Origin of the sequence: Rhizobium sp. RM (assembly GCF_013390595.1) — a bacterium.
GTDB lineage: Bacteria > Pseudomonadota > Alphaproteobacteria > Rhizobiales > Rhizobiaceae > Agrobacterium.
On record NZ_JACAWV010000023.1, the window covers coordinates 114,266 to 171,936 of the forward strand.

General features: G+C 57.1%; 53 protein-coding genes (2 of these 53 running past the window's edge). 21 read left to right on the forward strand and 32 right to left on the reverse strand.

Going from position 1 to position 57,671, the window contains the following annotated elements:
* From HWX89_RS23225 to HWX89_RS23250, 6 genes are all read left to right on the forward strand, one after another.
* Positions 1–763, forward strand: the 3' portion of a protein-coding gene (locus HWX89_RS23225; protein WP_138792676.1) for a DUF1365 domain-containing protein. 56 nt of this gene lie to the left of the window's left edge; only the last 763 of its 819 coding nucleotides appear in the window; the start codon falls outside the window, past its left edge; the stop codon is at positions 761–763.
* Entirely contained in the window at positions 750–2,030 is a 1,281-nt protein-coding gene (locus HWX89_RS23230) for an SAM-dependent methyltransferase (protein WP_138792677.1), read from the forward strand. The genes HWX89_RS23225 and HWX89_RS23230 overlap by 14 nt, the downstream gene beginning before the upstream one ends.
* Positions 2,031–2,044: 14 nt before the next feature.
* Complete coding sequence (locus HWX89_RS23235) at positions 2,045–2,404, forward strand: DUF2147 domain-containing protein (RefSeq protein ID WP_246705272.1); 360 nt, start codon at positions 2,045–2,047, stop codon at positions 2,402–2,404.
* Between the two features lie 16 nt (positions 2,405–2,420).
* On the forward strand, positions 2,421–2,849 hold the full coding sequence (locus HWX89_RS23240) for a DUF2177 family protein (protein ID WP_138792679.1): 429 nt from the start codon (positions 2,421–2,423) through the stop codon (positions 2,847–2,849).
* 131 nt (positions 2,850–2,980) lie between these two features.
* Positions 2,981–3,523 carry a sigma-70 family RNA polymerase sigma factor gene (locus tag HWX89_RS23245; RefSeq protein WP_138792680.1) on the forward strand — a complete coding sequence of 181 codons (543 nt, stop codon included), beginning with the start codon at positions 2,981–2,983 and terminating at the stop codon, positions 3,521–3,523.
* The gene (locus HWX89_RS23250) at positions 3,520–4,230 is read left to right on the forward strand and encodes an anti-sigma factor (RefSeq protein ID WP_138792681.1); all 711 of its coding nucleotides are present in this window, start codon (positions 3,520–3,522) and stop codon (positions 4,228–4,230) included. Before HWX89_RS23245 ends, HWX89_RS23250 begins: the two co-directional genes overlap by 4 nt.
* Before the next feature lie 44 nt (positions 4,231–4,274).
* Here HWX89_RS23250 and HWX89_RS23255 read toward each other — a convergent pair whose 3' ends face one another.
* On the reverse strand, positions 4,275–5,162 hold the full coding sequence (locus HWX89_RS23255) for a LysR family transcriptional regulator (protein ID WP_138792682.1): 888 nt from the start codon (positions 5,160–5,162) through the stop codon (positions 4,275–4,277).
* A gap of 124 nt (positions 5,163–5,286) precedes the next feature.
* On the opposite strand from HWX89_RS23255, the gene HWX89_RS23260 reads away from it, so the two are divergent.
* Both HWX89_RS23260 and HWX89_RS23265 read left to right on the forward strand, forming a co-directional pair.
* Positions 5,287–5,652 (forward strand): antibiotic biosynthesis monooxygenase, encoded by a 366-nt coding sequence (locus tag HWX89_RS23260; RefSeq protein ID WP_138792683.1) that lies wholly within the window; start codon positions 5,287–5,289, stop codon positions 5,650–5,652.
* Positions 5,649–6,845: an MFS transporter gene (locus HWX89_RS23265; protein WP_138792684.1), complete on the forward strand. Its 1,197-nt coding sequence runs from the start codon at positions 5,649–5,651 to the stop codon at positions 6,843–6,845. The genes HWX89_RS23260 and HWX89_RS23265 overlap by 4 nt, the downstream gene beginning before the upstream one ends.
* A gap of 60 nt (positions 6,846–6,905) precedes the next feature.
* Here the strand turns inward: HWX89_RS23265 and HWX89_RS23270 are convergent, their stop codons facing one another.
* The 8 genes from HWX89_RS23270 to HWX89_RS23305 all read right to left on the reverse strand — a co-directional run bounded on the left by HWX89_RS23270 (position 6,906) and on the right by HWX89_RS23305 (position 14,276).
* Complete coding sequence (locus tag HWX89_RS23270) at positions 6,906–7,718, reverse strand: inositol monophosphatase family protein (protein WP_138792685.1); 813 nt, start codon at positions 7,716–7,718, stop codon at positions 6,906–6,908.
* The gene (locus HWX89_RS23275) at positions 7,715–8,551 is read right to left on the reverse strand and encodes a glycerophosphodiester phosphodiesterase (protein ID WP_138792686.1); all 837 of its coding nucleotides are present in this window, start codon (positions 8,549–8,551) and stop codon (positions 7,715–7,717) included. The genes HWX89_RS23270 and HWX89_RS23275 overlap by 4 nt, the downstream gene beginning before the upstream one ends.
* Positions 8,548–9,588, reverse strand: a complete 1,041-nt coding sequence (locus tag HWX89_RS23280; protein ID WP_138792687.1) for an ABC transporter ATP-binding protein — start codon at positions 9,586–9,588, stop codon at positions 8,548–8,550. The genes HWX89_RS23275 and HWX89_RS23280 overlap by 4 nt, the downstream gene beginning before the upstream one ends.
* A gap of 8 nt (positions 9,589–9,596) precedes the next feature.
* A complete protein-coding gene (locus HWX89_RS23285; protein ID WP_138792688.1) occupies positions 9,597–10,421 on the reverse strand; it encodes an ABC transporter permease in 825 nt (274 codons plus the stop codon).
* Position 10,422: 1 nt separating this feature from the next.
* On the reverse strand, positions 10,423–11,307 hold the full coding sequence (locus HWX89_RS23290) for an ABC transporter permease (RefSeq protein ID WP_138792689.1): 885 nt from the start codon (positions 11,305–11,307) through the stop codon (positions 10,423–10,425).
* Positions 11,304–12,455, reverse strand: a complete 1,152-nt coding sequence (locus HWX89_RS23295; RefSeq protein WP_138792690.1) for an extracellular solute-binding protein — start codon at positions 12,453–12,455, stop codon at positions 11,304–11,306. The genes HWX89_RS23290 and HWX89_RS23295 overlap by 4 nt, the downstream gene beginning before the upstream one ends.
* A 217-nt stretch (positions 12,456–12,672) precedes the next feature.
* The gene (locus HWX89_RS23300) at positions 12,673–13,686 is read right to left on the reverse strand and encodes a LacI family DNA-binding transcriptional regulator (RefSeq protein ID WP_138792691.1); all 1,014 of its coding nucleotides are present in this window, start codon (positions 13,684–13,686) and stop codon (positions 12,673–12,675) included.
* Positions 13,687–13,805: 119 nt separating this feature from the next.
* A complete protein-coding gene (locus tag HWX89_RS23305) occupies positions 13,806–14,276 on the reverse strand; it encodes a winged helix-turn-helix transcriptional regulator (protein WP_138792692.1) in 471 nt (156 codons plus the stop codon).
* Positions 14,277–14,382: 106 nt separating this feature from the next.
* Between HWX89_RS23305 and HWX89_RS23310 the strand changes: the two genes are divergently transcribed.
* On the forward strand, positions 14,383–15,600 hold the full coding sequence (locus HWX89_RS23310; protein WP_138792693.1) for an MFS transporter: 1,218 nt from the start codon (positions 14,383–14,385) through the stop codon (positions 15,598–15,600).
* Positions 15,601–15,823: 223 nt separating this feature from the next.
* Positions 15,824–16,699 carry a sensor domain-containing diguanylate cyclase gene (locus HWX89_RS23315; RefSeq protein ID WP_246705264.1) on the forward strand — a complete coding sequence of 292 codons (876 nt, stop codon included), beginning with the start codon at positions 15,824–15,826 and terminating at the stop codon, positions 16,697–16,699.
* A 132-nt stretch (positions 16,700–16,831) separates the two neighbouring features.
* Here the strand turns inward: HWX89_RS23315 and HWX89_RS23320 are convergent, their stop codons facing one another.
* From HWX89_RS23320 to HWX89_RS23345, 6 genes are all read right to left on the reverse strand, one after another.
* On the reverse strand, positions 16,832–18,205 hold the full coding sequence (locus HWX89_RS23320; protein ID WP_138792695.1) for an alpha-glucosidase/alpha-galactosidase: 1,374 nt from the start codon (positions 18,203–18,205) through the stop codon (positions 16,832–16,834).
* Positions 18,206–18,225: 20 nt separating this feature from the next.
* Complete coding sequence (locus tag HWX89_RS23325) at positions 18,226–19,893, reverse strand: ABC transporter ATP-binding protein (protein ID WP_138792696.1); 1,668 nt, start codon at positions 19,891–19,893, stop codon at positions 18,226–18,228.
* 12 nt (positions 19,894–19,905) lie between these two features.
* Positions 19,906–21,042, reverse strand: a complete 1,137-nt coding sequence (locus HWX89_RS23330) for an ABC transporter permease (protein ID WP_138792697.1) — start codon at positions 21,040–21,042, stop codon at positions 19,906–19,908.
* Positions 21,043–21,044: 2 nt separating this feature from the next.
* Entirely contained in the window at positions 21,045–22,052 is a 1,008-nt protein-coding gene (locus HWX89_RS23335; RefSeq protein ID WP_138792698.1) for an ABC transporter permease, read from the reverse strand.
* A 110-nt stretch (positions 22,053–22,162) separates the two neighbouring features.
* The gene (locus HWX89_RS23340; RefSeq protein ID WP_138792699.1) at positions 22,163–24,250 is read right to left on the reverse strand and encodes an ABC transporter substrate-binding protein; all 2,088 of its coding nucleotides are present in this window, start codon (positions 24,248–24,250) and stop codon (positions 22,163–22,165) included.
* 104 nt (positions 24,251–24,354) lie between these two features.
* Positions 24,355–25,821, reverse strand: coding sequence for an alpha-glucosidase/alpha-galactosidase (locus tag HWX89_RS23345; RefSeq protein ID WP_138792700.1), 1,467 nt, complete (start codon positions 25,819–25,821; stop codon positions 24,355–24,357).
* Between the two features lie 199 nt (positions 25,822–26,020).
* Here HWX89_RS23345 and HWX89_RS23350 point away from each other — a divergent pair, with 199 nt between their 5' ends.
* Positions 26,021–26,908, forward strand: a complete 888-nt coding sequence (locus HWX89_RS23350) for an AraC family transcriptional regulator (protein WP_138792701.1) — start codon at positions 26,021–26,023, stop codon at positions 26,906–26,908.
* An 87-nt stretch (positions 26,909–26,995) separates the two neighbouring features.
* A complete protein-coding gene (locus HWX89_RS23355; RefSeq protein ID WP_138792702.1) occupies positions 26,996–27,457 on the forward strand; it encodes a hypothetical protein in 462 nt (153 codons plus the stop codon).
* 15 nt (positions 27,458–27,472) lie between these two features.
* Here the strand turns inward: HWX89_RS23355 and HWX89_RS23360 are convergent, their stop codons facing one another.
* The 3 genes from HWX89_RS23360 to HWX89_RS23370 are packed head-to-tail and all read right to left on the reverse strand — an operon-like array spanning position 27,473 to position 32,026.
* On the reverse strand, positions 27,473–28,381 hold the full coding sequence (locus tag HWX89_RS23360) for a DMT family transporter (protein WP_502707615.1): 909 nt from the start codon (positions 28,379–28,381) through the stop codon (positions 27,473–27,475).
* A complete protein-coding gene (locus HWX89_RS23365) occupies positions 28,378–30,780 on the reverse strand; it encodes a PIG-L family deacetylase (protein WP_138792703.1) in 2,403 nt (800 codons plus the stop codon). The genes HWX89_RS23360 and HWX89_RS23365 overlap by 4 nt, the downstream gene beginning before the upstream one ends.
* A gap of 19 nt (positions 30,781–30,799) precedes the next feature.
* Positions 30,800–32,026, reverse strand: a complete 1,227-nt coding sequence (locus HWX89_RS23370) for an ROK family transcriptional regulator (RefSeq protein ID WP_138792704.1) — start codon at positions 32,024–32,026, stop codon at positions 30,800–30,802.
* Positions 32,027–32,268: 242 nt separating this feature from the next.
* Between HWX89_RS23370 and HWX89_RS23375 the strand changes: the two genes are divergently transcribed.
* Genes HWX89_RS23375 through HWX89_RS23400 form a run of 6 tightly spaced genes read left to right on the forward strand, consistent with a single transcriptional unit; the run spans position 32,269 to position 38,785 of the window.
* Positions 32,269–33,534, forward strand: coding sequence for a sugar ABC transporter substrate-binding protein (locus HWX89_RS23375; protein WP_138792705.1), 1,266 nt, complete (start codon positions 32,269–32,271; stop codon positions 33,532–33,534).
* A gap of 15 nt (positions 33,535–33,549) precedes the next feature.
* A complete protein-coding gene (locus HWX89_RS23380) occupies positions 33,550–34,491 on the forward strand; it encodes a carbohydrate ABC transporter permease (protein ID WP_138792706.1) in 942 nt (313 codons plus the stop codon).
* Entirely contained in the window at positions 34,488–35,330 is an 843-nt protein-coding gene (locus tag HWX89_RS23385; protein ID WP_138792707.1) for a carbohydrate ABC transporter permease, read from the forward strand. Before HWX89_RS23380 ends, HWX89_RS23385 begins: the two co-directional genes overlap by 4 nt.
* A gap of 4 nt (positions 35,331–35,334) precedes the next feature.
* Positions 35,335–36,849 (forward strand): argininosuccinate lyase, encoded by a 1,515-nt coding sequence (argH, locus tag HWX89_RS23390; RefSeq protein ID WP_138792708.1) that lies wholly within the window; start codon positions 35,335–35,337, stop codon positions 36,847–36,849.
* On the forward strand, positions 36,849–37,889 hold the full coding sequence (locus HWX89_RS23395) for an ABC transporter ATP-binding protein (RefSeq protein ID WP_138792709.1): 1,041 nt from the start codon (positions 36,849–36,851) through the stop codon (positions 37,887–37,889). Before argH ends, HWX89_RS23395 begins: the two co-directional genes overlap by 1 nt.
* Positions 37,886–38,785, forward strand: coding sequence for a carbohydrate kinase family protein (locus tag HWX89_RS23400; protein ID WP_138792710.1), 900 nt, complete (start codon positions 37,886–37,888; stop codon positions 38,783–38,785). Before HWX89_RS23395 ends, HWX89_RS23400 begins: the two co-directional genes overlap by 4 nt.
* 12 nt (positions 38,786–38,797) lie before the next feature.
* On the opposite strand, the gene betC is transcribed toward HWX89_RS23400, so the two are convergent.
* Both betC and choX read right to left on the reverse strand, forming a co-directional pair.
* On the reverse strand, positions 38,798–40,312 hold the full coding sequence (gene betC, locus HWX89_RS23405; RefSeq protein ID WP_138792711.1) for a choline-sulfatase: 1,515 nt from the start codon (positions 40,310–40,312) through the stop codon (positions 38,798–38,800).
* 16 nt (positions 40,313–40,328) lie between these two features.
* Positions 40,329–41,282, reverse strand: coding sequence for a choline ABC transporter substrate-binding protein (gene choX, locus HWX89_RS23410; RefSeq protein ID WP_138792712.1), 954 nt, complete (start codon positions 41,280–41,282; stop codon positions 40,329–40,331).
* 94 nt (positions 41,283–41,376) lie between these two features.
* Here choX and HWX89_RS23415 point away from each other — a divergent pair, with 94 nt between their 5' ends.
* Positions 41,377–42,273: a choline sulfate utilization transcriptional regulator gene (locus HWX89_RS23415; RefSeq protein ID WP_138792713.1), complete on the forward strand. Its 897-nt coding sequence runs from the start codon at positions 41,377–41,379 to the stop codon at positions 42,271–42,273.
* A 46-nt stretch (positions 42,274–42,319) separates the two neighbouring features.
* On the opposite strand, the gene HWX89_RS23420 is transcribed toward HWX89_RS23415, so the two are convergent.
* The 6 genes from HWX89_RS23420 to HWX89_RS23445 all read right to left on the reverse strand — a co-directional run bounded on the left by HWX89_RS23420 (position 42,320) and on the right by HWX89_RS23445 (position 48,296).
* The gene (locus tag HWX89_RS23420; RefSeq protein WP_138792714.1) at positions 42,320–43,771 is read right to left on the reverse strand and encodes an aldehyde dehydrogenase; all 1,452 of its coding nucleotides are present in this window, start codon (positions 43,769–43,771) and stop codon (positions 42,320–42,322) included.
* Positions 43,772–43,788: 17 nt separating this feature from the next.
* A complete protein-coding gene (locus tag HWX89_RS23425; RefSeq protein ID WP_138792715.1) occupies positions 43,789–44,511 on the reverse strand; it encodes an ABC transporter ATP-binding protein in 723 nt (240 codons plus the stop codon).
* Positions 44,504–45,232, reverse strand: coding sequence for an ABC transporter ATP-binding protein (locus tag HWX89_RS23430; RefSeq protein WP_138792716.1), 729 nt, complete (start codon positions 45,230–45,232; stop codon positions 44,504–44,506). Before HWX89_RS23430 ends, HWX89_RS23425 begins: the two co-directional genes overlap by 8 nt.
* The gene (locus tag HWX89_RS23435; protein WP_138792717.1) at positions 45,229–46,137 is read right to left on the reverse strand and encodes a branched-chain amino acid ABC transporter permease; all 909 of its coding nucleotides are present in this window, start codon (positions 46,135–46,137) and stop codon (positions 45,229–45,231) included. The genes HWX89_RS23430 and HWX89_RS23435 overlap by 4 nt, the downstream gene beginning before the upstream one ends.
* A complete protein-coding gene (locus HWX89_RS23440) occupies positions 46,134–47,006 on the reverse strand; it encodes a branched-chain amino acid ABC transporter permease (RefSeq protein WP_138792718.1) in 873 nt (290 codons plus the stop codon). Before HWX89_RS23440 ends, HWX89_RS23435 begins: the two co-directional genes overlap by 4 nt.
* 75 nt (positions 47,007–47,081) lie before the next feature.
* Positions 47,082–48,296, reverse strand: a complete 1,215-nt coding sequence (locus HWX89_RS23445) for an amino acid ABC transporter substrate-binding protein (protein WP_138792719.1) — start codon at positions 48,294–48,296, stop codon at positions 47,082–47,084.
* A gap of 136 nt (positions 48,297–48,432) precedes the next feature.
* Between HWX89_RS23445 and HWX89_RS23450 the strand changes: the two genes are divergently transcribed.
* Positions 48,433–49,308 carry a helix-turn-helix domain-containing protein gene (locus tag HWX89_RS23450; RefSeq protein WP_138792720.1) on the forward strand — a complete coding sequence of 292 codons (876 nt, stop codon included), beginning with the start codon at positions 48,433–48,435 and terminating at the stop codon, positions 49,306–49,308.
* A 30-nt stretch (positions 49,309–49,338) separates the two neighbouring features.
* Here the strand turns inward: HWX89_RS23450 and HWX89_RS23455 are convergent, their stop codons facing one another.
* From HWX89_RS23455 to HWX89_RS23470, 4 genes are read right to left on the reverse strand one after another with little or no spacing between them, the layout of a single operon-like run.
* Positions 49,339–50,148 carry an ABC transporter ATP-binding protein gene (locus HWX89_RS23455; protein ID WP_138792721.1) on the reverse strand — a complete coding sequence of 270 codons (810 nt, stop codon included), beginning with the start codon at positions 50,146–50,148 and terminating at the stop codon, positions 49,339–49,341.
* The gene (locus HWX89_RS23460; RefSeq protein WP_138792722.1) at positions 50,145–51,185 is read right to left on the reverse strand and encodes a FecCD family ABC transporter permease; all 1,041 of its coding nucleotides are present in this window, start codon (positions 51,183–51,185) and stop codon (positions 50,145–50,147) included. The genes HWX89_RS23455 and HWX89_RS23460 overlap by 4 nt, the downstream gene beginning before the upstream one ends.
* Positions 51,182–52,225 (reverse strand): FecCD family ABC transporter permease, encoded by a 1,044-nt coding sequence (locus HWX89_RS23465; RefSeq protein ID WP_138792723.1) that lies wholly within the window; start codon positions 52,223–52,225, stop codon positions 51,182–51,184. The genes HWX89_RS23460 and HWX89_RS23465 overlap by 4 nt, the downstream gene beginning before the upstream one ends.
* Positions 52,222–53,232, reverse strand: a complete 1,011-nt coding sequence (locus HWX89_RS23470) for an iron-siderophore ABC transporter substrate-binding protein (protein ID WP_138792724.1) — start codon at positions 53,230–53,232, stop codon at positions 52,222–52,224. The genes HWX89_RS23465 and HWX89_RS23470 overlap by 4 nt, the downstream gene beginning before the upstream one ends.
* 255 nt (positions 53,233–53,487) lie before the next feature.
* On the opposite strand from HWX89_RS23470, the gene HWX89_RS23475 reads away from it, so the two are divergent.
* The gene (locus tag HWX89_RS23475) at positions 53,488–55,677 is read left to right on the forward strand and encodes a TonB-dependent siderophore receptor (RefSeq protein ID WP_138792725.1); all 2,190 of its coding nucleotides are present in this window, start codon (positions 53,488–53,490) and stop codon (positions 55,675–55,677) included.
* Positions 55,678–55,724: 47 nt separating this feature from the next.
* Here the strand turns inward: HWX89_RS23475 and HWX89_RS23480 are convergent, their stop codons facing one another.
* Entirely contained in the window at positions 55,725–56,618 is an 894-nt protein-coding gene (locus tag HWX89_RS23480; protein WP_178340910.1) for a helix-turn-helix domain-containing protein, read from the reverse strand.
* A 564-nt stretch (positions 56,619–57,182) separates the two neighbouring features.
* Positions 57,183–57,671 carry the 3' portion of an NUDIX hydrolase gene (locus HWX89_RS23485; RefSeq protein ID WP_138792727.1) on the reverse strand. The gene runs 45 nt beyond the window's last position, so 489 of the gene's 534 nt are visible here — the last part of the coding sequence; its start codon lies beyond the right edge, outside the window; its stop codon occupies positions 57,183–57,185.

Sequence of the window (57,671 nt, forward strand, 5' to 3'; positions counted from 1 at the left end):
CAAACCCAGGGAACACCGGCTTAGCTACCGGATTTACTCGCTTCTTATCGACCTCGATGAACTGGGCACACTCAACAGGCGTTTGAGGCTGTTCTCGGTTGACCGTTTCAATCTGTTTTCGTTCTTCCCTAGAGATCGAGGCGACAGAAGTGGCGATGACCTGCGCGGGCAGATCGAAAATGCAATGAAAGCGGCGGGTATTGAGCCAGACGGCGGACCGATCAGATTGCTGACCATGCCACGCCTCCTCGGCTGGTCTTTCAATCCACTTTCTGAGTTTTTCTGCTACAGGCGCGACGGTTCACTGGCCGCAATTTTATGGGAGGTCGACAACACCTTCGGTGAGCGTCATTCCTACCTCATCCCGGTTGAGACAGCTAATGGCAACGACATCGTCCAACGCTGCGAAAAACGGTTTTATGTCTCTCCCTTCATGGAGATGGATCTTCACTACACGTTTCATGTAAGCCCACCCGGTGAGACGCTTAAAATCCGTATCGACACCTTCGACGCTGAAGGAATTGTCCTGAGAGCGCGCCACCTAGCCCGCCGTGCGCCGCTGACAGATGGTGCTCTTTTGAGAGCGTTTTTCATGATCCCGTTTCTGACGCTAAAAGTCATCGGCGGCATTCACTGGGAAGCTTTGAAAATCTGGCTCAAAGGCGTGACGTTGAAGAAACGTCCTCCGCCTCCTCGAACCCCCATTTCCTTTATCCGCCCTTCACCAAACCAAACCGAGGCCAAAATCCATGACCCCGTTTGAAAACCTGACTGAAATATCTGCTGCAAATCCAGGGAGCACACGGCCGATGGGCATGGGTGGCTGGTTGATGAAGCGGCTCTTGAACAGAATTACCACTGGAAGATTGCGTGTCATCTTGCCGGATGGAGCATCGGTGGAAAAATGCGGTGAAAAGTCGGGTCAGGAGGCCACCTTCATAATCCATCGCTGGCGCGCGCTGAGACGACTGGTGCTCAATGGTGATATCGGGTTCGCAGATGGTTACATAGCCGGCGACTGGACTACCCCTGACCTCACGGTCCTTATCCGTTTTGCCGCCCAAAATCGCCAAGCACTAAGCGGTTCAATGCGCGGCAGCCTGCCGATGCGCCTGGCAAACCGTCTCGCCCATAGTCTGAACGCCAACACCAAGAATGGCAGTAGGCGGAATATCGAAGCGCACTATGACCTCGGCAACGAGTTTTATCGCCAGTGGCTCGACCCCTCAATGCTCTACTCTTCTGCTTTTTTTGACGAGACCACATCGACGCTGGAAGATGCCCAGGCGAGCAAACTTCGGCGAATTACGGAAAAGCTTCACTTGTCCGGGGGCGAGACCATTCTTGAAATCGGTTGCGGATGGGGAGCGCTTGCGGCGCACCTGGCACGCGAACATGACGCGAAGGTCACCGGTATCACGCTTTCACCGTCACAACTGGCTTTTGCGAACGATGCCGTTAAAAAAGCAGGTCAATCTGACCGCATTGATCTCAGGCTCCAGGACTATCGCGATACACATGGGCGTTTTGATCGCATCGTCTCAATCGAAATGTTCGAGGCTGTCGGCGAAGCATACTGGCCGAGCTATTTCGAAACGCTGAAAAGGTGCCTGAAGCCTGGCGGTCGGGCGGTGCTGCAAGTGATTTCCATTGACGAAGATCGCTTTGAAACCTATCGGCGCAAGGCTGATTTCATCCAGCGCTACATTTTCCCTGGCGGCTTCCTCCCATCGCAGAACGCTATTGAGAAATCGGTCGAAAAATCCGGTCTAAAACTTTGTGAAAAAGAGCTTTTTGGGATTTCCTATGCACGAACTTTGGCTGAGTGGCGGCTGCGTTTTGATGCTAAATGGCAGACGATTGCGCTGCTAGGCTTCGATGATCGTTTCAAGCGTCTCTGGGACTATTATCTCTGCTACTGCGAAGCGGGTTTTGCAGAGGGAGCGATCGACGTCGGCTTTTACGTCATCGAGAACAGTGAGCGCTATCAGACTTCGTCAAGCATTGAGCATGAGAGAGGCGTGTCATGAAACGCGTTATCGTGATGGGAACAGTTGCGATCCTGCTCGCGTCAGCCGCGACCAGCATCCATGCGAGTGAACTTGATGGAGATTGGGCGCGTGGCGATGGCAACGCCAAAGTCCGCATTGCTCCTTGCGGCGAAAATATCTGTGCCACCAACACCTGGATCAAGCCAGGAACGCCTCGTGAAAAAGCGGGCGACCAGCTCATTATGGATATCAAGCCGGATGCCGGAGGCGGATATTCGGGAACTGCCTTCGATCCCCAGCGCGATAAATCCTACCGGCTATCCATCACCATTTCGGGAAGCAGCATGACGACAAAAGGCTGCATTGTCGCAGGACTTCTTTGCAAAGGGATCAATTGGACACGGATCGACTGAACGAAGGAGGACAAGGATGAAAACCGCTCTCGTATCTTACGTCTCGACACTCATCGCCTTTCTGGTGATCGATTTCATCTGGCTTAGTGCCATGGCATCAAGGCTATACCGCCCGGCGATCGGCGACCTTTTGGCTGACACCTTCAGGGTGGGTCCGGCGATCGCATTTTATTTGATCTACGCCGCAGGCCTTGCTTTTCTCGCGGTAAAACCGGCACTGGTTTCAGGGCAGTGGAATACTGCCTTGCTTTACGGCGCCATTGTCGGGTTCATGGCCTATGCCACGTATGATTTGACCAATCAGGCAACGCTGAAAAGCTGGTCAACGACACTCACCATCGCTGATCTGGCATGGGGAACGTTTGTCTCGGCAGCAGCTGCAACGATTTCCTATCTCATCACCATGCGCCTGGCCGCTCCAGATACAACTCAGGCAGGTCTATGATGATAGAGGCGCTCCCGCTTTCATGGCCATTGTCCCCTTTCACACGGAAGGGATGGGAGCTTACTTTTTCCTCAACCTTGCTTTCGCGCCGGAATGAATTCTATAAAGGAAAAACAGCAGGGTATATGCGAATGCAGGGTAATGAGATCGCTACTCTTATCAACCGCGTCGGGATGGGCGATCGCGCAGCATTCGCGTCACTCTATCGAGCCACCAGTCCTCGGCTCTTTGCAATCTGCTTGAAAATCCTGCGCGACAAAACAGATGCTGAAGAGGCTCTTCAGGAGATATATATCAAGGTGTGGCAGCGTGCCAAAACCTTCGCCGTCAGCGCCGGGACAGCGACAACCTGGCTGGCGACAATTGCGCGCAATCACGCGATAGATACGATAAGGGCGCGTAAACCTGAGGCCGACGACATCGATGAGGCTTACGATCTGGCAGACGATAGCATTCGCTCGCCCGAGCAACAGGTTGTTCTTGCGGATGAAGGGCGAAGGATTGACGATTGCATGCGGCAGCTCGACACCGCACATGCGCAAGCCGTACGCCGCGCCTATGTCGAAGGATTGAGTTATCTCGAGCTTGCCGACGAATTAAGGGTCCCGTTGAACACCGTCAGAACATGGCTGAGACGTAGCCTCCTCAAACTGAGGGAGTGCATGCAGCGATGAGCGAGGGATCACACAGCGGCGGTATGGAATCGCGCGACGAAATCCTCGCCGGAGAATACGTTCTTGGGGTCCTGGCGGTTGCGACGCGTCGCGCGCTCGAAGAGCGGATGAAGGAAGACAAGGCGTTTGCGCACCTCGTTGAGCGCTGGCAACAGGAACTCGCTTCTTTCAACGATGAGTATCTGGAACAGATGCCAGACGCCGCGATTTTCGCGCGCATCGAGGCACGCCTCTTTGGCTCGAAAGAAGAGGCCGTCAAGCAAGGTCTATGGAACTCGATCCGGTTCTGGCGCTGGACTGCGCTCGGGACTGGCGCGCTTGCCGTGGTTGCGTTGGCTCTTGCTGTATTGCCTGTCATTCAACCCAAACCGACAGCGCTCGTGGCAGAACTCGCGACGACCGACAGTCAGGTTAATCTCCTTGCCTCTTACGATGCTGAGAGCGGGCGAATGCGCATCGTGCCTGTTGCGGTCGGCAAACCTGACGAGAAGTCGCTGGAACTCTGGCTTGTTCAGAAGAATGGCTCCACTCGCTCGCTTGGTGTGTTTCAGCCCGGCGCGAGTGGTGACCTGATCATCCCGGCTGACATGCGTTCCGACATCGCAGAAGGCACAACTTTTGCAGTGAGTGTGGAGCCGTTCGGCGGTTCGCCAACCGGTCAGGCCACCGGTCCGGTTATTGCTGTGGGTACGGCCCGTCATCTCTAGTGGAGATGATCCAATTATGGTGAGGCAACCTCCTTCGGCAGAATTCACGCCGCAAACAGGTTGGCTGCCATGAAGTCTACGAACGCCCTGACCTTCGGTGACAGATAGCGGCTGGTCGGCCACAACACGCGAAACTGACCAGTTCCTGCCAGATAATCATCGAGCACCGGTACCAGGCTTCCCCCAGCAATTTCGGATGTTACCGCGAAGGGGGGAAGACAGGTAATGCCGAACGAGCGCTGCGCGAGAAAGATCAGCGGCTCAAGTGTGCTGGCAACGGTGCTGACAGGTAAATCGAGTTTGATGTCGCGACCGTTACGAACCAGCGGCCATGGTTCGAGCTTGCCGGAATTGGCGAAACGGTGGTGGAGGCATTGATGCTGAAGGAGATCTTCAGGCAGCTGCGGAGTGCCGTTTTTCGCGAGATAATCAGGCGAAGCGACGATAACATGCCTGAACGTCCCAAGCTTGCGGCTCATCAGTCGGGTATCTTTGACGTCCCCGGTGCGGATTACGGCATCGAAACCTTCTTCGATGACGTCAACAATACGATCCGTGAAATCGAGATCCAGATTGACCTCAGGGTAGATTTTCATGAAATCGGCGATTGTTGGCATCAGCAACATGCCGGCTAAGGGCAGGCTGACACGCAGTTGTCCACGAGGCGTAGCGTGCGACCGTGACAGTCTCGCTTGTACCTCTTCATATTCTGCTTGAATGCGGCGGCACGTATCGAGAAAGAAGCTGCCTTCCTCCGTTAGCGCCATGCTACGGGTAGAGCGATTGAACAGGCGAACACCCAGCTCATCTTCGAGCCTCGCTATTGCCTTGCCCACGGCAGAGCCGGAAATCCCAAGACGATGCCCGGCCGAAACGAAGCTTCCGACCTCTGCAACCTGCACGAAGATACTGAGCGTTCCGAGCTTGTCCACGGCCCCTCCATTGCGGAAATTTTTTCCGTTATATCAAGAATTCAAGCTCATTTATCCGACATCTGCATCGAGATATCCAGATCATGCACGCCAATCAGGGCGGCAAATTTCAGTGGAGATTTCGATGGTAACGACCACATCAGCCGGTTTTGCAATCCAACCCGTACCGACGACTTTCATCGTCAACGTCATCCACGTTCACCCTGAAAAACAGGATGAAGCGTTTGAAATCATTCAAGACGTTGTCCACTACGTTGCTGAACGCAAGGAAGGGTTCTTATGGAGTAGCCTCGCAAAAAGCACCGACGGGCTGACGGTCGTCAATATCGAAGCGATCCAGGGTGCCGACAATGTTGGAGAGTTCTTTTCAGACCCGGTCTTCGTCGAGAAGTTTGCGCGACTGGATACGATCTCAACCAGCGAATTTCACACTTATAAAGTGGATGACCTCGTCCTGCCCAAGCGGACGGCCGGCGAGGACGCAAGATGACTGATCTCGCTTCCCGGCACGACACACGTGGAGATTCGCATAGCACGAAAGATGCCTTTCCTTTGGCGGCGTTGATCGCCCTGGCACTATCGGGGTTCATTACCATCCTGACCGAGGCACTTCCCGCTGGACTTTTACCTCAGATATCCAGCGACCTTTCAGTCTCTCAGGCATCCGTTGGTCAGATGGTCACGGTCTACGCGATCGGTTCACTCGTCGCGGCGATCCCTCTGACCCGTGCGACGCAAAACATGCGTCGACGCCCATTGCTTGCTGTGACCATCGCAGGCTTTGCATTCGCAAACCTCATCACGGCTATCTCAACCTCCTACAGCCTGACTATGGTTGCCCGTTTCCTTGCAGGTATTTCAGCTGGACTGTTGTGGGCACTGCTTGCGGGCTACGCAGCCCGCATGGTTCCGGACGCGCAAAAAGGCCGCGCGATCGCTATCGCCATGGCTGGTACGCCCCTGGCGCTATCGATCGGGGTTCCCGCAGCGACACTTCTGGGAACTGTCGTTGGGTGGCGAACCTGCTTTCTTCTCATGAGCATAACGGCAGTTCTACTCACCCTTTGGATCGCTACTCAGCTCCCCGATTTTCAGGGACAGAATTCCAAAGACAAGCTGTCACTCGGCCAAACAGCACGCATACCGGGTGTCCGCCCGATCCTGTTCGTTACGCTGACATTCGTGCTGGCGCACAACATCCTCTATACTTACATCGTTCCGCTTCTGCGGCCTGCCGGTCTTGAGCACCGGGTCGACGCCGTTTTATTCCTCTTCGGGTGTGTTTCACTCATAGGAATTTGGTTTGTCGGCGTATTCGTTGATCGTTGGCTATGGCTGCTTGCTGTCACGAGTTGCCTCACATTCCTCCTCGCCTCCGCTGGCATGGGAATATGGCCGACGGAACGGACTGGGGTCTACGCTTCAGTCGGTTTATGGGGGCTCGCCTTTGGAGGGGCCGCGACTATTTTCCAAACGGCCATGGCGCGGAGCGCAAGAAAGCAGACGGATGCGGCACAATCGATGCTGGTTACTGTCTGGAACATTGCCATAGCCGGCGGCGGGCTTCTGGGCGGCGGAATTCTCAACCATGTTGGCGTGGAGGGCTATGTCCCTGTTACCCTTGCACTCCTGTTTCTATGCCTCGCCGCGATCGTGGTTCGCCGCAACGCCTTCAGATCGTGACTTTGCAGGCCGCGCACCGCTTGGTAACGCGGCCTGAAATTTTCGATCAAACAACGAAAGTTAAGAGGCAGAGTTTTTCGGCGGCGCGCTGCGTAAATTGTCGAGAAGATAGGCATGGGTGGCAGGATTGGCGACAATCAGGGTGCCGGTCTTTTCGTAAACATCTGCCCCACGTCCCCACCAGTCGGTGACAATGCCTCCTGCCTCCTCGACAAGCAGGATGCCTGCCGCCGTATCGATGAAACCAGTTTCCTCGTAATACCCCGTCAGCCGACCGCATGCGACGTATGCGCAGGAGTTCGCAGCACTCCCTACTACGCGCACCGCACCGATGGGTGCTCGGATTGCGTCAAGACGCTGATAGGCCCCAGCATGCAGCGAGAGATTTGGTGTCGGCAACCCGGTACCAACGCACATCAGGGCGACGTCCTCGCTGGCACTGACCTTGAGCCGCACCCCGTTCAGATAGGCGCCCTCCCCCTTCATTGCCGTGAACATTTCGTCCGCCACCGGATTATAGACCAGACCGCAGATTGTTTCGTTGCCGCGGCGAAGCGAAATCGTAATCGTATAGTGCTGCCCATAGATAAAATTCGTTGTGCCATCGATAGGATCGACCAGCCAGCGATGATCGTTATTCGAGCCGTCGACAGGGGCAAACTCCTCACCCGTCAGTCCCCAGGGGTACTGGCTCAGCAAACGATCGCGGATCAGTGTCTCAGACTGCATATCCGCATCCGAGACAAAATCGCCAGGGCCCTTGATGCCGATTTCAATATCCCGGAAGCGCTTGAAGTGCTCAAGGGTCAATGCACCGGCTTCGCGCGCCGTGGCAACCATGTGGTCGAGGATCGTACTGTAGTTGATTGTCATGGATTGAAGACCTTGGCTAACCCTTGCGGGTCGTCTGTTGTTATTTGGTCGACCTTCAGCCGCAAAAGCCTCTCGATCTGGGGGATTGTCTGAGGTGATACTCGGTTGATCGTCCAGGCATCGACGCGACGTCCCGATGCGTGAACGGGCGCGATGAGGTCTACCCCGGCGTCTTCGGCATGAAGGACGATGCGGTAATCGAGATAGATCATTCGAGCATCTGGTGCCGTGTTCAGCGCTTCCTCTATGAAGCGCATGTAATCACCGTCAGCCTGCAATCGTTGGAGGCTCTCCCCATAACAGGGATCATAACCCGTCGCGATCCCTGGGGCGGCTTCCGCAAGGACTGAGATCGCATCAAAGTCGCCACCAGATAGGATCAAAGACTTCGCTACTGGGAAAGAACACTTTGCGAAATTTGCAATAACCTCTGGATTGAGCGCCTGAAGGTCCTGCTTGAAGTCGAGTTGCAGCAAAGCATCGGGGTGAGCCCCTTGCCTGGAAAGCAAGGTGCACAGGTCTTCGAGGAGCATGACGTTTTCATCGATCGGATGACCATCGTTGTCGCGCAGGAAGAGCCCACGCAGATCGTCGGCAGATTTAGCTTGCACCTTTCCTCGACCCGTCGTTTCCCGCTCTAACGTCAAGTCATGCAGGACCGCAAAGCCCGCACCGCCGTGCACAACAAGATCCACCTCGACACTCGCACCGAGTTGCATTGCCTCGATGATGCGCTTTCCGGTGAACACGGGGTCACTGGCTTTCCGGCGTCCACGATGCCATTTTATCCAGGTTCTATGACCATTACGTTCGATATGGAGAGGCGCGCTCACACTTCGCTCCGATGGATTTGCTGGTTGTTTCGATAGGCCGCAACTGCGCGCGGCAGAAGCTCCACACCTTGCCCGGCCCGGAAAAGATCGGGATGGTCCACCATGGATTTCAGCCTCGTCCCATCGGCAAGATCGATATCGACGAGACCATGCGAACCGTAGTCGGTGACGCGATGGACCTTAGCCTTCGCATGTTGCGAAACCTCGATATCAAGCGCTTCAGGGCGGATCGCAAGTGTGGCCGGACCGTCTCCCACGGGTACCCTGACTGCAAGGTCTGCACGCAGGAAGTGGCCGTCCGCCACATGACCCTCGATCAGGTTCATCGTACCGATGAAACCGGCTACAAACGGCGTCTGTGGATCGCGGTAGACGGTATCTGGCCGGCCAATCTGCTCGGTCTTGCCATTGGCCATAACGACGATCCGGTCCGCCATGGATAGCGCCTCATCCTGACCGTGCGTCACAAAAAGGGTCGTGATGCCGAGACGTTGCTGGATGTCACGAACCTCTTCTCTCAACCGCTCACGCAAGTGCTGGTCAAGACTGGCAAAAGGTTCGTCCAGCAACAGGATCTTTGGCTCGAGGACAAGAGAGCGTGCGAGTGCGACGCGCTGCTGTTGACCGCCAGAAAGCTGGGTGGTCATGCGTTCGCCGTATCCGGCAAGCCCCACCAGCTCAAGGACGGCCTCAACCTTTTCCTTGATTTCGGCATGAGACATCCGCCTCAATTTCAGACCAAAGGCGAGGTTCTTGAAGACGTTCATATGGCTCCACAGCGCATGGCTCTGGAAAACCATCCCGGTGGGCCGGCGCTCTGGCGGAAGGTGGGTAACGTCCTCACCGTCGATGGTGATGCGCCCCCCTGTCGGCTGCTCAAAGCCGCCAACCATACGCAACAGCGTGGATTTTCCCGACCCGGATGGGCCAAGGAGGCAAACCAGTTCACCATCGGCGACATCGAGCGAAAAGCTGTCCACTGCCTTGCTGCCGCCAGAGAAGCTTTTCGTAACCTTGGAGATTTGAAGTAGAGACATGATAATTCCTAACCGCCGAACCCGCGGGCAAATGCACCACCACCGATGATGCGGCGCGCGAAGATGAGGGCGACGAATGATGGGACCCAGAGCAGGACCGAAAGAACGGCGCCATACTGGATGACCATCTGATTGTTGATGTAGCTGATCATCAGCACCGGCATGGTGCGGATAGCTGGAGCACCAATCAGCCAGGCGCCTTCGGTTTCATAAAACGTCCCGACAAAGCTGAGGAGAATAGCGGCAGCAATGGTAGGACCTGCCTGCGGAAGGGTAATCGACCAGAAGACCCGCAACGGGCTGGCGCCAACATCACGCGCAGCCTCTTCCATACGCCGATCAACCGCCTGAAACGCCGCAACCGGTATCCAGATCATGAACATCAGCGTACCGACGAGCTGGATGAGGACCACGCCCCAAAACGTTCCGATCAAATTGAGCTGTAGAAAAATGGCCGCAATCGCGACGAGTAGACCGAATTTCGGGAATGCGTGGCCGGCGAGAAACGAGAAGAACAGGATGTCGCGGCCTGGAAACTGCATGCGTGCAAAGGCGTAGGCAGCAGGAAGGCAGATCAACGCAGACAGAAGCGTTACGACTGTGGACAATTGCAGGCTGAGGGTCAGCGCATTCCAGACATCGGGGCGCCCGAGAGTTTGTCCCCAGAAGCGGAAACCGAATTGCTGCGGAACGATGTTGGGATACCGCCAGACCTCGGTGAAGGCCCAGGTACCAACAACAAGAAGAGGCCCAACGATGACCAGGGTCAAAAGGGTCGCAAATAGAAACCCGGACCAGTCAACATGGCGGCGCGTGGGAGCTAAAGTCGACATCTCATTTCCCCCGATTACGCGCCACGGAGCGTACATAAAAAAGGCCGAACAGGATGCAGAAACCAAAGGCAACAACAGCCTGGGTCATGGCACCTATCGGATCCTGAACATCGCGGAGCGTGCGTTGCATGAAAGGTCCAATCATCTCGGGCGACGCGGGGCCAAGCAGATAGGGCAGCGTGAATGAGGAAAAGATCCCCAGCACCGAAAAGGAAAGAGCGACGAGAATGGAGTTGGAAATTTTCGGCAAGATGATGTGCCAAAAGACGCGCAATGCGTTTGCACCAACATCGCGTGCGGCTTCGATCGACTGATTTGCGACGCTACCCAGACCGGAAAGCAGGATCAGGACAGTCAGTGGAATATTGTCCCAGACAAGACCGATCACCGGCCCCCATGGTGTGAGATAGGGCGTTCGGATCTTGGGTAGTCCAACGGCATTCAAGAGGATGTCGAGCATTCCGTTCGGCCCAAGGACACGGATGAATGCAAACGCCAGAATGATCGATGGAACGAACATAGGCAGAATGGCGAGCGCCTGAACGTAGGCGGGCAAGCGACCGTGCGAAAAGCGCAGATAAAGCGCAATCGGAAGGCAGATCACCAGCAACAGCAGCGCACAGACGAGCGTGGTCCAGAGCGTTACGACGAGATTGTCGAGGCTGTAGCGGTCCGAAAAGAAGAATGCATAGCTTGAAAGGTCAAAGCCTACTCGCCCATCCGCGTTTGTGCGCCAGACTGTGCGACTGATGGCATTGATCGCTGGCCAGATAACAAGCCAGATCACCAGAAAGACGGGTATGGCGACGAGCAGGAGACCAATTGGCCTCCTGCTTGCTGCCGTTTGTTCAAGCGGTGTGTCCGCTTCGTCGAGAGCCTGTGTCACGACTTGCGATCAATGCTCGGAGCAACGTTGCGATACCAGCCGTCATTGATGGCAGCTTCCCACTTGCCGCCCGGGAATGTCGGGATGCTTTGTGGAATGATGTCGGCGAATTTTTCGCGCAGATCAGCCGAGACGTGATCCCAGGAAACGCCAGGAAAACCGCCAAGTTCGGTGAGGATGGCGCTCTGCATCTCTTCCGACAACATGAAGTCGGCAAGCTTGAGCGATGCTTCGTGGTTTTTGCCGTTTGCGATCACGACAGAGCGGGTAAAGCCGCCGCACAGTGCCAGATCCTGCAACTGAACGAGGCCAGTTTCCTTTGGTAGAACACCCTGGTCAATCGCTTGCAGCACCTGGTCAGACCAGACCGGGATCATGGTCACAACGCCCTGAGAAAGCAGTTGCAGGGATTGCGTGTTGCCGGAAGAATAGGCTCCCTTGTCGTAGAGCGACGGAGCGATATCAGCAAGAAGCTTCCATGCCTTGCCCAGAGCTTCATCACCAAATTCCTGAGTGTAGTTGTCGACCTTGAAGTGCTTGGGGTCGAGACCATTGGCCTGGTGAATAGCGCGGCGAACGAAGTTGCCGCCCGAGCCGCCCTTGTCGGGACGATTATAGATGAACTGACCCGGATTTGCCTTGATCCAGGTTACCAGTTGATCCCAGGTTTTGGGTGCGTCCGCGGGTTTAAGTTTCGTCCTGTCATAGGCAAGCAGAACCTGCGAACCGCGATACGGTAGGCTGTATTCGCTCTCGATTGCCAGCGGATTGACCTTCGCGTAATTTTTAAGGCCAGCTTGCTTGAGGTTGGTGTAGACCCCGGCCTTGATTGCGCCAGCCGGAAGAAGGGCATCGGCGGATTCGAAATAATCTGCCTGCGGATCTGCATTGGTCTGCTTCGCAGCAATGGCGCGCTCACCAATTGCAATAACACCGGCACCATCACCGGCATCCACCAGATTGAGCTTGATGCCCGGGTTGGCGGCCTCGAAGGCAGGCTTCACCGTATTGGTCCAGAAATCCAGAATATTGGTGTCCGAACTGGTGTACCAGTCGATCGTACCCTCAGCAGCAAAACCCATCCGTGGCGCAAAAGCGAGGCCCGCAGTTGCGGCAGCTGCGGACATCATAAAAGTACGGCGTTTCATTGTTGTCTCCGATTCAGTCGGCGCGTTGACGTTTCAAGCGCGGACCCGATTAGCTGGAGATCAAAGTCGGCGCTGGCCGCTGGTGCTACACACGTGTGCATGCTTCCCTCGTGCCTAAAGCGCTTCTAAAGCTGCTACGTAACGCTTTAATGACAGCCATCGAATTGATCACGTGTGCAACATCGGTGGACAGGATCCAGAAATCGGCAGGATCGATCTATCGTGTGGATGGTCTTACCGAATTTCGCCATACCGGCATGGGTTCGAACACACGGCGTTCGTCGCTCGCAAGTGCCGATTGGGCAATCAGTGCAACGACGTGCTCGGCCATTTCCGTCAACGGCTGGGAAAAGGTCGTCAACCGATAAGCCCGCCAATCGGATTGAGCGATGTCATCAAATCCGACGACGCAAAGATCGCTGGGAATATCGAGGCCGAATTCATCCCTCGCGCCATCCATGAACCCCAACGCCAACAGATCGGTTACGCAGAACACACCGTCTGGCGCTTCGGACCGACCGAAGACGCGGCGCGCCGCCTCCAGACCGGAAGCGTAGCTCGTCGGTCCGGCTGCTATGACCGAAACCGGAATACCTGCTGCCTCCGCTGCTTCGGTAAAGACATGTTCGCGCTCCAACAGGCTCGCGGTACGGGCCGTTGATGTCACGACACCGAGGCGCCTGCACCCTGCTCGTTTCAACAGGAAAAATGCTTCTCGCCCAGCGAAGCCATTGTCCACACCGAGATTGTGTCCGCCAGACAATGGGTCGTCACGATTGATCAGGACGACTTGTTGTCCGTTTGCCAGGCATGTCTCGATCAATGACGCGGAAGGCGTACCGGAGAGAACCACGGTTGCGTCGGCGCGATAGTTCAAAGTCATCCCCAAGGCCGCCGACACGCTATCGGTATCCGTCTCGGTGTTGATGACCATCGTAATCTTTCCAGCGGCCTGGAGCTTACGCGTGAGTTCATCGATGAGCTTTGCGCGGATCGGCGTCGCGATATCCGCGACCACCAAGCAGACGATATTGCTGCGCTCGCGCAAACCACGTGCGAGATGATTGACGTGGTAGCCGAGAGCCCGTGCTGCTTCGAGAACCTTACGGCGCGTCTCCTCCGATACGCTCGCCCCATCGGTAAATGTCCGGGAAACTGCGGAGCGAGAAACGCCAGCCCGCTCCGCGACCATGCGGGCGCTGATGAAAAGACGACGTTCCTGTTCACGCATGGGAAGTATCACCTGGTTAGCAGTCGTTCACGATAGTGGCGAAGACGCGGGCTTGGTCAAGGGAGGAAAAGCGGCGTTACAACGGGACCCTTGTTTAGCAAACACGGCCATCGTCCGCCTCAAGCGGAAGGCTGGCATTTTGCATCTGGCGCGTGGCGGACCTCTGTATCGTCCCATGCAAGAGAGCGACCATCGGCAGAGCGCACCTCCAGACGCGCAATCTTTTCACCGTCTTGCCTGTCCACCAGATGCGAGCGTTCTTCGTTAGCCGCGAAAAGATGCCCCTCTCCCCACTGACGTAGAGCAACAATCACCGGGAACAACTCCTGCCCTTTTGTTGTAAGAACATACTCGCGGTATGCGGTGCCATCCGAGGCGGGTGCTGTCACGAAAATTCCGCGTTTCACCAGATCCCGCAATCGGCTCGCAAGGACACCCTTGCCGATACCCAATCCTGTCTGGAACTCGCCGAAGCGGCATGCGCCATCAAACGCGTCGCGGATGATCAGCAGCGACCACCAGTCGCCAATCACATCCAGCGCCCTCGCCACTGGGCAGCCGGCATTCCAAAGGCTGACGCGTTTCACCATCTGCGCGGGTCTCCATTTATCCAAACCGGTTCTAACTTGGAACTAGATTTGCCACAACCCAGATGGTCTTGATGAAACGGCAAATGACGACATCAAGGATTGAGACATGGACATTGGTTCCAGCCGCGCTTCTCAGGAAACTGAACTGACTGGCCTTTCGACAAAACAGACAATCATGCTTGCGACTGCAGCAGGCCTGAGTGTTGCCAATATCTATTACGCCCAGCCTTTGCTAGACCTCATGGCCAAGGACCTTGAGATATCGCAGGCCTCGGTCGGCATTATCGTGACACTCACTCAGGTAGGCTATGCACTCGGTCTGATCTTCATAGTACCACTAGGAGACCTGATCGATCGCCACCGCCTGATCGTCACTCAGGGTCTTCTAGCTGCGATCGCACTCGCTACCGTCGCTACAGCAAAAGCACCGATCATCCTTCTCGTCAGCATGATCGCGGTCGGCCTGCTTGCCGTCCTCGTACAGATCCTTGTGGCCTACGCCGCGTCCTTGGCAGCGGCGGCTCAACGCGGCAGGGTCGTTGGCACAGTCACAGGCGGCGTCGTCACAGGCATCCTTGCAGCCCGTTTCGTAGCCGGAGTGGTCGCCGATCTCGGTGGTTGGCGCGCCGTATATCTGACATCTGCCCTGCTGATGGTGTTGATGGTTATTGCCCTGACGTCGAGCCTGCCGCAGCAGTCAGCAAGGCGAAAACCCGAGCTTTATTTCGATGCACTTATTTCGGTTCCGCGGATGTTCTGGAGTGAGCCCGGCCTTTTGTTACGCGGATTGCTGGCTCTCTTGATCTTCGCTTCCTTCAGCACATTCTGGACTGCACTTGTGCTTCCCTTGAGCGCACCACCATTGTCCTACTCCCACAGCAAGATCGGGCTATTCGGCTTGGTTGGTGTCGCTGGCGCCTTTGCCGCAACCTATTCAGGAAGGCTCTCAGACCGTGGCTTTGGAACATGGGTCACTGGGATCTCGCTGGCCCTATTACTGGCATCGTGGGGACTGATTGCCTTTCTTCCCTTTTCTCTGGCCTTGTTGTTAGCTGGTGTCCTTGTTCTGGATCTCGCGATCCAGGCCATCCACGTCACGAACCTCAGCATCATTGCCACTGAGCACCCTGAGATGAGCAGCCGGCTGATCGGCGGTTATATGGTTTTCTACTCCATTGGCAGCGCTACAGGTGCCATCGGCGCGACATATGCATATTCCTTGTCTGGCTGGGTGGGCGTTTGCATTCTTGGAGCAACATTCAGTGCATCAGCGCTAGTCTTATGGCTGGCCCATTTGATGCGGTTCACAACAAACAACCTATGAAAATGCACCAAATGAAAGGAGGTTACTTCAAGACGCTGGGCAGCGCTTGCAACAGAACTCGACATTTAGAAAAATGAAATGCAGCTGTGCTAAAGTGGAAGAATCAGACGGCTGATCAAGAGGCTCAACCTGCCACATGTGCTTTGGCATGCATCGGGTTTCTTGGATCAGGGCCGGATCGTCAGGTAAAGCAGGTAGTGATTCTTTGTTTACGCAGCAACAGTTGACGTCAATTCTGTCATCCTTGCCAGACCCTGCTTTCATCCTTACGCGCAGCGGCCGTTACGCTGCCGTCTTCGGCGGAAAAGACATACGGCATTATCACGACGGCAGCGGCCTTGTCGGGCTGAGCATGTTTGACGTGCTCAAAGAGGAAAAGGCACGCTGGTTTGCGGCCGAGATCGAAAAGGCGCTGCAAACGCGCGCGCTCCATATCGTTGAATATGAGTTGAGTGGAAGCGACGTAAAGGGTGCGGGCGATGGTCCAAGTCACTCGATCTCCTTTGAGGGGCGAGTTCAGTCGCTCAGCTTCCAGGTTGAAGGCGAAGATGCTGTCGTCTGGGTCGCAAGCAACATCACGGACAAAAATGAAGTCCAGAGGAAGCTGCGCCAACTCAGTGAAACGGATGCGCTGACAGGACTGTATAACCGCCGTAAACTGATCGAAACACTCGACGAACGACTGGATGTTTTTGTCCGAGAGCGAACCCAGACGTCCGTGCTGATTTTCGATCTCGACAATTTCAAGCGACTGAATGATGAGATGGGCCATCATGCTGGTGATGCAGCATTGGTCGAAATAGCCCGTCTATGCCGAGAGAACCTGCGTCAAAGTGATGTTGTGGCCCGCTTCGGTGGCGACGAATTTGTTGTCGTGATGCCCGAAACCCGCCGCGACGACGCGGTTGAGATTGCAGAGCATCTCAGAAAACACGTTCCAATCACCCTCAGACAAACCCTCCGTTATGAATCGACAATCAGCGGCGGCATCAGCGAGTTCGGTTCACCGGACCGTTTTTCAAGTGACATCCTGAGACGTGCAGATGAGGGCATGTATCTGGCAAAACGCGCCGGGCGAAACCGGGTGTCGGTTCTCTAAAGCCAATCCGTAGGAAGTCTGGATCGTCCACAGCAGATGACCACAGTTCCCGCCGGTACGGACGCGGTAGCTTCCAAGACCAAAATGGACCAGCGCCGACAGATCGACGCTGGTTCTTGTTCTCAGGTGCCGTCAGACCGCGCGTGCGCGCTTCACTTCAAGCTGCGTCCAATCCGGCAGCCAGTCGCGATGTGCAAGCAGTAGATCGTCAACCATCGACCAGATCTGATCGAGATCAAGTTCCGCAGCCGTATGTGGGTCCATCATAGCCGCATGGAAGATGTGCTCACGGTTCTGCGTCATCAGTGCCCGTACAGTAAGCTCCTGAACATTGATATTGGTCCGCATCAGGGCCGTGAGTTGCGGCGGGAGATCGCCGATGAAGGTCGGCTGGATACCGTTGTGGTCAACGAGGCATGGAACTTCTGCAGCGCAATCGGCCGGCAGGGAAGTGATGCAGCCGTTGTTGCGTTGATTTCCGTAAATCACCGAAGGCTCGCCCGTCCAGACCGAATTGATGATCGATGACGCATATTCCTTGGACTGCTTCACCTCGATCTTCTCGGCCGAGCGGTAGGCTTCTGCCTGCCCTTTCCAGCGCTCGATCTGCTCGATGCAACGCTTTGGATATTCATCGAGCGGGATGCCAAATTTCTCGATCAAGTCCTCACGCCCCTCCTTGATGAAATAGGGCGTGTATTCGGCAAAATGCTCAGAGCTTTCGGTCACGAAGTAACCGAGCCTGGTCAGCATTTCGTAACGCACTTTGTTTGGGCAGCGCGGGTTCCAGCCGGGCTTCGGCGCACGCCCTTCGCGATAGCCACGCACGAGGTCAGGATACAGATTTTTGTAGCTGCCATCAGCCTGACGATGCTCGAACTCAAGGAAAAACGCCATGTGGTTGATGCCGGCCGAGCGGTAGCGGATTTCCTCGTACGGGATGTCTAGGTCATGGGCCAATTCCATTGCGGTACCCTGAACCGAGTGGCACAAGCCGACTTGTCGGATTGTGGGATATTTTTCCGCAATCGCCCAGGTGTTGATAGCCATCGGATTAACATATTGCAGCATGATGGCTTCGGGGCAGACGGCCAGCATATCCTCGCAGATCTTCCAAAGATGCGGCACCGTGCGCAGGCCACGCATGATGCCCCCAACACCCAGCGTGTCGGCGATTGTCTGGCGCAGACCATATTTGCGCGGCACCTCGAAGTCGGTCACAGTGCAAGGCTCGTAGCCACCGATTTGGAACGCGACCACGACGAAATCCGCACCGGCTAATGCCTTTTTCTGGTCCGTATAGGTCTCGGCCTTCGCCTTCACGCCGAGCGTCTGGATGAGCTTGTTGACGACGATTGCGCTTTCCTCGAGACGCTCCTTGTTGATGTCCATCAGGGCGATGGTAGCACCCGAAAGCGCCGGGCGCTGCAGCACATCGCCGACGATGTTTTTCATGAAGACGGTGGAGCCTGCGCCGATAAATGTGATCCTGGGATTTCTTGCCATTTTTTCCTCCGGCAGTGAATTCAAGCGATTTCGAATGCAGCTCTGACGAGCCGCTGGGTGTATTCGGTCCTGGGATGAGAAAGAACGTCCTCGACGGCCCCCTCTTCCACGATGCGCCCGTGCTGCATGACGATAACGCGGTGGCAAAGCGCCCTGACAACCTTCAGGTCATGTGAAATGAACAGGTAACTCAGACCGCGTTCATCCTGCAGTTTGCGCAAGAGATCGATGATCTGTGCCTGAACCGAAAGATCGAGGGCCGATGTTGGCTCATCCAACAGGATGAATTCCGGTTCGAGTGCTACAGCGCGTGCAATGGCAATGCGCTGGCGCTGGCCGCCGGAAAATTCGTGCGGGAAACGCGAGAGGATGTTGCCCGGCATGCCTGCTGCTTCCAATGCGTCGCGGACACGGTCAAGCCTTTCAGCCTTGGTCTTGCCGAGGCCGTTAATGACCAAGCCCTCTTCGATGATTTGGCCGATCGTCATGCGCGGATTAAGCGATGCGAAAGGGTCCTGGAAGACGATCTGCATGCGTGAGCGAAGCGGGCGCATCTCGGCCCTTGAACGGCCATCTATCTTCTGATTGTCGAAAACGATGTCGCCAGCGGCGGGTTCATTCAGCCTGAGCAATGACTGGCCGAAGGTGGTCTTTCCCGACCCGGATTCGCCGACCAGTCCCAATGTTTCATGCCGTTTGAGGGACAAGCCGAGACTGTCCACGGCAATGAGCTCCTTCAGTTCGGGCTTGAACAGGCCGCCGTAGCGCATCATGAATGACACGCGCACACCGCTGGCGGTCAGCAGCACACCGGAATTCTCCGGCAAGGGCTTCGCCTTGCCATGCGGCTCCGATGCAAGGAGCTTTCGCGTATAGGGGTGGTTCGGCGCAGCAAAAAGCTGTTGCGTCGTATTGTGTTCACGCATCTCGCCATGCTGCATGACGTAAACATAATCGGAGAACTGCTTCACGATCGTCAGATCGTGCGTGATGAGCACCACCGCCATGCCCCGCTCCTTTTGAAGCGAGCGGATCAGGTTCAGAATCTGGGCTTGCACCGTCACATCGAGCGCGGTTGTCGGCTCATCGGCAATCAGCACGTCCGGGTCGTTTGCGAGAGCCATCGCAATCATGACACGCTGGCGCTGTCCGCCTGAGAGCTGATGGGGATATTGTTTCAGGCGGGCTTCGGGTTCAGGGATCTGCACCTGCCTCAGAAGGTCTAGCGCTCTCGCTTCCGCCTGCTTTCGGTTCATTTTCGAGTGGACGCGGATCGCTTCAACGATCTGGCTCCCGATTGTGTAGATCGGGTTCAGCGAACTCATTGGCTCCTGAAAGATCATGGAGATACGATTGCCGCGAAGTGCGCGGCGCTGACGTGTCGAAAACTTCAGGATGTCGTCGCCATTGAAGCGGATTGTCGAGGACTTAGAAACGGTCGCCCGTTTGGTCAGCAACCCCATGACGGTGCGTGCGGTGACAGATTTTCCCGATCCGGATTCTCCGACAATCGCGATGGTCTCGCCCGTGTAGAGCTGGAATGAGATATCCTTTACGGCATCGACCGTGCCATGTTCGACCTTGAAGGTCACGGCGATGTTGCGGGCGTCAATAATGGCCTCGTCACTACGGTGTTCGGCATCGTAGCGCTTGGCTGGCGCATAAGCATTCATGTGAGCGACAGTCATGATTTGCTCCTCTCAATAAGGATCGACAGCATCACGCAGGCCGTCGCCCAGCGCGTTGAAGGCAAAGACGGTGACGAGGACAAAACCGACCGGTGCCAGGATCCAGGGATAGGAGCCGATGACCGAATAGGTGGCCGTGTCCTGCAGCATAAGGCCCCAGGAAATCAGCGGCGGTTTGACGGCAAAGCCAAGGAAACCGAGAAAGGATTCCAGGAGCACGACACTTGGAATATGCAAGGTGACGGCAACGATCACATGGCTCATCACGTTCGGAAGGATGTGCTGGAATATGATGCGCCGGTCTGTGGCACCGACCGCCATGGCCGCACGAACGTAATCGATACGGGCCAGCGCAAGTGTCTTTCCGCGCACTTCTCTCGACATCTGGGCCCAGCCGAGCGCGGACATGACGCCGACAACGAAGATCAGAAAAATCGTCGTTGGTGCGGTTACGGGGATGAGCGATGTCAACGCGAGATAAAGCGGCAATTGCGGAAAGGCGAGAACCACTTCCACGAAGCGCTGCACCCACGCGTCCAGCGGACCGCCGAAATAGCCTGAAATCAGCCCAACGCTCGTGCCGATGACGGTTACGATGGCAACGACACTCAAGGCAATGGCAAGAGAAATGCGTGAGCCATAGATCGCCCGTGAGAGGACATCACGCCCGAATTTATCCGTGCCGAGGAAATGCACCGGCTGACCATCCGTCGAGCCGAAGAAGTGGCGGCTTGCAGGGATGAGGCCGAACAGCCTGTATTCCGCTCCCTTAACGAAAAAACCGAGATAACGAGGGTTCTCATAGTCGGGACCGACAATCGGTTGAAAGGTAATCGGATCAAGTTCTTCGGTCTCGGCGGTAGCGTAAACACGCGGCCAGATCCCAAAATTCCCTTCCTTGTCCGTGAACCGGACGACCTGTGGCGGTGAAAAGCTGTCGTGCGTTTCAAGCGGGTTCATGGGAGCAAAAAAGTCAGCGAAGATCGAGACGAGCATCAGCAGCCCAACCAGCACCAGGCCGATCATACCGGTGAAAGATCGTCTCAGCCGCCGCCAGACCAGCGCGACATAGCTTTCGTTGACATGGTGGGGTTCGCGCACTTTCGAGGTCACGTCGACGTCCTGTTTGGTGTCTTCGAATGCCAGCATTGTTACGCCCTCCCGAATTCGCGGACACGCGGATCGAGCATGGCAAGCATCATGTCAGCGATGATGTTGCCGATGATGAGTGTCGCCGCGAGCACCATCATGAAGGTCGCGGTTACGTAGACATCTCCAACCGCCATGGAGCCGACGATCGCCGGACCAACGGTTGGCAATGCAAAGATGATTGCGGTCTCGATTTCGCCACTCAGCATGTAGGGCAGCACGACACCCTGATACATGACCAGCGGATGCACTGCATTGGGGACTGCGTGACGCATGATGACCGCCCCTTCCGACAACCCCTTGGCCCGCGCCGTTTCGACATATTGTGCGTTCAGCGTGTCGAGCAGATTACCGCGCATGACGCGCATATTGTAGGCAAGTCCGCCGAACACCGCGATCGCGACAACTGGCCAGACATGACTGACGAGATCGAGGAATTTCGCCCAGGACCACGGTGCTCCACCGTATTGCGGCGAGAAGAAACTGCCGATTTCAGAGACATCGAAATGGAAAACCATCAGGTAAACCAGGATCAACGCCATCAAGAACCGGGGAATGGTCATCCCAAGAAAGGAAATGGCCGAGAGAAGATTGTCGACCCAGGAATACTGGCGCGTCGCCGCCCATATGCCAAAACCAATACCCAGCAGCGATGCGAGGATATGGCATACGAGTGCCAGCACGATGGTGCGTGGCAGGCGCTCTCCGACCACATCGGCAACGGGCTTGTTGTAATAAAAGCTGTAGCCGAAATCGCCTCTGGTGACGATCCCGCCAATCCAGTTGAAATATTGCACGACAAGCGGCTTATCGAGACCATGCTCGATGCGATACGCCTGGGCTTGAGCCTGCGCCTGTTCGAATGACGCTCCGCCCTGGTTCATCAACTGCGAGCGAATGTAGTCGGCGTAGTCACCAGGCGGCGCCTGGATGATGGCGAATGTCACCACGCTCAGGATCAGCAACACCGGAATGGCGGAACTGATGCGTATCATCAGGAATCTCAGCATCGAACGGTCTTCCTCCGTTTGGGCAAGCCGTGACGGATCACGGTTTGCCGGGTGCCTGCCTCCGGCCGCGCTTCACGCGCGACCGGTCTAGGTTTCTCCGGGAGGAGCTCTTAATTGATCGGGCCGCCTTCACCCGGCTTTCCGGGAAGCTGCTCGGGATAGAGTTCGTATTTGCCCTGCTTGTCAGCGGCCACCCACAGCCGTTCGCGGATGATGGCGTCCTCAGCCCAGTTGAACATGAAGATCGGCGTGCCTTGCGGCACATTGGAGAAGCGCTTGTTGACGATCAGCGCACCCGGATATTCGGTGAGACCGATCGTGTAGAGGTTCTGGGTGTAGACCTTCTGGTACTGCTTCATCAGTTCTGCCCGCTCGGCATTGTCCTGAGAGGAGATAAATTTGCGGACGAGATCAGCCATTTCCTTTTCGAATGGCATCAGGTCCAGTTCCTTGCCTTCGGGTGAGCGGTGGTTCCAGCTTGTGCGCGGACCGACTGGAGCCAGTTGCTCCGTGTTCTGCACGACCGAGGAGAGCTCAGTGGAATTGCGCCGGACCAGCCAGTCGAACTGGCCGCCATAATGGGCGGCATCGCGCTGGTTGGAATCCAGGCTGTTCAGGATGATGCGGAGCCCAAGTTTCGCCATCTGTCCGACCAGGCCTTCTGCAATGCTCTTGTCGGTCGCGTAGCCATTGTTGACGAGAAGAATGATTTCCACATTACGCCCACCAAGCGTTTCCTTGGGGAAATTCAAAATACCATCGCCATCCGTATCTTTCAGACCGATTTCGGCGAGTGCTGCTTTGGAAGCTTCAAGGTCGAAAGGATAATAGACCGTCGAATTGCGGTCGTAGAAACTCGTCCCCGAGGAGATTCCGCCTGGATAGATTGCTGTGAACGGACCTTTCACGAGGGAATCGCCGATTGCCTTGCGATCGATCGCGGACGTGACTGCCTTGCGGAAAACGTCGTTTCGATTGAGCTCGCGGATCGCTTGTCCCCGTTCGTCCGGGTTACCCCAGCCGTTGGCAGAGAAATTCATCTGCAGGTTATAACCGATGAGCCTTGGACCGAAGGCAAGCCGGGCCGGTGCGTTGGGGTCGGCAGCGCGCTTCAACGATGCAACGAAGTTTTCCGGCTGCTCGAGGTTGGAGATGTCACCGGATCCCGCCACTGCCTGAACGTCACGGTCGGCCCAGGTCGAGAGTTTGTAGTGAACCTCGTTGAGATAAGGCAGTTGCTGACCTTTCTCGTCGACCTTCCAGTAATAGGGGTTGCGGCGCAGGACGATGATGTCATCGGGCCGGTATTCGACAGGCACCCAGGCGCCCATCACCGGCATGTTCATATATTCAGGCGGAAAGGCGTTCTTGAACTGGTTGTAGGTGTTGCCGGAATATTTGGGGTGCTGGGGCTTCAGGATATGTGACGGCCCTGGGCAAAAGCTCGGATAGGCCATTGTGTAGAGATATTGCTTCGGGAAGGCGCTCTTGAACGTCCATTCCACGGTATAGTCATCGATTTTCTTGAGCGTCGTTCCCTCGCCGAAGGCTTCCGGCGACGCCCCGCCACCCAGAGGCGAAACATTGGGATCGATCACCGCATCTTCCCAATAGAACATCACGTCATCGGCGTTGAAGGCCTCGCCATCTGACCATTTTGCACCCTTGACCAGATGCATTGTCAGCTTGTGACCGTCCTCGGACCATTCCCAGCTTTTCGCGAGATTGGGGAGCGGCTCTGTGTCCTTGGCATCGACCTGAAAGAGAGGTGCGGTTCGCGTCAGGCATTCGGAAAGCGCAATGTCGATACCGCCCCATCCCTGGCTCTGACCGGCGATATAGTTCCATCCCTCCGGCCGCCCGCCAACAACGTGGCGCATGGTATCGCCATAAACACCCATACCGTCGGGAAGATTACCGGTCTTGTAGACGAGCGGCTCCTCCGGCAGGCGATCCTTGAGCGGCGGAAGCTTGCCGGTCTTTTCGAATTTTTCGGCGACCCAGTCGGGCTGGCTGTAAGATGGCAGCGCCTTGAACTCCAGGATCGAATCCCGCGAAACGTAGTTGATCTTGCCCTCTGCCGGAAATTGCGGCGGCTCTGGCGGCGTTGTCGTCTCGAATGCATTGGCACCGAGCGCAATCATCGAAACGCCCAAGGTCAAGGCAGCGATGGTGGCAGTCTTACGTCGAAGTTGCATCGTCATTCCTCCCAAATGGCAGCGCGTCCCGCGTCTGCCTCTTCTCCACGGCGACGGGTGCGTCGCGAACTCCCTATCGCCACGCACCACGCTTATGCATCTGTTCAGACAGCTTTCTTCAGCGCCGACTTTTCGGCTCTCAACTCCTCAATGGAGCGGACATTGCGGCGGGCCGCACCTGCCCAGTCGCGGGTCTTGACGCTGGATTTGGCAAGACGTTCTTTGGCGGCCGGTACGGCGTGCGCATATTGAGGGAGCCAGCGCGCCTGCGCGACCACCATCTCGTCCACCATCTGCCAGACTTCCTCGGGCGTTGCGACAGCACCGACCAGCGGATCGTGCAGGACGGCGAGCTTCAAAAGATCGATGTCGCCGCCGATTGCCGCATGGACCGACATGCGCTGAACGTTGATGGATGCAAGGCAAGTCGCAGCGCACGCTTCCGGTATCGTAATTCCGGAGACCATATTGATCCCGAAACGGTCGACGAAGCCTGGCGATTCGATAATCGCGTCAGACGGGAGATTGCTGATGACGCCATTGTTCTTGACGTTGAAATGACCCCGGTAGACGCGCCCTGTCTCGAGAGCCTCGAGAATATGGCTTGCATGCTCGTTCGAGCGCTTGGCCGGATCGATCGGCTTTGCTGCCGAGGCAAGAAACTGCGGAAACTCCGTCTCAAACCAGTTTCGGGTTTCCGTCGAGTGGCGCAGATATCCGCCTGTCTCGCCATGTATCCAATCCGACATGTCGATCCAGCGGGCGATTTCATCAGGACGCTTGCGATACCAGGGAAGGTATTCGGAAAGATGGCCGTTGCTTTCGGTCGAATAGACGCCGAAACGCTTCAAGACGTCGATACGCAGCTTTTCCTGCTGCGAGAACACCGGGTGAGCCTCGAAGGCCGCAACGAGCTCATCTTTTTCAATCTTTCGCCCGTTCAGCCTGAGATCGATGAACCACGTCTGATGGTTGATCCCCGAGCAGATGTAATCGAGCTCGGACACGGATTTGGCGCCGAGTATCTCTGCAATCTGTTCAGCACCATGCTGAACGCCATGGCAAAGCCCGACCGTATCGACCTTGCCATATTCAATCGCCGCCCAGGTGTTCATGGCCATGGGGTTAGCGTAATTGAGGAATTTCGCACCGGGGGCAGCAACCTCGCGGATGTCCTTGCAGAAGTCGAGTATGACCGGGATGTTGCGCTGGCCGTAAAGAATCCCTCCGGCGCAGATGGTGTCTCCGACGCACTGGTCGATGCCATATTTCAGTGGAATGCGGATATCGTCTGCATAGGCTTCGAGCCCACCGACACGAACGCAGCTGATGATGTATTTTGCTCCCTCGAGAGCTTTTCTGCGCTCGGTGTGCGCGGTGATCTTCACGGGCAGCGCGTTCGCCTCGACGATCTTGTCGAGAATTGCCTTGATCATGTCGAGATTGTGCTGGCTGACATCGGTCAGCGCGACTTCGATGTCGCGAAACTCTGGAACGCACAACAGGTCCGTGAACAGCTTTTTCGTGAAACCAACGCTGCCGGCACCAATTATAGCGATTTTGAAACTCATAACGTCACCTCTGTTGCAAATCGAACGGGTGAAACGGACCAAAGGGCCTCAAAATAGCGATCGAACACCACAAAGTTCAGAAGCGCCCAAAAAATAAGCGTTATTTCCAAACTTTCCTCCCGATCGTCCCTCTGACTGTCTCCTCGGATCGGGATTATGCGTATAATGATTGTCATAACCAGAGAAGGATTATGCTTTCATGGGTAATTTTGTGCTGCAGGATTTGATTGACCAGGGACCTGGTATGCGCACGGTCTCGCTGCCGCGCGGGCGCCAGACATTGCACACCATGCCGACGAGCAGCGGTTATGAAATCCGTCGTGACCGTGGCTACGACTGGGACGGTCGCAAACGCGGACAGACGCCCTTTACCGTTCTCCAGCACTCCATCGCCGGACAGGGTAATTTGCGCTACGAGAACCGTGTCTACACCGTCAAACCGGGTGAGACGCTGCTGCTCCTGATCCCTCACAATCATCGTTACTGGCTGGAAGATGGGCGGGAGTGGGAGTTCTTCTGGATTTCGATGAATGGCGAGGAGGCCTTGCGCATTCATCGCAACATTCTCGCCGTCACTGGGCCGATCCTCAAGTTGCAGGCATCGACGATCGACCATCTTGCCTCATGCTGCTCTCGGCTCGTCAACGGTGCGGAAACGCCAGGCGCTGCTTCCGCTGTCGCCTATGAGGCGGCCATGATCCTCTATGATGACGTCTTCGGCTCTCACCCTTCCTTCAGTGGTGAATACCGCACGATGCAGCAGGTGCTGAGCTATATTGACAGCCATCTCGGCGACCGTCTGTCGGTCGGCGATCTTGCGGCAGTCGCCGGCCTCAGCCGAGCGCATTTTTCACGGATCTTTGCCGCAAGCGAAGGTATGCCTCCTGCAGAATTCGTCCTCGCGCGGCGTCTCAGGCGCGCTGCAAAACTGTTGACGACGGCCGAGACGATGCCGATCAAGGAAGTCTCTGTGTTATGCGGCTTTGACGATCCCAACTATTTTTCGAAAGTCTTCAGACGCCTTTACGGAACCAACCCAAGCGACTTCCGCACGACTGGCATGTATGCGAGCATCAGACACACGTGAGCGCGCGATCGAGACTTGCTTTTGCCACGTTTGAGGCGGCTAACAAGAGCAAAGCCGAGGCAACGCCGAAGATGGAGACAGCTTGAAATGAAAAGGACGTTCTGGCTGATTTTCTCAATGCCAATTCGGGCGATCATTGTCATAGTGTCTTTCATCGACGTGATCTTTCGCCCACTTTACCGGCCCGTGGTGAAGGCGATCTCGTCGATGACGGTATTCAGGCGTATCGAGGCTCAAATCGCCAGGCAGGCGCGACTGGTGATCCTGCTTCTTCTCGCTGTGCCTTTTGCAATTGCCGAACCGATGAAGGTCGCCGGCCTGGTCGTTATGGCGCACGGACACGTCGTATCCGGTCTTACCATGGTCATTCTTGCGCACCTTGCCACGTTCCTTATTGTCGAGCGCATCTATCATGCCGGCCGAGACAAGCTTTTGACCTATGCCTGGCTCGCCTGGGGCATGCGCTATGTTGGCATGGCCAAGGCGTTCCACGATCGGATCAGGATTGCCGTACTGAACTGGTTGCGGTTGCGTGTCCTTCTGTCCTGAGGTGCGCCACGGCAATTATGCTCGGCCACGCCGTTTCGCGCGTCTTTCAAACAGGGCGGCGACCTGGAGTGAGACAAGTATGATCGCAACGCCGGCGGCTACGCGTGCCTCTGGCACTTCCCCAAATATGAAATAACCGACCGCTGTCGTAAAAAGCAGCGAGAGATAACCGACCGGCGCAAGAAGGCTTGCGTCCGCCATGCGATAAGCTCGAAGGAAGCAATATTGCCCGAGCTGTGCGAGAAAGCCGATTGCCAAGAGCGGCAACCAATCGAAGGCTAGAACCGGTTGCCACGTCCACAACGCCGGGACCGCTGTGATGGCAGCGAGACCGACCGTGTAGAAGACCATCATCACAGTGGTGTTTTCCTCGCGAAGCGCACGGGTCTGAATGATCGCCAGCGCTCCGAAGATGACCGAAACGAGAACGACCAGGACGCCAGCGTTAAAATCGGCTGTCCCCGGCGCAATGACAACAAGAACGCCCATAAACGCCATGATCGCCCCCGCCCAGCGAATGCGGCTGACATATTCGCCGAGAAACACGACTGCCATTGCCATCGTCACCAACGGCCTGGAAAAGCCGACTGCATTGACCGTCGCAAGCGGCAACATGGTGATCGCAAGAAAATTGCTCGTCAGCGCGATCGCGTTGCAAGCGATGCGGAAGAGATTGCGGAGCGGATATTTAACACTCAGCATTTCCCCCCGGTGACGCCAAATCAACGGCAGGATGAATAAAAGGCCGATCACTGCACGAATGAAGACGAGCTGAAACGCCGGATAGGTAGCACCTTGCGCCTTGACGAGGGCCGTCATTCCGCCCGCCACCAGCGTCATATCAAGCAGCAGCCAGCCGACAGCGACGCGGGCATTGGAGCCTTGCGTCTCCAATGCCGTTACGCTGTCATTTTGCGCGTTCACGCCGGCTGCACAAGGTTTGCCATCAGGCGGAATGCGCCGGGAACCAGTTTGTCCATCTGGTGATGGAGGACCAGACTGGTGTGCGTGTGGCGTCCTTCGCCGAAACGGCCCGAAATCAACGCGCCTTTCAGAGGCTGTTCGTTGACATCATGCATGGCAAGCAATGGTTCGTAACCATCATCCCACCGTGCCGCGAAATAAAGGCCTCTCTCCTTGTCCCATCCGGACCAATCCTCATCACTGATCACGTTCGGCCCCGCAAGCAACGGATGATCGGGCGCGAGTACCGTCACCTCGGCCTGCGGATCCGTCACGCGCCAACGTAACGACGGTTTTCCGATCTCAAGCCGCCTGACGGGTGTCGACTGCGGGTCCCATCCATCGCTTGGCCGATGATAGAGGGTGACGAGATGCCCTCCCTGTTCGACAAATCGATGCAGCTTGGCGGTTGCTGCGGCGAGATCGCTTCTAATTCCGAAGGCGAATATGCCGACGACTATGGTCGTATAGGACGTGAGATCGCCGCTGAGCGCCTGCGCATCGAGCTCAGTCACGTCGAGGCCCATGCGGCCGAGCCAGGAACCAACGTTGTCTGCGCCACCACCGACGTAACCCACTCGTGCTCCAGCTGGCAGCTTCATGTCGAGCGATAAGATTCTGAGTTTGGACGGCGCCAGAAACCTTGCCCGGCCAATATGAGGATAGGCAATCGGCGTCACCTGAAACGCAGCATGGGATCCGGTGTGTGCATCAAGTGAAACAAGCCCGGCAACAGCTTCTCGTGTGCGCTCTGCAACCCAGTCTTCGCCTGATTTGCGCACCTTCCATCCGTCCGTGGCCTTGAAGGAAAGAGCCGTCTCGTCGCCCCGTGCGAGCGCCTTGAAACCCAACTGTGGTGCCGAAGCGCCAAGAGGAACAAGGAGCGCGTCGGGCGCAAGTGTCAGCGAAAGCGCGGGAGAGACAAAAAACGGCTCCTCGAGATCGAAGCTGGTAGTCACGGTCCGCGCCCCGATCTTCGCTGACACCCGAACAGACGCATGACCATTGCCACCCATGGCATTCCAGACCGGCTGGTAGAGCCCTGAAACGGGTACATCCTTTTCGGCCAACAACGAGAATACCGTGGCCTGACCGAGCGTTTCGACGGAGGATGAGACGCCGGATGGAAGAACAGGCGTGACATCGACCTCGTATGTGGAGGGTGACGCCGAAAATTCGACGTGCAAGAAAGCTTGTCCGCCCGGCCTTATCTCGGCTGGCTCCACATAGGCGCGCTCAAAAATATCGATTGCTGTCAGGATCGCTGCGTCGAGCTGCGCGCGTTTACGGACGATCCGATGCCCGTGAAGGTCACGGAATTCCTGTCCTGCCGTTTCGTCGACATGTTGCAGGAGGGTCGCGGCCTCAAGAAGTGACGCCTCGATTAGTTGCCTCGCCGGGAAGGCCGAAATCGCGCTGGCAATTGCCTCATCGGCTTCACCCAATGCCTTCACCAGATCGGGATCAAGTCCCGGATGCTCCGCGAGGTCCAAGAGTGACGCTGGAAGATTGTCGGCAATGGTTGCCTCTTCGCGATCACCGTTCTCGCTTGTCTCAAGGTGCAACTGCCAAAACACCTGCGGATCCTTTGGCCAGTGACCCATCCCCTGCGAGGCATGATAAAACCTGGACCATTCACCGATACGGTCATATTGCGCACCAGTTGCCTGTTCTTTTCCCTCTGCGGCGATGACGAGCGTCGTTTCGGGTGGAGGAATCTCATCGTCATAGGTATCGCCACCGCCCGACCAGGCAGGCAGGTAAAACTTTGCCACTTTCCACGGTGTCAGCCCTTCAGAAAAATGCTCCGGAAAGGCCGATGTATCAGCAGCCAGAGAGATCGCAGTCTTGGCAGCGCGTGTCATGGCGCGGTGATGGCCATGCTGGCCTGGTACATCGAGGAAGGTTGGAATGACGATATCGGGACGTTCCTTGCGATAGGCACGGACGAGCCGTTCAACGATGCGCGCTTCTCCCCACCGGTCAAACGTCCGGTCGCCATCCTTGGAGAAACCGAAATCATGAATGAGGTCGGCTGGTCCATGCCCGAGCCAGTGGACGTCGGCGTCGATGACGCGAGCGGCCTCCTCTAGCTCACGGGACCGTATGACGCCAAGAGCACCGAGGCGTTCTGGCCCCAGAGCATTCTGGCCACCTTCGCCACGCGTCGAGCAGGCGATAATAACCCGCATGCCCAGCTCCATCCTGAGATAGGCAAGCAACCCGTTCTGCTCATCATCGGGATGCGCACCGGTGTGCATCACCGTCGCGACCGATTTCAGGGCACTCAGCCGACGGTGCATGCGCACAAACCATGGGTCGGCCATCTGCCGTTCGATACGCTCTCGTGGATTCAGCATTGACAGTCTCCTCCAGAATTCAGGCCTGTGCAGCCCCAGTCGCCGCAATCGACGTCTCGAGTTTCGGTGTAACGATATCGAAAAGGGGCAGAGCTGCAGCGCCAAGGGCCGCCGTCAACTGCCCGGATGTCCCATGGATCACGCGTGGCAACTCGCGCTGCCGGCGGCTTGCAACCGATGTCGGCAGGCTTCCCATGCGGGTGATGATTTCGCGGATGACAGGCTCCGGCAGTGCGCCACCGAGAATGATTGTCTGCGGATCAAGGATGTTTTCGAGCATCGCGACAATCGGCGCCAGATGATCGGCTGCCTCATCGATCCACGCCATCAGGACGGGATTGGATGCATTGAAAAGCGCCTCAAGGTCATCGAGTTCGGTATCGGCAATGCCGATGGCCTGCAATTTCTCCTTGAGCACATAAGCCGAGGCATAGGCCTCCAGGCAGCCTCTCTGTCCGCAGGACGGGCACGGCCTGCCACGCGGAGATACGGTCACATGGCCGATTTCACCGGCGTTTCCAAAAGCACCGCGGTAAGGGGCGCCTTCCTGGATCATTCCGAGACCGATACCGACCCCGAAATAGATCATGCAGAAATTCGGGATGCTGAGACCCTGACCGAACAGGCGCTCGCCGACGGCGGCCGCGGTCGCGTCGTTTTCAACCACGACCTGCTGGCCGCACGCATCGCTGAGCATTTGACGGGCATCGATCCCAACCCAGCCCGAAAGGGTCGTCGGGCCGACCGAGGTCATCCCGTCGATCTCGAAGGGCCCGGGCATGACCACGCCGGTCCCAAGCAGCCTGCATCCCAGGGCTCCTGCGACAGCGGCGTGCTCTGCGGCAAAGGTCTTGAGGATGTAATCCGGTTTGGTGTTTTTCAGACGCGTGACGCGCTCAGCGCGCAAGACACCGGCCAGGTCAAGGCCGACAGTGACCATGTGGTCAGCGGCGATCTCAACGCCGATCGTCGCACCGCCGTCGGGATTGACGGCAAACTGGATCGGCGGCTGGCCACGGCCGGTGCGCCGACGTCCAAGCTCCTTCAGGAGCTCTTCACCCATCAGCTCTTCGACAATATTGGCAACTGCCTGCGGGGTCAGATGGGTGATCTTGGCAATCTGGGCGCGGCCGAGGGAGCCGTGCCTGCGAACAAGATCGAGGACGACTCGCCTGTTATGTTCGCGGCTGCGCTCGGGATTTTTGCCAATTGCGACCGGATAGGCATCCAACGTGTGCACCGTCATCTCTTCAACTTCCCGTATCGTAGAAAATTCATAGCGTCGAATTCACGATAAGCGCAATATAATAATTCAAGTAAATTATCTTATTGACAAACTCGCTCCTTCAGAGAACCGTAGAGGCCGACCGGGGGTCCGGCTCAGCGTGTTTCAGGGGTTAGCCAACCCTCCTGTAGCGAGCCGATAAAGTGCGCGCGAAAGCGTGGATAAAGGGAACTCACTCCGCATCTGCAAAGCAGGCGGAGACAATGGAGGCTTACATGCGCAGGGCAACTTTGTTCGCCGGCTTGGTCGCCGGTTTCAGCACATTCGCATTCAACGCAGCGCAAGCTGTCGAAATCGAATATTGGCAATATGTCTTCGACACACGCGTAAAGGCGATGGACGAGCTCATCGCAGAATTCCAGAAGGCAAATCCTGACATCACCGTCAAACAGGTAACCTTCCCATACGCCGACTATCAGACACGCGTCATTGCCGCCAACATGTCCGGCAATGGCCCTGATGTCATGCAGCTTTTCTATGGCTGGCTGGACAAGTTCGCGGCAGGCGGGATTTTGCAGCCGCTGCCAACCGATGCCTTCCCGCACGACAAGATCGAAAGCGACTTCTTCCCGATCGTCAGCGCCATGAAGCGTGGCGATGACTATTACGGCCTTCCGACAGCGGTTCGCTCGCTTGCCCTTTTCTACAACAAGAAGCTGTTCACGGAAGCAGGCCTCGATCCTGCCAACCCTCCGAAAACACTGGATGAATTCGTTGCGGCTGCAGAAAAGATCGCCAAGCACGATGCAGCAGGTAACCTCACCGTCGCAGGTTCGACGCTCGACATGGGTGGCCAGGATCACCAATGGTGGCGAGAGGCGCTGATCCGCCAATATGGTGGGGAACCCTACACCGACAACGACCAGAAGGTTACCTACAACAGCGAGGCCGGTGTTCAGGCGCTTAAATTCTACACGAGCCTGCAGCTTGAAAAGAAGATCGGTCAGGCCGGTTTCATGGATGAAGGCCAGGCCGCCTTCCGGGCCGGAAAAGCGGGGATGACGATTGACGGCACGTTCCGTCTTGGCTCCTTCCGGACCATCAAGGACTTCGAATGGGGCGTCACCGAGCTTCCCACCAACGACAAGAACATCCGCTCTAACTACGCCAGCTACTTCGCAAACGGCATCAGCGCCAAAACGACCGGCGAAGAACTGGAAGCCTCGAAGAAATTCCTCGCTTATATCTCCTCGCCCGAGGCCATGGCGATCTGGCTGAAGACAGTGGGGGAACTGCCTGCCCGACGTGAAGCGGCGTTGACCGAGCAAAACCTGAAAGACCCGGTTTATGCGCCGTTCCTGAAGGGTCTTGAATACGCGCACACCACGCTCTTCAAGGACGAGGCTGCTCAACGGCAAAACGCGATCGACATGACGAACCGCGTTTTGCTGGAGGGTCAATCGGTTGAGGATTCCATCAAGGCGGCCGCAGAGGCCGAACAGGAAATCATCGACGCGGCCAAACCCTAAGCTGAAGGTCAAGTCATGACAGCGATCGACCAACAGGGGGCGGCATCCGGCCGCCCCGGCGGCTCCTTTGGAGATCGCCTTTCCATGCGCACCAAACGGCTTATCTGGATCTGGAGCTTCCTAGCGATCCCGATCCTCTTTTACAGCGTCATCCGCTTTTATCCGACGCTGCAGGCCTTCTGGCTGTCTTTCACCAACTGGGATCTGCTGCGGCCGGCCAAGTTCATTGGCGTTGCCAACTATGTGAAATTGTTCAAGGACCCGCAGTTCTGGAAGGTCTTCAAGAACACGTTCACCTATCTCATCATCGGCACACCGATCAGCCTGGTTCTGGCCTTTGTCATCGCCTTTTATCTTGACCGTGTCCGCGTTCTGCACGGCTTTATCCGTGCGCTCTATTTCCTTCCCTATCTGACGACAGCTGCGGCAATGGCCTGGGTCTGGCGCTGGTTTTACCAACCGCCGCCGATCGGCATCATCAATGACGTGCTGGGCCTTATCGGAATTCCGCAGCAGCCTTTCATCCGTTCGACTGACCAGGCTCTCTTCTCGATCATGGTGACGGCCATCTGGGCAGGTCTGGGTTTCCAGATCATCATCTTCATGGCCGGGCTGCGTGCCATTCCGACAACGTTTTATGAGGCTGCGCGCATCGACGGCCTTGGCGAGTGGGCAATCCTGCGCAAGATCACCCTGCCACTCCTCAAACCAACCACGGTCTTTCTCGTGGTATTCTCGTCGATCGGATTTTTGCGCATCTTCGACCAGGTCTACAACATGACCACCAACGACCCGGGCGGTCCGCTCGGATCAACGAAGCCGCTTGTGCTGATGATCTACCAGACGGCGTTCAACTCCTATGCGATGGGCTATGCGGCCGCACAAACGGTCGTCCTGTTCACCATTCTCCTTGCCGTATCGCTGATCCAGCTCTGGGTGCTGAGGGAAAAGAAATGAGCGAAGCACAGCCACTTTCCCACGCCCGCATCCGTCCTGGCCGCATCATCGCATGGACGCTGCTGTTTATTGGCGGTCTGATCATGGTGTCACCGCTGCTTTTCATGTTCTCGACATCGTTGAAAACAGCAGATCAGGTCTACGACCTCAGACTTATTCCGGCTGCGCCAACACTTTCGAACTATGTCACCGTGATGGCTGACGGACGCTTCCTGCGGTGGTTCTTCAACTCTATGCTGGTTGCGATCGTCGTGACCCTCTCGAACTGCTTTTTCGACAGTCTGGTTGGCTACACGCTGGCAAAGTTCGAGTTCCGTGGACGCTATTTCATCTTCATTGCTATTCTTTCGACGTTGATGATCCCAACGGAGATGCTTGTTATTCCATGGTATCTGATGTCGAGCCAGCTCGGCTGGCTGGATAGTTACTGGGGCATCATGTTCCCGGGCATGATGACGGCATTCGGCACCTTCCTGATGAAGCAGTTCTTCGAGACGGTCCCGAACGATTTCATCGAGGCTGCCAGGGTCGATGGACTGAACGAATTCCAGATCTGGTGGAAGGTTGCCCTGCCTTTGGTAACACCTGCGCTCTCCGCACTTGCCATCTTCACATTCCTTGGCAACTGGACCGCGTTTTTCTGGCCGTTGATCGTCACCACCAGCAAGGAGCTCTACACCTTGCCTGTCGGCCTCTCGAGCTTTGCTGTCGAGCAGCAGATCCAGTGGGAAATGATCATGACCGGGGCCGCCATTGCGACCATTCCAACACTGATCGTCTTCATCGTCCTGCAACGCTACATCGTCCGCGGTGTGATGCTGGCGGGCCTGAAAGGATAACATCATGGCCGATACGAACCCGCGCCTTTCCGATACCAGCAAGTTTCCAGACGCCGTTTACAAGGAAACAGTGCTTCGCCCCCTGTTCGATGGCGCAAAAAATCATCACGTCGATGGTTTTAGGCGCATTGACCGGGCCCATCTGGTCATGCTGCGTGAAACAGGCATTCTTGACGCTGAAACCGCCGCAAAAATTGCTGGCGCCCTTGAAGATATCGACAGATCCAGCGATCCCTCGAGCCTCATCTATACCGGCGAGGTCGAGGACTTCTTTTTCCTGATCGAGAAAGAACTGAAAGCAAGGATTGGCGTCGATGTGGCCGGGCGACTGCATACGGCCCGCTCTCGAAACGATATCGATCACACACTTTTCAAACTCGGCCTGAAAGAAAAGATCGATGCCCTGATGTTCAAGGCACGTCTTCTTCTGGAGGCACTGATCGACGCCGCAGAGCGGAATGAAAATACGCTGATCGTCGCCTACACGCACGGGCAGCCGGCGCAACCGACGACGTTCGGCCACTATCTTTCTGCGGCGATCGAAGTCCTGACCCGAGACATCGACCGCTTTGCAGAAGCCCGCCGGATTGTCGACCTTTCACCGATGGGCGCTGCGGCAATCACGACGTCGGGCTTTCCAATCGACCGGGCGCGCGTTGCAGAGTTGCTAGGTTTTTCGGCCCCGCTGCGCAATTCCTATTCCTGTATCGCTGCGGTCGATTATACCACAGCGACCTATTCGGCCATGGAACTGATGTTCTTGCATCTTGGGCGGCTTATCCAGGATTTTCAGTTCTGGACGAGTTTCGAGGTCGGCCAGATATACGTTCCGAATTCGCTCGTGCAGATTTCCTCGATCATGCCGCAAAAGCGCAATCCCGTTCCGATCGAGCACCTGCGCCATCTCGCAAGCCAGACATTCGGCCGGGCACGCACCATGCTCGACGTTATGCACAACACGCCGTTTACCGACATGAATGACAGCGAAGGAGAAACGCAGGGCGTCGGTTATGAGGCATTCGCCTCGGCTGGGCGTGTGCTTGATCTCCTTGCAAGCCTCATCGGCAAGATCAGCATCGATCCTGAACGGGTCGATCGGAACATCCGCCGCTCCTGCATCACCATCACCGAACTTGCAGATTCACTCGTGCGCATTGAGGGCCTTTCGTTCCGCCAGGCTCATGAAATTGCTGCTACGGTCGCCAAAAGTGTCGTCGCCTTGAAGGGCGATTTGCCGACTGACGGCTATCCTCCATTCCAGAAAGCCTTCAGGGAGCTGGCAGGTCAGGATACGACGGTCGACGAAACGACATTCAGAAACATCGTATCGCCTGAGCACTTCGTCGCCGTTCGCAGCCGTTTCGGTGGCCCGGCCCCGGCCCCTATGCGCGAAGCAATCGCGGTCTATCGTGAAAAGCTTGGCGCCCTCGCTGCCGAGGCCCAAAAGTTCGCAGATCACGAAGCGGCGAAAGCCACTGAACTCACCGAGAAATTTACCGCCCTGACGGGAGCGCGATAATGGCGACAATCGAACTCAATCAAATCGTAAAGCGCTACGGCAAGGTCGAGGCGGTCAAGGGCATTGATCTTGCCATCGAGGATGGGGAATTCGTCGTGTTCGTCGGTCCATCCGGATGCGGAAAATCGACGACGCTCAGGATGATCGCCGGGCTCGAAGAAATTTCTGCGGGAACGCTGAAGATCGGCGGCAATGTCGTCAACGAGAAGGAACCCAAGCAGCGCAATATCGCGATGGTGTTCCAGAATTACGCGATATACCCACATATGACCGTGCGCCAGAACATTGGCTTCGGTCTCTACACCTCAAAGCTCGACAGCGCGGAAAAAAACCGGCGCATCGAAGAGGCCGGACGCGTTCTCGGCCTTGAAGCACTGCTTGACCGCCGGCCCGCCGCGTTGTCGGGCGGCCAAAGGCAACGTGTGGCGATCGGGCGTGCCATGGTGCGTGATCCCTCTGCCTTCCTGTTCGATGAGCCACTGTCCAATCTCGATGCGCAGCTCAGATCACAAATGCGTATAGAGATCAAACGCTTGCATCAACGTCTTAAGACGACCACCGTCTATGTGACACATGACCAGGTGGAGGCCATGACGATGGCCGACAGGATCGTTGTGATGAAAGACGGGCATATCCTGCAGGTCGGTACGCCATCTGAACTTTACGAGAAACCGGTGGATGTCTTTACGGCGCGGTTTATCGGCAGTCCGTCAATGAACCTGCTGCAGGGGACGCGCAGAGCCGACGGCATGACGCTTTCAGCCACAGGTGACCTTCTGATCGGCATACGCCCTCATGATCTTCTGGTTGGTGACAACGGTGAGGCGCAGAGCGCGTTTTCCATCGAAGGGACAGTAACAGCGGTCGAGCCTCTCGGCCCTGAAACGCTTGTCCATCTGGATACGTCGACCAGTTCTATCATCGCGACAGCCCGCGGCAAATCGATACCTGCAGTCGGCAGCCAGCTTCGATGCCACGCGGAAAAAGGTTCTCTTTATCTGTTCGATACCAAAACGGAAAAGCTTCTGGACCGTGCATGATGGCGAGTGTCACACGTAAGTCTGCGATTATCAGTGTCGGTCGCATCTATTGCGACCTTGTCTTCACCGGGCTCGATGCGATGCCCGTTCTTGGCAGGGAGACATTTGCGAGCGATATGGAGATGGCGGCCGGCGGCGGTGCATTCATTGCCGCGGCTCATTTCGCACATATTGGCCGCGACGTCGCGTTACTGGCAAGGCTCGGGACCGATACCTTCTCCAGCGCCATCGGCAAACAGATGGCCGATCACCGCATCGACCTCCAATTCCTTGAGCATGCAGCGGACGCCGGTCCGCAAGTGACTGTTGCGACGGTTGTCGGGCATGACCGGGCATTCCTGACGCATCGTGCAGGACAAGCGCGGCCATCGACCCTCAATGCCGCATTTGCCTGGGAAAAGGCATGCCATCTCCACATTGCCGAGTTTGCAACCCTCAACGAAATCCCGGATCTCGTTGCCCGCGCCAAGGAGAACGGCCTTACCGTCTCGCTCGATCCGAGCTGGGATGCCTCACTGATCTATAGCAAGGGCCTCGTCGCGGCCTGTGACGGCGTCGACGTCTTCCTACCGAACCTTGAGGAAGCAGAAGCCATCACCGGAAAAGCCGACCCTCGCGAGGCAATCGATGCCCTATCATCCGCATTTCCCGTTGTTGGGCTGAAAGGCGGCGCTCAAGGGGCATGGCTGTCATCGGATCGCAATGTTTTCCACGCGGCCGCCTGCAACGTTCCGGTCATCGACACGACCGGCGCCGGTGACGCCTTCAATGCTGGCTTCCTTGACGCCTGGCTCAGCCGTGAAAGCCCGCAACAATGCCTCGAAGCCGGCATCGAGGCCGGCAGCCTCGCTGTTCAGGCCATGGGAGGTGCACCGAGGGTCCATCGCGCGGCCTGATTGTCCGACCGCTTATTCTCCACGTGGAAAACGCTGATTTTCTTCCAGCACGTTGAGATCCATGTGGTTGCGCATGTAGCGTTCGGATGCCTTTTGCAACGGCTGGTAATCCCAGGGGTAATAGGCACCGTTTCGCAACGCCTTGTAGACCACCCAGCGCCTCGCCTGGCTTTCCCGCACCGATGCGTCGAAGGATGCAAGGTTCCAGCGTTCGTTGATCTGTGAGCTAATCTTCTTGACGACCGCCTCATGTTCCGGAGCATCGGCAAGATTGACCCGTTCATCGGGGTCCTGAATGAGATCGAACAGCAAGGGTGGATCGGCCTCACAGACTGTGAGCTTGAAGCGACCGTCCCGGATAGCGACAAGCGGTGCGATCGATCCTTCTGCGGCATATTCCATCGGCACTGGACCGCGCACGCCCGTGCCGGCGACAACGCCGGAAAGGTCTTCGCCGTCCGTCCATTGTTTCAGCGAAGCCATATCGAGGCCAGCCAGCCCGCACAGCGTCGGTGTGACGTCGAGCGTCGAAGCCGGTGCATCGATGAGCGCAGGTTTCCATCCGGGAGCCGCGACCATCAAGGGCACCCGCGAAGAACCCTCGAAAAAACACATCTTGAACCAGAGGCCGCGCTCGCCAAGCATATCCCCGTGATCGGAGAGGAACAGGACGATGGTGTCGTCATCCATGCGAGTGCGCTTCAATACATCGAGGATATCGCCGATTTTCTCATCGACATAGGAGATATTGGCGAAATAACCGCGGCGTGCTCTACGCACCTGCTCGTCCGTAATGTCGAATGCAGAGTGATCGCAGGCTTCGAGCAGGCGCTTGGAATGCGGGTCCTGCTGCTCGAACGGCAAGGCACCGGCCTTCGGATCGAGAGCCGGGCAATCTTCATAGAGATCCCAGAATTTCCGCCGCGCGACATATGGGTCATGCGGATGCGTGAAGCTGACTGTCAGGCACCACGGGCGGTCATCAAGCTTGCGCGAGAGGTCATAGAGCTTGCGGGTCGCGTGATAGGCGACCTCATCGTCATATTCCATCTGGTTGGTGATTTCGGCGACCCCTGCCCCCGTCACCGAGCCGAGATTATGGTACCACCACTCGATCCGCTCGCCGGGCTTCGTATAGTCGGGCGTCCAGCCGAAATCGGCCGGATAAATGTCCGTTGTCAGACGTTCTTCAAAACCATGTAGCTGATCAGGCCCGACAAAATGCATCTTTCCCGAGAGGCCGGTGTAATAACCTGCGGCCCGCAGATGATGTGCGTAGGTCGGAATGTCTGAGGCGAATTCGGCTGCGTTGTCGTACACACGGGTGCGGCTCGGCAACTGCCCTGACATGAACGAGGCGCGTGCCGGCGCGCACAACGGGCTTGCCGTATAGGTGTTGGCGAAACGCACAGAGCGTTCCGCCAGGGCCTTCAGATGCGGGGCATGCAGAAAATCGGCCGGCCCGTCAGGGAACAACGTTCCGTTGAACTGGTCGACCATGAGGATCAGGATATTCGGACGCGTCATGAAATGATGGTTCCTGTCAGAGGCCGAGCTTGGCCTTGACCGCGTCCGCGCCCGGCTTGCCATCGAGCGTGGTAACACCCGTCATCCAGCCATCGAGCGCCGTCGCATTGGCTTTGAGCCAGCTTGTCGCTGCAGCCTTTGAGTCTTCACCGCCGAGGATCGAACCCATCAGGGTGTTTTCCATTCCGATTTCGAATTTCAGATTTTTGAAGAGGCTCGCAGCATTCGGGCACTGCTGTGCCCATCCGGTCCTCGCCAGCGTATAGACTTCAGCGCCGCCGAAATTCGCTCCGAAATAGGCGTCGCCACCCGACAGATAGGAGATCTCGATCTTCTCATTCATGGGATGGGGCGCCCAGGCGAGGAAAACGACACCCTTCTCCTGTTTGCCGGCACGTTCGACCTGGGCAAGCATGGCCTGCTCTCCGGATTCGACCAATTGCCAGCCCTTCAGACCGAAATCATTGGCATCGATCATCTTCTGGATATTCTGGTTTGCCGGAGCACCCGGCTCGATGCCGTAGATCTTGCTTTCGAACTCGTCTGCGTGTTTGGCGAGGTCGGCAAAGTCCTTCACACCCTTCTTGGCCATATAGGCGGGGACCGCGAGCGTAAACTTTGCACCTTCGAGGTTCTTCGTCATCACCTCGGCCGCTTTTGCAGCATTAAGGTCATCGACGAAGGATTTCTGGGCCGGCATCCAGTTGCCCAGGAAGACGTCGATCTCGCCGTTTTTCATGGCCTGATAGCCGATCGGAACCGAGAGCGTCTTGACATCGGCTTCATAGCCGAGCGCATCCAGAAGAACGGCTGCAACACCGTTGGTCGCGGTAATATCCGTCCAGCCTGGATCGCTCATGCGGACCGTCTTGCAGGCAGCATCGTCGGCGGCCTGAACGGTCGTGGAGAAAGCAGCCACACAGAAAAAGACACCCGTGGCAATCCTGTTCATGCGAGAGATGGTTTTCATTGGAGTTCCCCAGTTATTAGAGATATTTATTGAACAACAGCAGCGAACTTGCTGTGAAGCCAGTAATTTTCGATATTTCACATAAGGATATTTTATGTCAGAGAGACCGCTCGATCTAGGGTGGATGCGCATCTTCTGCGAAGTCGTGCGCCGCGGCAGTCTGACATCGGCGGCCGAAAACCTTGGATTGACACAGCCTGCCGTCAGCTACCAGATCCGCAAGATCGAGGACGAACTGCAGACAGCGCTTCTTAGACGAAAACATCGCGGCATAGAACTGACCGCAGATGGCAAACGTCTTTTCGAAATCGTTTCGAACAACGTCGATGCCGTCGATCTCTTTACGCAGCAACTGCGCCGCAAGAGCGAGCGGCCATCGATCCGGGTCCACACCGATTACGCCTTTTCCTCGCTCTGGCTCATTCCCCGCATGCACGCCTTCCGCGCCGTCGATCCAGATATCAATATCCAGATCGTCGCGACCCAGAACCCGCTGCGGCAGGGAAAGGAAGACGGCGATGTGATGGTGATCTTCGGTTCACGCGCCGAAGCCGGTGAAGGTGCGGTCCTGCTTGTCTCGGAAAAGATCGCACCGGTCTGCGCTCCTGCCTATCTGCAAAAGGCAGGGGCAGAGACGGACCCGCGAGCCCTTTCTCGCCACAAGCTCATCCATCTGGAAAACACCTCGCCAACGCAGTGGTTCGACTGGAGAACATATTTTAGCCATTTCGGCGTCGAACGGCATGCGGCCATGGAACAGGGCGACCTGACCTTCAACAACTATTCCATGGTGGTACAGGCGGCGGTCGGGGAACAGGGACTAGCGATCGGATGGGCGGGACTTGTCGATCCCCTTGTTGATGCAGGCGTTCTCGTTATTGCGGGCCCTGCCCTTGATGCGCCTGACCGGGGATATTGGCTCGTAAAACCGAAACGCCAGGATGGACCTGTCCGGACCTTGACGAGCTGGCTTGTTGGCCAGGCGCGATAACGCCGCTCCCGATCAGGGAGCGGCGCCTCTCAAATGCTTCTCGTCTTCAGATGGGGTAATGCAGCGGACCGTCCTGAAGCGTGACCCAGCGCAGTTCAGTGAATTCGGCAATGCCGGCAGTCCCGCCAAAGCGGCCGTAACCGGATGCCTTTACGCCACCGAACGGCATCTGTGCCTCGTCGTGCACGGTTGGACCGTTAATATGGCAGATGCCGCTTTCGATCCGCCCGGCGATCTGAAGTGCCCTCGCCTGGTCGCGACCAAAAATTGCGGCAGAAAGACCGAATTCGGTTTCGTTTGCGATACTGACAGCTTCATCAACGCTTGTAGCACGAATGATGGACACGACCGGACCAAAGCTCTCTTCCGAGTAAAGCCGCATTGCTGGCGTCACACCGTCGACGGCGAGTGCATCGAGCATCGTGCCGCTTCCGCTGCCTCCGGCAACCAGTTTCGCCCCCTTGGAAATGGCATCGTCAACGAGGGTGCGAATACGGGCGGCGGCCTCAGCGCTGACGAGCGAACCGAGCGGTGTCTTGCCTTCACGCGGATCTCCCGCCTTCAGCGTCTCGACCTTCTTGGCAAACGCACTGACGAATGTGTCGGCAACGGAATCGAGCACGATGATACGTTCCGTCGACATGCAGATCTGCCCTTGGTTCATGAAGGCACCGAAGGCAGCAGCGGCGACGGCAGCATCGATATCGGCGTCATCAAGAACTATGAAGGGCGCCTTGCCGCCAAGTTCCAGAAGTGCAGGTTTGAGATAACGGCCGGCAGTCTCGGCAATGACGCGGCCGACGCGAGTCGATCCGGTAAAATTGACCCGTCTGACAGCTGGATGAGCGATCAGTGTTTCGACGATCTTCGCAGCATCTTCGGGTGCGTTGGAGACGGCATTCAAAACACCCTTCGGCAGTCCGGCCGAAGCTACGGCCTCAACGATCAGAGCGTGGGTGCGCGGGCAGAGTTCCGAGGTTTTCATGACCACGGTGTTTCCGCACGCAAGCGGCGTGGCGAGTGAGCGAACACCGAGAATGACGGGCGCATTCCAGGGCGCCATCGAAAGGACGACGCCAACCGGCTGGCGCAACGCCATCGCCATAGTCCCCGGCCGGTTGGAGGGAATGACCTCTCCTTTTATCTGCGTCGTCAGGCTCGCGGCCTCAACCAGCATGTCACTTGCGAGCTTGACGTTGAAGCCTGCCCAGGCATCCGTCGCACCAATTTCTTCCTTCATCGCGTCGGTGATGGCGGGTCCTGCAGCGCGAAGGGCCTCGGCAGCAGCCAGAAGCAGGCGACGGCGTTCACCGGGAGGCGTTGCCGACCAGACAGGAAAGGCGGCCGCAGCCGCGTCAGCCGCAAGCGTCGCATCATCGAGGGTTGCAGCGGCCGCACTGGTCGCGATGTCACCGGTGATGGGGTTGGCCCGCTCGAAGCGTTTGCCGTCGCCTGCGGGGCGGTGTTCGCCAGCGATGAAGAGATTGATGGATTGCATAATCATTCCTCCTGAATTCAATTGACAGCGGCGGTCGTGCCGCCAAGAAACGCCCGCTGGACCGCTGGGTCGGCAGAAAGGCTTTCGGCCGAACCGGCTCCGACAACACGTCCGGCCTCGAGCAAATAACCGCGATCGGCAAGAGCGAGGCTCTCGCGCACATTCTGCTCCACAAGGAGGATCGCCAGCCCGGTGGCACGGATCTGGGCAAGAGCCGCGAAAAGCTCCTGCGTCACGATTGGCGCAAGGCCGAGGCTCGGTTCATCGAGCAACAGGTAATCGGGAGATGACATCAGCGCGCGACCGATCGCCACCATCTGCTGTTCGCCACCGGACATGGTTCCGGCGATCTGGCCACGCCGTTCTGCAAGCCGCGGAAAGAGTGCGAAAACGCTGTCACGTGTTTGGGCCTCAAGGCCGCGTGCATGTGAGGGATTGGCACCAAGGCGAAGGTTTTCCTCGACCGTCAGGGCCGGGAATATGCCTCGCCCCTCAGGCACGACTGCGATGCCATGGTCGACAATCGCGTGAGGTGGAATGGTGGCGAGCGAGGTATTGTCGACACGAACATCACCGGAGGCCGGTTTGACAAGGCCGGCAATTGCTTTCAGCAACGACGACTTGCCGGCACCGTTTGCACCGAGAAGCACGACGGTTTCCCCCCGCGCAACGCTTAAACTTACCCCGTCCACGGCAAGATGTTTGCCATAACGGATTGTCAGGGTGTCGATCTCAAGCATGGGCCACTCCGAGATAGGCTGAAATCACGGTGGGATCGTCGAGGACGGAAGACGTTGGGCCATCTGCAATCTTGCGGCCTGCCGCCATGACAACGGACCGGGGGCAGAGTGCGCGCACGGCCGCCATGATATGTTCTACAAGCAGGATGGTCGTTCCTTCACGCGAGAGTTGACGGATCAGTTCAATTCCCTCCGTCAGTTCTGTCGGATTAAGGCCAGCAAGCCATTCATCGAGCAACAGCAACTTCGGCTCGCCTGCAAGTGCGCGCGCAAGTTCCAGCCGTTTCTGATCGATATAGGTCAGGTCGCCGGCGTTGATGTGCTCGCGGCCCGCAAGGCCTATCCGCTTCAGGCATTGACGGGCAACATCCTCTGCGTCGACTCTGGAAAGCTGTCGCGGACCGAAGACGGCGGAAACGGCGACATTCTCCAGCAATGAGAGGGACGGCAGCAGTCGCACGAGCTGGAAGGTGCGTGCCACGCCTGAGCGGGCAATCAGATCCGGTCGCATACCACCCGTCTCCTTGCCGTCCAGACGGATCGAGCCCTCCGTCGGCTTCAGAGCGCCAGAAATGAGGTTCATCAGCGTCGTCTTGCCGGAACCATTTGGACCGAGCAGCCCGACAACCTCACCCGGGGCGATGGAGAAGCTTAGCCCGTCCACGGCTTTCAGCCCGCCAAATGTCTTGCGTATCTCTTTTATCTCAAGAACGGGCGTCATGCGCGCGCCTCCTTCCTGCGGATTTTCTCTATTGCAGCCAAGACGCCATCGGGCAGAGCAAAAACGATGATGATGAAAAGGAGGCCGAGAATGATCGAGAAGTGGTTCGGGAAGTTTGCCCCTAGCCATTCGAACAGAAGGAAGAGTGGAACCGCACCCAGAATCGGTCCCCAACGACGGTTTGCGCCGCCAAGAAGCGCCATGATGACGGTCAGGAACGAGACCTGCGGGTTAAAGACGATGGCTGGCTCTATGTAGACCCAGCGCGGTGCCTGGATCGCACCGACCAGCGTAATGATCGTCGCGGAGAGCACAAAGAGGGTCAGCTTGGCTCGCGCCAGATTGATGCCGGCATGCTGGGCAACCACCTCATCGTCACCGATCGCTTTGAGGGCAAGACCAAGCCTGCTGCGTTCGATTAGCGCTGCAAGGAGGAGGGTCACAACGGCGAGCGCCAGAAGCTGCCACAGGACATGCTGGGGTTCGATCGGCAGGAAAATGTAGCGGCCGAGCGTACCGGTCAGATTGACCTCGTACCAGGTAATGAGCTGACGGATAAGTTCGGCAAGACCGAAGGAGAAAATCACGAAATAGATGCCTGCAACACGAAGCGTCGAAAGGCCGACGACCAGTGCGAGCCCTGCCCCAACGAGCGCGGCGCAAATGAGAACGAGTGGCCAGGCAAGCACTTCGCTCAGAACAGCGACCGTGTAGGCGCCGACACCGAAGAAGGCGACGGTGGCAAGGGAGACGTAGCGTGTCGGGCCGGAGAACATGGCCCAGGCCGAAGCGAGCGTTGCGTAACCGAGGAGACCGACGATCACACCGACACCATAGGCATCGAAGAAGAAGGGTGAGAGAGCGAGAAGGGCAACAACTATGGCGGAGATGACGAGCGCGATCATTTGCCTCTCCTTGCAAAGATGCCTTCCGGCCGCCAGAGCAGGACAGCAAGGAACAGAGCGTAAGTTGCGGCAAGTGTCAGCCCGGGATCGACATAAACAAGCACGAAGGTTTCCACGAGACCGAGCAGCAGACCGGCAACAAGCGCACCAAGCAGGTTGCCGACACCACCCATGATAACCACGACGAGTGCTTTCATGGTGAAGACCACGCCATAGGAGGCAGAGAACGTCTGGTACATCGAAATCATGACGCCGCCTGCAACCGCCAACGCGCCACCAAGCGCAAATCCGGAACGGGCGATACGGTTGACGTCGATGCCGACAAGTGGCGCAGAGCGCGGAGCAAGGGCGACGGCGCGCAGGTTCAGGCCCCAGCGGCTATGCGTCAATGCGAGATAAAGCCCCCCACCGATCACCACCGACAGAACGAAGGACAGCACCCTGTTGAGGGCAACAGTTGTTCCGAAGATGTCGACGCCTTCAGTCAGATAGGAATAGGAGTGATAATTGCCGCCAAAGACGACGAGCATGACGCCCTGGATGACAAACAGCAGGCCGAAGGTTGCCAGAATGGAATCGACTTCGAGGCGGCCGCTCCCGCCTGAGCGGTGCACAAGCGGACGCATCATGACCTGATAGACGGCAAACGAAAATACGTAACCGGCCGGGGCTGCGATCAAAAGCGCGCTGAGGGGCGAAATACCGAAGCCGGAAAAAAGGACGAAAGTCAGGAAGGCGGCGGCAATCAGGACTTCGCCATAAGCGAGGTTCATGATGCGCGCGATGCCATATTGCAGCGAAAGTCCAAGCGCAATGAGCGCATAGGTCCCGCCCAGCATCAAGCCGAAGACGAGGGTGGATAAAAACACGAGAAATTTCTCCACTATGCAGGAGTAGCGGGCATCGGGAGCCGGTGCTTGAAGACACCGGCTCACGGTAAAAGATTACCAGTTGGGCTTCGGGACGACCGGTTTTGCGGCACCGGTTCGATCAGTGGGCGCGATGGCGACGAAACGGTCACCCTGCCACTGTCCGGCCCACCAGAGTTGGCGGAGCTGGTTGTCCTCAAGCTTGACCGGACCGATGACCGTATCGAATTCGCCGGTCGACAGTTCTTTTGCCACGGCAGCCTTGTCCAGGCCGACACGCTTTACCGACTGCGCGAGCATTTCGAGGCTGGCATAGGTGATGGCACTTGCCCAGCTATCGGGTTTCGCACCGATGAACGCTTCATGGCGCTTGAAGTAATCGGCGATCTTGTCGCTCGTTCCATCGACACCGCCAATGCTGATGACGCCTTCATGTTTTCCGTCCGAAACTTTCGGGAAAATTGGGAAGGCACCACCAACACCAACGTAGAAAACCTTGGGATTGAATTTGTTGGTCTGCGCCTGCTTCGTCACTGCAAAGCTGTCCGGCGGGTATGAAAAGGCAATGAAGCTATCTGCGCCACTTGCGGCGGCTTCATTGACGAGCGCCGCGAAATCCGACGTGCCGACCGGGTATGTCTTGTCGTAGGCCAGTGTGAAACCCGCCTCCTTCAAGGCCGGGCGTGCCGCCTTGATAAGATCGATCCCGAAACCGTCAGCGACGGAAATCACCGCGACCTTGTCGTTGATCTGTCCCGCATCGCGCGCTGCCTTGAGAACGCCTGCGAGCGAATTGGCATAGTCATGCCCGCCGCCGAGCATCCAGAAGCTTTTCTTCCAGCGTGCGGCAAACTCAGGTGCCTTGTCGGTCACGCCGGTGACTGCAAGCTGCGGGTAACCGAAGCGATCATAAAGTGGCGCCACAGCGAGGTTAAACCCGGTCCCCCAGGGCGGCAGCAGAAAGTCGACCTTGTCTTGGCTGGCCAGACGCTCGGTCGAACGAACCGCATCTTCGGCAGAGGAGCGGTCATCATATTCGACGACCTCGATGGGAAGACGTGATCCGTCGGGAAGCGTCAAACCGCCCGCATCGTTCACTTCCTTGACCCAGAGCTTGTAGTTCGGAATGGTCGTGATGCCTGCTCCGGTCGCGTTGGCACCACTTTTAGACACGGCATAACCGATCTTTACAGACGTGCGGTCTTGCGCGTGGCTCAGCGACGGCGTGATGGCCGAAACGGCAATACCGGACAGCAGGCAGAACAGCGTTCTGCGCTTCAAAATATTCATGATTTTCCTCCCAAGCGCGTCTCTGAAGGTAGCCGGCTCCTCCCCGGCATCCTTGTGCGCTGATCAAAGTTTAACAGCGACAAGGCGATATAAAATGCACTAGTGTATCCCATTATTGTACTTTTGGAGCTACACAATGCCAACATCGCTCCCTTTGCCATCGCTCCGGTCACAAATGATCGAGGCCAGAATTCTGGCACCTGCACTGAGGATTTCGGAATTTCGCCTTGAGGCAAATGCAGCCCACCTTCTGATCCTTTCATCAGGAGAAGCGGAGATCATTCGTGACGAGGCGCAGATGACGGTCCAGGCCTCCGAAATGATCTGGCTACCCTCTGGCGGGGCCGGCCGTTTAAGGCTTAATGCGGGGAGCAGAGGCACGTGGCTGAAGGCAACGGAAATCGGGCTTGCCCACGCAATGCCAACTGGCACCAGCGCCATGGCGGTGCGCGAAACCTTGCAGCGTGTGCTGAAACAGAGCCTGTCCGACAAAGACCGGCGAGAACTGACAAACTATCTTGAGACGATCTCGACGGAAGGTTTTCAACCTGCAACCGGATCAGACAGTATCATCACCAGCCTCTTGAGTGTCATTCTTATCCGCCTCTGCCAGCAGGCGATTGTCAATCTCACCAGTGCAACGACGTCGACGAGCAGTATTGTCGAGCGTTTCGTATTGCTTGTGGCGCAACATAAGCGCGATCAGTTGACGGTCGAAACCTGTGCAGAAAAGCTTGGCACCAGCCGCGAGCGGCTCGGCGCTGCCATCCGTAAGGCGACGGGCTTATCGCCGCAGCACTACATTCACCGCGAACTGCTTTCGGAGGCGAAAGACCTTCTCGTCAATTCATCACTACAGGTAACGGAAATTGCCTTCCGGCTGGGCTTTCAGGACCCTGGATATTTCAACCGTTTCTTCACCCGCAACGAAGGCACATCACCGGGGCGTTTTCGTCGCAATGCAAGGCGCGCCCAGGACAAGGCGGTTCAGTCCTACGCCGCCTGGCCATGAACGGGATCTCACCTTGTCACGGAAAAAGGTTCAAATCCCTTCCCGTGACGCGCGATGGCGGCCGATCGGCAGCATCATCGGTTTTCCCGATGTCGGATCGATGATGACGCGGCTTTCAATACCAAATACGTGACGGACATTGTCTTCCGTCAACACATCTTCGGGCCTGCCGGAAACGTGCAGGCGTCCCCCGCTCATGGCGACCAGGAAATCAGCGTAACGGGCGGCCAGATTGAGATCGTGCAGGACCATGACAACGGTGGTTCCGCGTGTCTGGTTAAGATCGGTCAGAAGGTCCAGCACCTCGACCTGGTGATTGATGTCGAGAAAGGTCGTTGGCTCATCGAGCAACAGAATATCGGTCTCCTGGGCAAGCGCCATGGCGATCCATACCCGCTGGCGTTGCCCACCGGACAATTCGTCGACAGGCCGGTCGGCGAGATCTGCGGTTTTCGTTGCCGAAAGTGCTGTTGCGACAGCTTCATCGTCCTTGCGCGTCCAGCGCGAGAACACGCCGTGGTGGGGATGGCGCCCGCGGCTGACGAGATCGGAAACCAGAATACCCTCGGGAGCGATCGGTGACTGTGGCAAAAGCCCCATGGTACGTGCAAGTTCGCGTGAGGGTGTGCGATGGATCGATTTGCCGTCCAGCAATACGTGGCCGTGTCGCGGAGAAACGAGCCTGGACATGGCGCGTAGCAGGGTCGACTTTCCGCATGCATTGGCACCGACAACAACGGTGACCTTGCCTGGCGGCACGACGAGATCGAGGCCCTCCAGAATAACAGTGTCGCCATATCCCGCCGACAATTGGCTCGCGGATAAAGAATGGATCGTCATAATGAGGCTCCGCCGCGATTAACGCGCACGATAAGATAGATGAGGTAGGGAGCACCGAGCGCACCGGTGACGACACCGACCGGGTAACGGCCGGGCAGGACAAACTGGCCGCAATAATCTCCTACGAGTACAAGCACCGCACCGATGAGAGCGGAGGGAACAAGCAGAGATCCGTTGTTTCCCATGACACGGGCAGCAATCGGACCGGACAGGAATGCCACGAATGCGATCGGTCCTGTCACGGCTGTTGCCGTGGCAATCACGCCGACCGCTGAGACGATCACGACGATGCGGGTTTTCGCGACACCGACCCCGAGTGCTGCGGCTGCATCGTCTCCGAGGCGCAGTGCTTCAAGGTCACGGGCACGGCTGAGTAGGAGACCGCCGAAAACGAGGAGCGCTATGGCAAGGGGTGCAGCCTGATCGAGCTTTGCACCATTGACGCTGCCTGTCAGCCAGCGCATCGCCTCCTGCAATGTCCAGGCAGGTGCTGCCGACAGGATGTAGGCGACAAAGCTCTCCAGCATGGCCGAAACACCAATGCCGACAAGGATCAGGCGGGTACCGGCGACGCCATTCCGGAAGGAGAGGCCATAAACGAGAAGCGCGATGCCCAGACCGGCGATCACCGCAAAGATCGAGACAGCAGGGCCACTCAACGACAGGACAACGATGGCAAAAACCGCGGCGGCGCTTGCTCCGGCGCTGATGCCGATAATGTCGGGACTGGCGAGCGGGTTGCGCAACATGGTCTGGAAAGCGACCCCACCAAGACCAAAGCTGAGGCCCGCCAGGATTGACAGGACTGCACGTGGCAAACGTAACTGGCCAACGGTGAAGCTGACGCCTGCGATGTTTTCACCGAGCAACACACGCATCACCTCTCCCGGCGGCGTGAAGGATTGCCCCAGCATTAGGGTAAGGAGAAATGTGGAGACGAGTGTCAGAACGAGAACGCCGATCACCACGTTTCGCCGGTACGCACGATGGCGCCGGTTTTGAGTAACGGAGGAAATGATGGGTTCGAGTGTCGTCACAGTTCACGGACCCGCTGACGTCTGACGATCCAGATGAAGAAAGGTGCACCGATGAAAGCCGTGACGATACCGACATCGAGTTCTGATGGCCGGGCGATGATGCGCCCGCCGACATCGGCAGCCAGAAGCAGGCATGCGCCGCCAAGGGCCGAAAACGGCAGCAGCCAGCGATGATCGACGCCAGCCAGCAGACGGCAAAGATGCGGTACGACAAGGCCGACAAAACCGATCGGCCCACAGATTGCTGTCGTCGCGCCACAAAGAAGGATCGCACCGAAAGAGGCGACACCGCGCGCGAGTGCGACGTTTTCGCCGAGCCCCGCTGCAAGCTCATCACCGAGTGCGAGGGAATTGAGTTTTCTCGCTGATAGAAGGCTGATGGCAAAACCGATGAGGAGGAACGGCAAGACGGGAAGAATGCGATCGAGCGTTGCGCCGCCAACGCCACCAATTTGCCAGGCGCGTATTCCCCCGGCGATATCATTGCGGGGAAGAACGACGGCGATCACCAGCGAAGAAAATGCGACTGAGGTCGCGGCTCCAGCGAGTGCGAGTTTCAGCGGGGTTGCACCACCTCGCCCGAGCGAACCTATGACATAAACGAAAACCGCAGACGCCCCTGCCCCACAAATGGCGACGAGAATGAAGGCATTGGCAGACGCGATATCAAACCATGCCACGGCCACGACGACGGCAAGCGAAGCGCCCATATTGACCCCGAGAATGCCGGGATCAGCAAGAGGATTGCGGGTCACGCCTTGCATGACAGCACCCGCCAGACCAAGGGCTGCGCCAGCAAGAAGGGCGAGCAAGGTTCTCGGCAATCTGGCCGCCACTGCTGCCTGGGCAACATTGTCGATCTGACCGCCAAGTGCAGCGAAGATATCGGTGAGCCCGACTGAACGCGTTCCGACGGATACGGAAAGCGCGCACATGACGAGAAGAAGGACTGCAACGGCCATCATGGCAGACCATCTGACCTTGCTCGACTGGACCGCGAAAGGCTTACTCTCTGCCCGCCCCGTATTTGCAGAGATCATTGCGATTTCCCGGCAGATTTGGCCGCTGCCTTGGCAAGCAGATCGGCGTAGTCTTTCAGGACCCAGGAAATCGACAAAGGCGTCGGGTTTGATGCCGTCCCGAGCGGGTTTCGTCCGAGCATGACAATGGAATCGTTTGTGACGGCAGGCATGCGCGACAACAGCGGATCGGCGCGCATGGCATCGAGCAATGGCTGGCTGCCGTAGGTGACGACAATATCGACATCATCGAAGGCATCGACCCGTTCTGCACTGACACCTGCTGCAAACTGTCCGGGCTTTGTAGCGTCGACAACGCTTTTCGGTGATGTGAGGCCGAGGTCGGCGAAGAATTTCACGCGGCTGTCATTGGCCGTATAGAAGTTGACGATGCTGAGATTGGTCGCATCAAGATGTGTGACGAACATCGCCTTTTTGCCCGCAAGTTGCGGATGCCCCGTTACGACGCTTGCGATTTCCTTTTCGATACGAGCAATTAGCGCTTCACCTTCCGCCTTCATGCCTAGCCCCGCACTGTTGAGACGGATCATCTCACGCCAGTCGGTCGACCATGGTGCATCGGGATAGGCGACAACAGGTGCAATCTGGCTCAGCGTATCGTAGTCGGACTGGCTAAGACCGGAATAGGCCGCAAGAATGACATCCGGTTGCGTTGCGGCCACCGCCTCGAAATCGATACCGTCACCTTCATCAAAGAGGGCAGGCTTTTCGGCACCGAGCTCCTTGAGCTTTTCGGCGACCCAGGGGAGCAGGCCGTCTCCATCGTCATCCCCGAAATTTGCAGCCGCAAAACCGACGGGAACGATGCCCAGCGCCAATGGTACCTCGTGGTTGGCCCAGGCAACGGTCACCACGCGCTCCGGCTTTTTCGCGATTGTCGTGGTCCCCAATGCGTGCTTGATCACAATCGGATAGGTCGTGCCTTCATCCGCCATTACGGGCGTCAATCCCGCAAATGACAGGCAGATTGCGATCAAGGGCACAAGGCGGCGCAGCAAGCGGAACATTGGTGGCACTCTCGAAACGTTAAAAGTGGACTTCAAGTCTCAGCTTAGCCCTTAGCCGTCAAGCGCGATGTGGGAGACGGCACGGATCAGGCGTGAAGTTTCCGTGGTTTCCTACAAAGGAGACAAAATCTACAATACTGGATAAATAGGCTCAAGTTAGTAGCGCTACAGGGGCATATCTGATCAGGTCACCTTCCGCAGGCAGGAGGCGTTCCAGGGAACCCTGACTATTTTATTCTGTTGGAAGTTGGACATATGAATATCGACAGATCAGGCAAACCTTCATTGAATGCGCTTATTCGCTCAAGGAGCATGGCGCTTCTCGGCTGCACAGCCCTTGCCGCCTTCGCACCCTCTCTCTCATTCGCTCAGGATGCCAGCCAGTCCACCTCTGGAACGACGCTCGCGCCGATCGTTGTTCGGGGTAACGGCGGCGCTGCAAAACTCGATACCAGCAACGACTCGAAATCGATCGTGGCGACGGAGACGACTGGCGTCGGCAAAATGGCGACCGATGTTCTCGTCGCACCTGCATCGGTATCGGTGATCACCTCGAAGGAAATCGAGGAGCGTGGTGCCGACAGCGTTGAAAAAGTCGTGCAGTACACTGCTGGCGTCGTAACCGACTTCTACGGCGGCGATGACCGTTTTGACTATGTGGATATTCGCGGCTTCACGCCGAACACCTATCGCGACGGCCTGGTTGTCGGCAGAACGTTCGGCGGCACCAAAGAAGAGCCTTACGCCTTTGAGCGGATCGAGGTTTTGAAGGGCACGAGTTCGTCCGCCTTCGGTGCAGCTGAACCCGGCGGCTCGATCAACTATGTGACGAAGACGCCTAAAAGCGGCCGTTTCGGTGAAGTCTATGGGACTACCGGTTCTTACGCTCACAAGGAAGCCGGTTTCGACTTCGGCGACAACATCACCGCCGACGACACGCTCTCTTACCGCCTGACGGGTAAATTCCAGCGCGCTGACGCCGAGTACGATTACTCGAAGAATGACGAGAACTTCATCATGGGCGGCCTTACCTGGCGCCCATCCGACATGACGAGCCTGACATTCGTCTATGACCACCTCGACAAGCAGGGCGTTCCGGGTAGCGGCGGTCACCCGCTTGGAACAGACTTCGACCGTAGCGTGTTCTTCGGCGAGCCTGACTATTATTTCAACGACATCAACCGCAATACCTACAGCCTGATGTTCGATCATGATTTTGGCAACGGTTTGAGTTTCCGCTCGAACGCGCGCTATGTCAGGTCTGATCTTGACTTCGGAAGCGCCTATATCGCCAGCACCAGCACCAACGGTTCGAATACGGCCGGCCGCTACTTCTTCGGAAGCGACACCTCGACCGAGCAATTCGTGATCGATGCGAACCTGATTTACGAGACGACGTTCGACAACATCGAAAGCCGCACGCTCGCAGGTGTCGATTACAATCATTTCCAGTCGCAGAACTACGGTCTCTATTACGGTCCGGCCGGTGTCTCCGGTGGCACGACGCCGCCGATCAACTGGGTCAATCCGGTCTATACGGGTGGCCCGGCGTCGCTTGCCGCGACCTCAGGTTCAAAAAGCGACCAGAAGACCAACGCCGTCTATCTGCAGCAGGACCTGACGTTTTCGGACCGGCTGACTGTGAGCCTTGGGCTTCGCAACGACTGGTTGGATCTCAGCCAGACGAACCTCTTTGCGCCCTACACCACGCAGACAGCCGATCACAGCGAGTTCACGACCCGTTTTGGCGCGAGCTACAAGATCACCGAGGAACTGGCCGCCTATGCGAGCTACGCGGAATCCGCTGCACCACCGGCTGTCGGGATCAACCCGGCGACCGGCGGTCAGATTGAGCCGACGACCGGCACGCAATACGAGGTTGGTGTCAAGTACCGCCCGGAAGCCTTCCCTGCCCTCTTCACCGCATCGGTCTATGATCTTTCGAAAGAAAACATCACCGTCTACGACCAGGTTACCTATATTCCTGCAACGGTGAAAAAGGTCAGACATCGCGGTCTGGAACTCGAAGCCAAGGCTGAACTGACGGATAACATCAATCTTATCGCAGCCTACAGCTACATCGATTCCAAAATCGATGAACCGGGTGGCGTCAACGACGGCAACCGCCTGATGCGCGTTCCGAAACATCTTGCTTCGATCTGGGGTACTTACACTCTCCAGGGCGAAGGCGCCCGTGGCGACATGACGTTCGGTGTCGGAGCACGGTATACCGACTCCTATTTCACCAACATCACCAACACGATCTCATCTGACAGCGCTGTGATCTTTGATGCGGCCTTCACCTACAAGATCAAGGAGAACACGACGTTCCAGCTGAACGTCAACAACGTGTTCGATGAAAAGCACATGGCAAGCCGCGACGCCGGTGCGCTCTATTACAATCCTGGCCGTACCGTCTACGCGACGCTGCGCCAGACCTGGTAATTGCGACACCCGGCTGGCCTGGTGCCGGCCGGACCGTATAGTACTCCTCAGCCTGTCTGCCGCATGCGCCGCCATGCGGCAGGCGTGTCACCGACAACCTGGCGAAACGACTTGGTCAAATGAGCCTGGTCGGAAAAGCCGAGCTGGGCGGCGATGTCGGCGACAGCGAGGTCGCCATTGAGCAAAAGCTTCTGAGCGACATCGATCCGCTTTTCCAGTTGCCATTGCAGGGGCGTCTTGCCCGTGGTCTGTTTGAAGACATTTGAAAACCAGCTCTCCGATAGACCGACGATCGCGGCCATCTCGGCCACGCTCATTCGACCATCGCAGCGCCCGTCAAAACGGGCGTTCAGCTTGTTGATCTGTGCCTGTGTCAGCCTGCCACCGGAAGGGTCAGCCGCCTGGTCTGGAATTTCAAGGAGACCCGCAACAATGGAGCCGACGAGGCTTTCGGCATAGACGGCGTGTTTCGAGGGTTCGGACACCTCGTCGACCAGCAGCCCGGCGAGCGTCTCGATGGCTCCGAGGTCCTGGATTTCGACGGGCCGGCGCATAGCCGCCATCGCTGCGGATGATCCGACCGACGGCGACAGAAACCGCATCACCCGGTCCTTGTGCATGTGGAGATTGAGGTGCGAGAAGCGATGGGTAGCGCTGCTCGATGTCCATAGGGGAACACCCGCCGGAACGTAGACCGCCCGTGACATCGGCCGGGAATTGCCCGGAAATGCGCTGTTCTGATTGGATATCTGAACGCGCGAGGAGACATCATTGAAAAAGATCATGATGCGCGGATCGTCAGCGAGATAATAACCACTGGCGCCTGCCTGGCTTTCCGCCTGCCAATAAGCGCTTACAAGACCGTCGAGGCACCGCCACTTGACGGGAGCCGTGAGGCGAATGCCCTCGGTGTGCCATGTCATGGAATGCCAAAAACTCAATGTCTGTGTCCGCCCACTTCTAGAACGACGATGGTGCTGAGATGGCGTTGCGACGATCCGGCCTTCAAATGCTCGCTGTCGTCAGCCGCAAATGAAGTTGCGATATCTCCGCCAAAAGGTGATGCCATAATATGAGTACTTTTATCATCTTACTCATCTGGAGCAAGATGGTAAAATCCTGAGAAATGTTTCTCACCGCATGGCACGTCGAAAGCCTTGAATACGAGGCGCCTGGACGTTTCGATTCAAATTGCAGGTAATTTATCGGGCTATATGCAACGCAGAGTCGCCAGTAATATTTGTCTGTCGCGTGTCCCCTGAAACAGGCAAGCGGCATTGAAGCCCGGCGCGCACAGGACGCGACGGGCTTCTTTTATAAAATGACGGGTAAAATCTCGGCCGTCTTTGAGCCCATCAGTTCATCCGGCGTTCATTTTGGGGAATGCAAATTCCGCCCACCACACCGCCATATGTGGTTTCAAGAGGCCCGTATTTTTCCCCCAGCCCGTACGGGCCTCTTGTTATGGCTTTTCGCGCCGACTGATCCAACAAACGCAAGGCCGTTCAGCTATCCGGCTTGCTGGTTTTGCGGACCGGTTTGAAGTCGACGATCAACGATTTCAGCTCGATTTCTCGCACGCGCCGCGCTGCCTCGACAGGAGAAACCCAGTCGATCCTACGCTCCCCCCGTTCCTTGAACTTACCATCGACCTCGGTCACCTCGATCTGGAACACGTCGACGATGCAGGGCGTGACATCGCCATTGTCGAGCATTTTGAGGTAGGTATAGCGGCCGACAGGTTTCTTCCTGGCCCGACCACGTACGCCCGCTTCTTCCCACGCCTCGATCTCGGCGGCCTCGTGTGGCTCCTTTCGCTTCATGGGCCAGCCCTTCGGGATGATCCATCGTCCACTGTCACGAGAGGTCACGAGAAGGATCTCGGCGTCCTTGCCGTTTGAGGCATAACGAAAACACAAGGCCGCATATTGCTGCTCGAATGCACCTCGAAACAGCTTGTCTGGAACCTGGGCAAGTTGCTGCAACAACGTCCG

Coding starts and splice junctions, on each gene's coding strand:
- HWX89_RS23230 (WP_138792677.1), top strand. CDS start 750: ATGACCCCGTTTGAAAACCTGACTGAAATATCTGCTGCAAATCCAGGG.
- HWX89_RS23235 (WP_246705272.1), top strand. CDS start 2,045: ATGGGAACAGTTGCGATCCTGCTCGCGTCAGCCGCGACCAGCATCCAT.
- HWX89_RS23240 (WP_138792679.1), top strand. CDS start 2,421: ATGAAAACCGCTCTCGTATCTTACGTCTCGACACTCATCGCCTTTCTG.
- HWX89_RS23245 (WP_138792680.1), top strand. CDS start 2,981: ATGCAGGGTAATGAGATCGCTACTCTTATCAACCGCGTCGGGATGGGC.
- HWX89_RS23250 (WP_138792681.1), top strand. CDS start 3,520: ATGAGCGAGGGATCACACAGCGGCGGTATGGAATCGCGCGACGAAATC.
- HWX89_RS23260 (WP_138792683.1), top strand. CDS start 5,287: ATGGTAACGACCACATCAGCCGGTTTTGCAATCCAACCCGTACCGACG.
- HWX89_RS23265 (WP_138792684.1), top strand. CDS start 5,649: ATGACTGATCTCGCTTCCCGGCACGACACACGTGGAGATTCGCATAGC.
- HWX89_RS23270 (WP_138792685.1), bottom strand. CDS start 7,718: ATGACAATCAACTACAGTACGATCCTCGACCACATGGTTGCCACGGCG.
- HWX89_RS23280 (WP_138792687.1), bottom strand. CDS start 9,588: ATGTCTCTACTTCAAATCTCCAAGGTTACGAAAAGCTTCTCTGGCGGC.
- HWX89_RS23285 (WP_138792688.1), bottom strand. CDS start 10,421: ATGTCGACTTTAGCTCCCACGCGCCGCCATGTTGACTGGTCCGGGTTT.
- HWX89_RS23295 (WP_138792690.1), bottom strand. CDS start 12,455: ATGAAACGCCGTACTTTTATGATGTCCGCAGCTGCCGCAACTGCGGGC.
- HWX89_RS23300 (WP_138792691.1), bottom strand. CDS start 13,686: ATGCGTGAACAGGAACGTCGTCTTTTCATCAGCGCCCGCATGGTCGCG.
- HWX89_RS23305 (WP_138792692.1), bottom strand. CDS start 14,276: ATGGTGAAACGCGTCAGCCTTTGGAATGCCGGCTGCCCAGTGGCGAGG.
- HWX89_RS23310 (WP_138792693.1), top strand. CDS start 14,383: ATGGACATTGGTTCCAGCCGCGCTTCTCAGGAAACTGAACTGACTGGC.
- HWX89_RS23320 (WP_138792695.1), bottom strand. CDS start 18,205: ATGGCAAGAAATCCCAGGATCACATTTATCGGCGCAGGCTCCACCGTC.
- HWX89_RS23325 (WP_138792696.1), bottom strand. CDS start 19,893: ATGACTGTCGCTCACATGAATGCTTATGCGCCAGCCAAGCGCTACGAT.
- HWX89_RS23330 (WP_138792697.1), bottom strand. CDS start 21,042: ATGCTGGCATTCGAAGACACCAAACAGGACGTCGACGTGACCTCGAAA.
- HWX89_RS23335 (WP_138792698.1), bottom strand. CDS start 22,052: ATGCTGAGATTCCTGATGATACGCATCAGTTCCGCCATTCCGGTGTTG.
- HWX89_RS23340 (WP_138792699.1), bottom strand. CDS start 24,250: ATGCAACTTCGACGTAAGACTGCCACCATCGCTGCCTTGACCTTGGGC.
- HWX89_RS23345 (WP_138792700.1), bottom strand. CDS start 25,821: ATGAGTTTCAAAATCGCTATAATTGGTGCCGGCAGCGTTGGTTTCACG.
- HWX89_RS23350 (WP_138792701.1), top strand. CDS start 26,021: ATGGGTAATTTTGTGCTGCAGGATTTGATTGACCAGGGACCTGGTATG.
- HWX89_RS23355 (WP_138792702.1), top strand. CDS start 26,996: ATGAAAAGGACGTTCTGGCTGATTTTCTCAATGCCAATTCGGGCGATC.
- HWX89_RS23365 (WP_138792703.1), bottom strand. CDS start 30,780: ATGCTGAATCCACGAGAGCGTATCGAACGGCAGATGGCCGACCCATGG.
- HWX89_RS23370 (WP_138792704.1), bottom strand. CDS start 32,026: ATGACGGTGCACACGTTGGATGCCTATCCGGTCGCAATTGGCAAAAAT.
- HWX89_RS23375 (WP_138792705.1), top strand. CDS start 32,269: ATGGAGGCTTACATGCGCAGGGCAACTTTGTTCGCCGGCTTGGTCGCC.
- HWX89_RS23380 (WP_138792706.1), top strand. CDS start 33,550: ATGACAGCGATCGACCAACAGGGGGCGGCATCCGGCCGCCCCGGCGGC.
- HWX89_RS23385 (WP_138792707.1), top strand. CDS start 34,488: ATGAGCGAAGCACAGCCACTTTCCCACGCCCGCATCCGTCCTGGCCGC.
- argH (WP_138792708.1), top strand. CDS start 35,335: ATGGCCGATACGAACCCGCGCCTTTCCGATACCAGCAAGTTTCCAGAC.
- HWX89_RS23395 (WP_138792709.1), top strand. CDS start 36,849: ATGGCGACAATCGAACTCAATCAAATCGTAAAGCGCTACGGCAAGGTC.
- HWX89_RS23400 (WP_138792710.1), top strand. CDS start 37,886: ATGATGGCGAGTGTCACACGTAAGTCTGCGATTATCAGTGTCGGTCGC.
- betC (WP_138792711.1), bottom strand. CDS start 40,312: ATGACGCGTCCGAATATCCTGATCCTCATGGTCGACCAGTTCAACGGA.
- choX (WP_138792712.1), bottom strand. CDS start 41,282: ATGAAAACCATCTCTCGCATGAACAGGATTGCCACGGGTGTCTTTTTC.
- HWX89_RS23415 (WP_138792713.1), top strand. CDS start 41,377: ATGTCAGAGAGACCGCTCGATCTAGGGTGGATGCGCATCTTCTGCGAA.
- HWX89_RS23420 (WP_138792714.1), bottom strand. CDS start 43,771: ATGCAATCCATCAATCTCTTCATCGCTGGCGAACACCGCCCCGCAGGC.
- HWX89_RS23425 (WP_138792715.1), bottom strand. CDS start 44,511: ATGCTTGAGATCGACACCCTGACAATCCGTTATGGCAAACATCTTGCC.
- HWX89_RS23430 (WP_138792716.1), bottom strand. CDS start 45,232: ATGACGCCCGTTCTTGAGATAAAAGAGATACGCAAGACATTTGGCGGG.
- HWX89_RS23435 (WP_138792717.1), bottom strand. CDS start 46,137: ATGATCGCGCTCGTCATCTCCGCCATAGTTGTTGCCCTTCTCGCTCTC.
- HWX89_RS23445 (WP_138792719.1), bottom strand. CDS start 48,296: ATGAATATTTTGAAGCGCAGAACGCTGTTCTGCCTGCTGTCCGGTATT.
- HWX89_RS23450 (WP_138792720.1), top strand. CDS start 48,433: ATGCCAACATCGCTCCCTTTGCCATCGCTCCGGTCACAAATGATCGAG.
- HWX89_RS23455 (WP_138792721.1), bottom strand. CDS start 50,148: ATGACGATCCATTCTTTATCCGCGAGCCAATTGTCGGCGGGATATGGC.
- HWX89_RS23465 (WP_138792723.1), bottom strand. CDS start 52,225: ATGATCTCTGCAAATACGGGGCGGGCAGAGAGTAAGCCTTTCGCGGTC.
- HWX89_RS23470 (WP_138792724.1), bottom strand. CDS start 53,232: ATGTTCCGCTTGCTGCGCCGCCTTGTGCCCTTGATCGCAATCTGCCTG.
- HWX89_RS23475 (WP_138792725.1), top strand. CDS start 53,488: ATGAATATCGACAGATCAGGCAAACCTTCATTGAATGCGCTTATTCGC.